The organism is Bacillus sp. F9_6S_D1_P_5, from assembly GCF_054823925.1.
The window spans coordinates 115,343-173,013 of record NZ_JBTREW010000006.1; the positions used below are offsets into that span (position 1 = coordinate 115,343).

Consider the following 57,671-nt stretch of genomic DNA (forward strand, 5'->3'; position numbering starts at 1 on the left):
TTGTTTTGCATATTCATGCACTCGAATTTTACTCATACCTTCACCCCCGGTAATTTGTATCGAGCATGCTACGCAGCTTTTTCGCAAAGCCTTCATCTAACACAGCTACAACGACTCGCTCATCTCTCCCAATCGCATGCCCTAATTGTTGTCGATTTTCGACCTTTCTCATTGGTACGTTGTAATACGTCGTTTTATCCGTAATACGCTTTGCAGTATTTGCTGACGCATCCTCAGATAACAAAACAAGTTTTGCCTTGCCACTTCGTACTTCTTTTAAAACAAGTTCTTCACCCGAAATAATTTTTCGAGCCCGGTTTGCTAGTCCTAAAAACGATTTCCAATCGGACACTTATTTCGACTCCTTCTCAACAAGCTCAAGAAGCTCTTCATAAAGAGAACTGTCGATTTTCGCTTTTAGATGATGTTCCAAGACATTTTTCTTTTGAGCTTGAAGAATGCTTTCTTTATCTTTTGATAAATAAGCACCTCGTCCTGATTTCTTTCCAGTTAAATCAATAGACACTTCTCCCTCTTTGGAACGAACAATGCGAACGAGCTCTCGTTTTGATTTCATTTCTTGCGTTGCAACACATTTTCGTAACGGAACTTTTCGATTGCTCATACTCATCACCTCTATTCGATTTCGTCTTCAACTGAATCGAATCCGAATGCGATTACGCTATCTTCTTCTGTTACAATACCAAGTTGTTTCGCATCAGACTCACTCTTAATATCAATTTTCCAACCTGTTAATTTAGCTGCTAAACGTGCATTTTGTCCACGTTTACCGATAGCTAATGACAGTTGGTGGTCTGGAACAACAACAGTTGTTGCTTTTTCCTCTTCATCTACAAGTACTTTAACAACTTGTGATGGGCTTAAAGCATTGGCAACATATTCTACTGGATCATTTGACCAGCGAACGATGTCAATCTTTTCGCCTTTTAGTTCGTCTACAATGCGTTGTACACGTTGTCCTTTCGGTCCTACACAAGAACCTACTGGATCAACATCAATGTTCTCTGCATGTACAGAGATTTTAGAACGATCGCCTGCTTCACGTGCTACAGAACGAATTTCAACAGTTCCATCATAAATTTCAGGAACTTCCATTTCGAATAAACGTTTTAAAAGACCAGGATGTGTACGTGATACGTAAATTTGTGGTCCTTTTGTTGTTTTTTCTACTTTCGTAATGAATACGCGAATACGATCATGTGGTTTGTACTGTTCGTTCGGCATTTGCTCACTTACAGGTAATAAAGCTTCTACTTTCCCTAAGCTTACATAGATGAAACGAGCATCTTGACGTTGTACGATACCAACCATGATATCTTCTTCACGGTCACTAAACTCAGAATAAATAACACCACGCTCTGCTTCACGCACTCGTTGTGTTACAACTTGTTTTGCAGTTTGTGCTGCAATACGACCGAAATCTTTTGGTGTTACTTCAATTTCTAGTACGTCACCATCTTGATAGTTCGGATTAATTTGTCTTGCTTCTTCAACAGAAATTTCAAGACGTGGATCAAACACATTATCAACAACGTCTTTACGTGCTAAAACTTGGATTGTTCCCACTTCTGGGTTAAAGCTCACACGAACGTTTTGTGCTTGGTTAAAATTGCGTTTATAAGCAGAGATTAACGCTGCTTCAATCGCATCAATAATAATATCTTTGCTAATTCCTTTTTCTGACTCTAATACGAGCAAGGCATCTAACAACTCAGTGCTCATGAAGATCCCCCTTCTAACTAAAACGTAACAGCAAGTCGCGCATTTGCAACTTTATCCATTGGAATTTGGATTTCTTTTTTACGTGTTTTAATTGTTAATAATAGTGTAATTGTAGTACCATCGTAGGAAAGCATTTTTCCTTCAAACATCTTTTCGCCATCAATCGGCTCATATGTTTTAATTGCCACTTGTTTTCCTACCGCTTGCTGGAAGTCTTTCTCTTTCTTTAATGGGCGTTCTGCTCCAGGAGATGACACATCCAAAAAGTAAAGATGAGGAATTGGATCCTCTTTATCTAAAGCTTCGCTTAAACGTTCACTCACCGCACCGCATTCTTCAATGTCGACTCCCTTTTCAGAATCGATGAATACGCGTAAGAACCAGTCTTGTCCTTCTTTCACATACTCTACATCTACAAGTTCAAGATTTAACTCTTCAACGATCGGCTGCGCAAATGCTTCTACAACTTCTGTGACTTTCTTATCCATAAACAGCCTCCTTCCTGCCGCCATGTACCATTTACAAGAAAAGACTCCGTCCATAGAACGGTCTATCTTATTCTTTCTCGTTAGCTAACAAAAGCCCCTGCCGTTAAGCAGGGAATATCTGTCTTAGTATTACCAAATTTAAGAAGTAAAACTTGTAACAAAATATGTATATACGACAGAAATTTCTTACCTCTCCACATCAATAAAATGTAGATAGTAACACGAAAGAGTGGGTTTCCCCACTCTTTTTTTCACACAATATACATGACATGGTTATCTCGGTTAATAGTATACCATAGCAAATATTGATTTGCAAAGACTTTTCCTACCTATTAGAACAGTGATAACTGGTTTTGATCAGGTAGATCTCCTAAGCAACCTTGACTATCTAAATACTCAATAATTGTTTTTGAAACCTTACTGCGCTGCTGCAGGTCTTCTTTTGATAAGAAATCTCCATTTTTGCGTGCTTCTACAATACTTAAAGCTGCGTTTGTACCAAGACCAGGCACTGCATTAAATGGAGGAATTAAAGTATCTCCATCAATAATAAAGTCTGTCGCATGTGAGCGATATAAATCAACTTTTTGGAATGAGTATCCACGCTCACACATTTCAAGTGTCATTTCTAGTACCGTTAATAAACTCTTCTCTTTCGGCGCTGCATCCAAACCTTTTTGCGCAATTTCATCAATTCTTGCACGTATAGATGCTGAACCTTTCGCCATTGCCTCTACGTCAAAGTCATCTGCACGAACCGTAAAGTATGCCGCATAGAATAGAAGCGCGAAATGTACTTTAAAGTATGCGATACGCACAGCCATAAGTACGTACGCAGCCGCATGGGCTTTAGGGAACATGTACTTAATCTTCTTACATGAATCAATATACCAACCAGGAACATTATTACTTTTCATGTCCTCTTCCCATTCTTCTGGTACACCTTTACCTTTACGAACCGACTCCATGATTTTGAAGGCTAATGATGGGTCTAAACCTTGATAGATTAAATATACCATGATGTCATCACGACAACCGATAACTTCACTCAGCGTACATGTACCGTTATAAATTAACTCGTTTGCATTACCAAGCCATACGTCCGTACCATGCGATAGTCCAGAAATTTGGACTAACTCTGAGAATGTCGTCGGTTTCGTCTCTTCTAACATCTGCCTTACGAATTTCGTACCAAACTCTGGTATACCAAGCGTACCTGTTTTACAGTTAATTTGTTCTTCCGTTACCCCTAATGATTCTGGACCTGAGAAAATTTTCATTACTTCTGGATCGTCCGTTGGGATTGTTTTTGGATCAATACCACTTAAATCTTGTAACATACGAATAACAGTTGGATCATCGTGTCCTAGTATATCAAGTTTCAATAAATTATCATGAATTGAGTGGAAATCAAAGTGTGTCGTTCGCCACTCAGCCCCTATTGAATCTGCCGGAAACTGTATTGGCGAGAAATCAAAGATGTCCATATAATCTGGCACAACGATAATACCACCTGGATGCTGTCCGGTTGTACGTTTTACACCGGTACATCCTGCTACTAAACGGTCAATCTCTGCATTTCGAATCGTTAAGTTATGATCATTTGCATAACCTTTTACATATCCATAAGCAGTTTTTTCCGCAACTGTACCAATCGTTCCTGCACGATATACGTAATCCTCACCGAACAGTACTTTCGTATAGTTATGGGCACGTGGTTGGTATTCCCCGGAGAAATTCAAATCGATGTCGGGTACCTTATCTCCTTTAAATCCAAGGAACGTTTCGAACGGAATATCATGTCCATCTTTTACGTATGGAACATTACATGTAGGACAATCTTTATCTGGCAAGTCAAAACCAGAACCTACAGAACCATCATTAAAGAATTCTGATTGCTTACACTTCGGACATACATAGTGTGGTGGTAATGGGTTTACTTCTGTAATTTCCATCATCGTTGCTACGAATGATGAACCTACCGATCCACGCGAACCTACTAAATATCCGTCTACTAATGATTTTTTTACAAGTTTATGTGAAATTAAATAAATTACGGCGAATCCATGCCCAATAATACTTTTTAATTCTTTTTCTAAACGTGCTTCTACAATTTCAGGTAACTCTTCACCATAAATGCTACGCGCCATTTCATAACTCATATCACGCGTTTCATCATCTGCACCTTCAATTTTCGGAGTATATAAATCATCCTTTACTGGATGAACATCGCCAATTAATGATGCAACCTTTTGTGTATTCGTTACGACAATTTCTTTCGCTACGTCTTCACCTAAGAATGAGAAACACTCTAACATTTCATCCGTTGTACGGAAATGTACAGGTGGTAATGAATGTCTGTTTAACGGATTGGCTCCGCCCTGCGAACTAACTAAAATTTTACGATACATTGCATCTTCTGGATCTAAGTAATGCACGTTTCCGGTAGCGACAACGGGTTTATCTAACGTCTCACCTAGTTTAACTAAGTTAGAAATAATTGTTTTTAATTGCCCTTCATCTCGAACGAGTTCACGCTCTACTAAATGACGTAACACATCTGGCGGCATGACTTCAATGTAATCATAGAACTGCGCAATTTCTTCTACCTCTTCAGGTGCTTTTTGCATCATTGCCTCAAACACTTCACCTTTATCACAAGCCGTTCCTACTAAAATTCCTTCACGGTATTTTTTTAATAGTGACCTCGGTACTCGTGGTACACGGTAAAAGTAATTTAAGTGAGAGTATGAAACAAGTTTATATAAATTTTTCAACCCAACATCTGATGTAGCAAGTAATGTCATATGACTTGGGCGTCCTCGCTTATACGCGTCCCCTTGCCCCATACTATCATTTAACTGATCGTGATATTCAAATCCTTTTTCAATCACATCTTTTAACATTTTCACAAGTAAATATCCCGTTGCTTCTGTATCATAAATGGCACGGTGATGTTGCGTTAATTCAATATCAAGCTTTTTACACATCGTATTTAATCGATGATTTTTCATTTCTGGGAATAAGAATCGTGCAAGTTCTAACGTATCTATTACTGGATTTGTCGTTTTTTCTAAACCAGCTTTTTTAAATCCTACGTTAATAAAGCCCATATCAAAGCTTGCGTTATGAGCAACAAGTGTATGGTCGCCCATCCATTCCTCAAACTTTTTAAACACCTCGTCCACTTCTGGTGCATCAGTTAACATATCATCTGTAATACCTGTTAATTCAATAATCGTTGCCGATAATGGTTGATGCGGATTTGCAAAAGATTCAAAGCGGTCAATAATTTCGCCACCTTTTACTTTTACAGCAGCTAACTCAATAACAGTGTCATACACAGCAGATAAGCCCGTCGTCTCAACATCAAAGACAACATATGTTTCATCTGCAAGTAGACGATGCGCTTCGTTATATGCAATCGGTACACCATCATTAACTAAATTTGCCTCGACACCGTATATGACTTTAATCCCAGCCTTTTTACCCGCAGAATATGCTTCTGGGAAAGACTGTGCAACAGCATGGTCTGTTACCGCAATAGCCTCATGCCCCCATTTACCTGCTTGGGCCACAAGTCTAGAAACAGGAGTAACAGCGTCCATTTGGCTCATCGGTGTATGAAGATGCAACTCTACTCGTTTTTCACCTTCTGGTGCTTTATCTTTACGAGACGGTCCCGTTATTTCATTAATATCATTTGCGATCATTACTAAATCTCGAACGAATGTATCATTTTGAACAGAACCACGTGCTTTTACCCACATTCCTTTTTTCAAGGATTGCAGCATTGGAATATCTTCTTTGTCACGCGAGAACATTTTGATCATAATAGAATCCGTATAATCCGTTATTTTTAAAGTTAATAACGTACGTCCACTACGAAGCTCTTTCGTTTCTACGTGGAAGACATATCCTTGAACCGTTTTTCTTCTTTCTTCATCTTGAATTTCTCGCATCGGTGTAATCTCTTCATCAGGCTTAATAAGATATCCGAGTACAACCGGTCCTTCATGCACGACGCTGCTTTCTTCAGCTTGCTTCTTCGCCATTTCTTCCATAGCTTGTATAACACGTTCACGGTCTTCTTGCTGCGTTTGCTCACGAAACTTTTGCATTTCTTCCGTATTTTGCTGTATATGTGTGTCTAACTGGAAACGCGGGAATCCAAAAGCTTCGTATTGATCCCCTACTGGTTTCGCAACGTTTTTCTTTAAAGCAGTAGATTCCAGATCATTGTTCACATTTATAAGCAACTTCACGCCATTCACCTGCGGAAGCTGCTTCTTTAAGTAAGCAAACATAGGTGAAAATGTAATTCGTTCCGTACAAAGTGGCCAATACGCCCTCACTTCTTCTTCTGTAAATTGTTTATTCTCTGTTTCTAATGCAAATGTTGTTCTTGCAATATGAGAAAATGATTGCTTAAGCTTTGTTTCTAGCAATTCATATAATTCTGTAGGCAAAATACGTGGCACTTGTAAATTAAAATGCCAACTTTTATTTGCTTTATCAATAATGAGCCTTTCAATGCCACCGCCTTGTAAATATTGATTTATTAGGTCGTCTGGTATTTGCAACTGCTGGAGCAAAATTTGAAATCGCTCTTGTTGTTCATTTGTTAAAGACATAAGCACTCTCCTTCCATTTGCTATTATAAATTGAAACGTACTACAAAGAAAGATTTCTCCCTTCTTCTTTTACAAAATACGTTTACAAAGAAAGAGAAGGTACCTCATTACGAGGTACCTCTTCTTATTTTAAAATATTAGCAACATATGTTTGAAGTTCTTCTACTTTCACTTCTTCAGACTCGCCTGTAGCGCGTACTTTCACTTCTACAATACCTTCGTCTGCTTTTTTACCAACTGTCACGCGAACCGGAAGGCCGAATAAATCTGCATCTGCAAATTTAACACCTGCACGCTCTGCACGATCATCTAGTAATACTTCATATCCTTGCTCTTGTAATGAGTTGTAGATGTTTTCACCCGTCTCACGTTGTGCATCGGATTTCATATTTACTGGAATTACATGCACATGGAAAGGTGCTACAGCTTTTGGCCAAACTAAACCATTCTCATCATTAAACTGCTCTGCAATTGCTGCCACTGTACGAGATACCCCGATACCGTAACAACCCATAATAAGTGGTTGTGTTTTTCCGTTTTCATCTAGGAATGTTGCGTTCATTGCTTCACTATAACGAGTTCCTAATTTGAATACATGACCAACTTCAATTCCGCGTGCGAAAAGAATTGTTCCGTTTCCATCTGGAGATTGGTCTCCTTCTTGAATGAAACGTAAATCTGTATATTGACTCACTTTAAAGTCACGTTCTGGATTTACATTTACATAATGGAATCCTTCTTCATTCGCTCCTGAACATCCGTTAACAATTGATGCTACAGCATGATCAGCGATAATTTCGATATCACCTGTTACACCAATCGGTCCTAATGAACCAACTTCACAATTTAATAGTTCTTTTACTTCTTCATGAGAAGCAAGCTCTACAACTGAAGCGCCGTATACATTTTTCACTTTTACATCGTTTACTTCATGATCCCCACGAACAAGTACAACTACTAATTTCTCATCTACTTTAAATACCATAGACTTAATGCACTTGTCAGCTTCAATGTTTAAGAATGCAGATACTTCTTCAATTGCTTTTTGGTCTGGTGTTGCTACTTTTTCAAGTGCTTTTTCTGCTTCGTCACTCTTCGTATACGCAGCTACAACAGGAGCCATTTCGATGTTCGCTGCATAATCAGATGTATCAGAGTATGCAATTGTATCTTCACCAACATCAGATAATACCATAAATTCATGTGTATCTTTTCCGCCCATTGCACCAGAATCAGCAATAACCGCACGGAAATTCAAACCACAACGAGCAAAAATGTTAGAGTATGCTTTGTATAAGCGATCGTACACTTCATCTAAGCTCTCTTGTGTAGCATGGAAAGAGTATGCATCTTTCATTAGAAACTCTCTTCCGCGTAATAAACCGAAACGAGGTCTTTGTTCGTCACGGAATTTTGTTTGGATTTGGTATAATGTTAACGGTAATTTTTTATATGATTTCACTTCATCACGTACAAGATCCGTAATTACTTCCTCGTGTGTCGCTCCTAATGCGAATTCACGAGCGTTACGATCTTTCATACGCATTAATTCAGATCCGTAAGAATACCAACGGCCTGATTCTTGCCATAATTCTGCAGCTTGCATCGCTGGCATTAATAATTCTACAGCACCTGCGCGCTCCATTTCTTCTCGAACGATACGTTCTACTTTGTGTAGTACTTTTAAACCAAATGGTAGAAAACTATAAATACCAGAAGCATTTTGACGCATAAAACCTGCACGAAGTAATAACTGATGACTCTTAATCTCCGCATCAGCTGGAACTTCACGTAATGTAGGACTGAATACCATACTTTGTTTCATCTATTCGCACCTCTTCATTTTACTCTTACACGCAGTAAAACCCCTCACCTCGAGTTAGGTGAGGGATTTTATTCTACGAGCTCTATTTCATTATAAGTTTCACTTTATTTTACAAGAAAAACTTACGAATGTCATTCCAAGTTACAACTAACATAAGTAACATTAATAATGCAAAACCAATAAAGTGAACCATTCCTTCTTTTTGACGATCAATTGGTTTCCCTCGTAATGCTTCAATTAAGAAGAAGAACAAACGTCCGCCGTCTAAAGCTGGAACTGGTAGTAAATTAAATAAACCAAGGTTAATACTTAATACTGCTGCTAAACTTAATACACGCGTAAATCCATAATCTACAACTTGATCTGTTAGATTATAAATTCCTACTGGACCTGACAACTCATTAATAGAGAATTGACCAGTTACTAATTTCACAAGAGACTCAAAAATTAGTTTCGTCCATTGGTATGTTTGTTCAAAACCTGATTTAATAGAACCCATTACCGTTTTCTCTACTGGAGAGTAAACACCAATTCTACCAACTTCTTCTTTACCTTCTTTATCAAGTGTTGGCGTTACCTTCACATTAAATTGTTCACTATCACGCTTTACTTGTAACGTAATTTCCTTATTCGGGTTTTCACGTACAATGGTAACAACATCTTTCCATGTACTTGTGTTTTTCCCATCAATTGCTTGAATTGTATCATTTTCTTTTAATCCAGCTTGCTCAGCTGCACTATTCTCCATTACTTTTCCGACCATTGGCTTGTCAACAGGTACACCTTGTACAAATCCAAGAATCACAAAAATAACAAATGCTAAAATGAAGTTCATTGCAGGACCTGCAAAGATTGTTAAGGCACGTTGACCTAATTTTTTAGAGCCAAACTGCCTATTATACGGTGCAATTTGAATTTCTTCACCAGCAGTAATAATACGAGCCTTTTCATTCACTCGGAATGTTTGAAGCTCTTCCTCGTACTCTTCGTAGCCCGAAATTGTTAAACTATGTTCTAAATCAGCTTGTTCCACTTCAATAACGCGAACATTTGGATACTTTTCATATCCATCAAAAACTAATTTGGCAACTTCGTCTTTTTCATTTAATACAAGGCCAACCTTTTTCCCAGGCTTTAACTCAACTGTATCTGCATCCTCGCCAGCCATTCTTACATAGCCACCAAGAGGCAGTAATCGAATCGTATACACCGTTTCATTCTTTTCAAATGAGAATATTTTCGGACCAAAACCAATCGCAAACTCACGGCATAAAATACCTGCTCTTTTTGCGAAATATAGATGCCCTAGCTCATGGAAAAATACGAGTGCACCGAAAATTAATATAAAGGCAATCGCTGTATTCAATTCCATACCACCTTTGCTAAATTTGTTCCATCACAAACCGTCTTGTGGCTGCATCAATTTCCAGAATTTCCTCTAAGCTCGGACGTGCAATGACATTGTGATGGTTCATTGCTTTTTCAATGAGGTCTTCCACTGTTAAGAAACCAATTCTCTTTTGTAAAAAAGCTTCAACAGCTACTTCATTCGCTGCATTCATTACAGCTGGCATACTTCCACCTGCTTTTCCAGCTTCATACGCAAAGCGCAAGCAACGGAAACGTTCTTGGTTCATTTTCTCAAAATGCAATGTTCCCATTTCCCATAAATTTAACTGCTTTGTGTCTGAAAGAGGTAATCGATCAGGATATGTAAGTGCGTATTGAATTGGTACTCGCATATCCGGTGAGCCAAGCTGTGCCATCACACTACGATCTTCAAATTCAACCATAGAATGAATAATACTTTCTTTATGTAAAACAACATCGATTTGCTCATAAGGGATACCAAAAAGCCAATGTGCTTCAATTACTTCTAGCCCCTTATTCATCATTGTAGCAGAATCAATTGTAATTTTCGAACCCATTGACCAGTTTGGATGTCGAAGCGCATCTTCTACGGTCACATGATGCAATTCATCTCTCGTTTTATCACGGAAACTTCCTCCAGAAGCCGTAATAATTAGTCGAGAAATTCTTTTTTCATTTTCACCATTCAAGCATTGAAAAATAGCTGAATGTTCACTGTCTACTGGAAGTAACGAAACATTATGTTTTCGCGCTGCTTCCATTACAAGATGCCCTGCAGTTACTAACGTTTCTTTGTTTGCAATTCCAATTGTTTTTTTCGCCTCAATTGCACGAAGTGTTGGTAACAACCCTACGCTACCTACAACAGCATTTACTACAATCTCCGCATCTGGATGTAATGCTACTTCTAAAAGCCCTTCACTACCATATACAATTTTTGTATTACCAGAAACAGCTTGTAGTTTTAAAACATCTTCCTCTCTTTGCACAGAGACGATTTGCGGAGAAAATTCTTGAATTACCTTTACTGCGTAGTCAATATTTTTCCCTACAGAAAAAGCAACGAGACGGAATTGGTCTGGGTGCGAGCGTAATACATCTAACGTTTGTGTACCAATTGATCCGCTTGCACCTAATAAACTAATGTTTTTCATGACTCCAACCCCTCGTTCATTCATTAATTGTATTGTAATAAGAAGTAGAGAATTGGTAAAACGAATAACCAACTATCTGTTCGATCTAATATACCACCATGTCCAGGTAAAATTGTACCTGAATCTTTTACGCCATAATGACGTTTAAATGCAGATTGTACTAAATCACCAATTTGTCCAAAAATAGAAATGATAATTGTCAACACAATTAAAATCCCTACATTAGCCTCAACTGGGAAGAACATATTGTAAACAAGTGCCACAACAATCCCACAAACGATACCGCCTAATGAACCTTCAATCGTTTTATTCGGACTAATTTCTGGCCATAATTTTCTTTTTCCTAATGCTTTTCCTACGAAATATGCGCCTGAATCCGTAGCCCATATAACAAATAATGCGCAAAACACATATTTAATTCCTAAAATTCTCGTTTCATTCAAATATAGGAATCCCATTGCAACATATGTTGTTGCCATTAGTAAAAAGGAAGCATGGTCAAAAGTAAATGTATTCTTAGAAAGGACTGTATATGATAAAAGTAATAAAACAATCACAAATGTGATTTCTAATTTACCTAATCCAATCCAAGTAAACAGTTCTGATGCACTACTTGGAATTAAAATAACCCATAATAATGCTGCAGCTAAAACTGTTGGTACTGAAATAAGCGTAAGCTTATTCATACGAATTAATTCATATAAACCTATAGAAGCAAGTGCATACACTAAAACCGTAAAAGGCACGCCACCGTAAATTACGATGGGAATGAATAGCGCGGCAGCAACCACTCCAGTAATAATTCTCTGTTTCACTACCAAACCCTCTCTTTCTACACGCCTCCGAATCTGCGCCCTCTATGTTGAAAGTCTGTAATCGCATTTAGCAAATGTTCTTCGGTAAAATCCGGCCAATACACATCTGTAAACCAAAATTCCGAATACGCAATTTGCCATAACATGAAATTACTAATACGTAGCTCTCCGCTCGTACGGATTAACAACTCTGGGTCAGGTAAAGAACTCGTCATTAAGTAGGAAGAAAGCATTTCTTCACTTACATCTTCAACACGAATTTTCCCTTCCTCACTATCTTTCACCATATGTTGCACAGCAGAAACGATTTCATCTCGACTTCCATAGTTTAACGCGAAATTAAGAATTAATCCCGTATTCTCTTTCGTATCTTCCATGGCCTTCTCCATCGCTCTGCGTGTATGCGTAGGAAGACGATCTTGTTGTCCTATTACTCGGACTTGTACGTTCTCTTCAATCAATTCTGGTAAAAAAGTACCTAAAAATTCTTCTGGAAGCCTCATTAAGTAGTCAACTTCCTTTTTCGGCCTTTTCCAGTTCTCAGTTGAAAAAGCATAAAGAGTTAATACTTTCACATTAAGTTTGCTTGCAAATTTTGTGATTTTCTTTACAACTTGCATGCCTTCATGATGTCCCGCAATACGAGGCATCGCTCTCCTCTTTGCCCATCTTCCATTACCATCCATAATAATGGCAATATGTTCTGGGATATATCCTTTTTTCACTTCTTCAACGAGATGATCAAACGATGCGACCTTTTTACTTTTAAAAAAAGGAAAGTTTTTAAACATCATTCATACCCTCCAGCAAGCAGACGTATGCCTAAAAGTGTAAAAAGACCCCCTTAAGAAGAGGGTCATATTTGCGAAAGTATCGCTATTACACTTCCATGATTTCTTTTTCTTTGTTTTTTGCGATTTCGTCAACTTTTGCAATATATTTATCTGTTTCTTTTTGGATATCTTCAGTATATCCTCTTAAATCATCTTCTGTAATCTCGCCAGCTTTTTCAAGCTTCTTAAGATCATCGTTACCGTCACGACGTACGTTACGAACAGCAACTTTTGCTTCTTCAGCATATTTTTTCACAACTTTAACAAGATCACGACGACGCTCTTCAGTTAATGCAGGGAATGCAATACGAATTACAGTTCCGTCATTAGAAGGGTTTAAGCCTAAATCTGCTTTTAAAATTGCTTTTTCGATATCACCGATAGAAGTTTTATCATAAGGTTGAATTACAAGTAAACGTGCTTCTGGAACTGTAATGTTCGCTAATTGCACAACTGGTGTTGGTGCACCATAGTAATCAACTTGTACTTTATCTAATACTGACGCATTTGCACGGCCAGCACGAACTGTTGCTAATTCACGAGAATAAGCAGCAACTGCTTTTTCCATTTTTTCATTTGAAGACTTCAATACTTGTTGTCCCATATTTATTTCCCCCTTACAACTGTTCCGATATTTTCGCCTAAAACGGCACGTTTAATATTACCTTTTTCCATAACTGAGAATACAATTAATGGAATATCATTATCCATACATAGAGAAGAAGCTGTAGAATCCATTACACCTAAACCTTCTTTTAATACATCTAAGTAAGTAAGCGTTTCGTATTTCGTAGCTGTTGGATCAATAGATGGGTCCGCATTGTATACGCCATCTACATTATTTTTCGCCATTAAAATTACGTCTGCTTCAATTTCTGCCGCACGTAATGCTGCTGTTGTATCTGTAGAGAAGTATGGATTACCTGTACCTGCTGCAAAGATTACAACACGTTTCTTCTCTAAGTGACGAACTGCTTTACGACGAATGTAAGGCTCTGCCACTTGACGCATTTCAATTGAAGTTTGTACGCGAGTTTGAATTCCGATGTTCTCTAAGCTATCTTGAAGAGCTAATGAATTCATAACTGTCGCTAACATGCCCATGTAATCTGCTCCTGCACGATCCATGCCCATCTCACTTCCAATTTTCCCACGCCAAATGTTACCGCCACCAACAACAACAGCAACCTCTACATCAAGTTCTGCAATTTCTTTCACTTGTTCCGCAACTGATTTAATAACAGCTGGGTTAATTCCAAATCCTTGCTCGCCAGCTAAAGCTTCTCCACTCAGCTTTAAAACGACACGATTATATTTCGGTTTACTCATAATGAACCTCCAATTGCTTACATCTTTATTTTAAAAAAGGGAACACAATGTGTTCCCTAATCTGTATTAGTTACTACCTTTTACTTGGTTCATTACTTCTTCAGCAAAGTTGTCTTCGCGTTTTTCGATACCTTCACCAACAGCGTAGCGAACGAATCCTTTTAATGTTCCGCCTTTAGACTCAACGAACTGACGAACTTTCATATCAGGGTTTTTAACGAATGCTTGGTCAAGTAAGCAAATTTCTTCGAAGAATTTGCCAAGACGGCCTTCAACCATTTTTGCAACGATTTTTTCAGGCTTGCCTTCGTTTAATGCTTGTTGTGTTAATACTTGACGCTCATGCTCAACTTCTTCAGCTGTTACAGCATCGCGGTCGATGTATTTAGGGTTAACTGCTGCAATGTGCATTGCTACATCTTTAGCAGCTGCTTCATCAGTAGAACCTTCAAGAACTGTTAGAACACCAATGCGTCCACCCATGTGTAGGTAAGCACCGAATGCATCTGCATCAGTTTTTGTTACGATTTCGAAACGACGAAGTGTAAGTTTTTCACCAATTTTAGCGATTGCTTCGTTGATGTGCTCTTCTACTTTTTTGCCGTTTTCCATTGTTTGAGCCATAGCTTCTTCAACGTTAGCTGGTTTGTTAGCTAATAAGTGAGCAGCTAATTCTTTAATTAATGTTTGGAAACCTTCGTTTTTCGCAACGAAATCAGTTTCAGAGTTTAATTCTAAGATTAAACCGTCGTTACCGTTTGTTTCGATGAAAGTTAAACCTTCAGCAGCGATGCGGTCTGCTTTTTTAGCAGCTTTCGCGATACCTTTTTCACGTAAGAAGTCAATTGCCTTCTCCATGTCGCCATTAGTTTCTGTTAAAGCTTTTTTGCAGTCCATCATACCTGCGCCAGTTTTTTCACGTAATTCTTTTACCATTTGTGCAGTGATTGCCATAGTTTTCATCCTCCTAAAATATGTATTTATACCTTTAATAAAGGTGTTTATACCTTAAAAAAGGTGATAAAAGGCCGAACCCCTTATCACCTTTCCAACTTTGTTACGCAGTAACAGTTTCTTCACCTTGTTTTGCTTCAAGGATCGCGTCTGCCATTTTAGATGTAAGAAGTTTTACAGCACGAATTGCATCATCGTTTGCTGGGATAACGTGATCGATTTCGTCTGGATCACAGTTTGTATCAACGATACCGATGATTGGAATGTGTAATTTGCGTGCTTCAGCAACTGCAATACGCTCTTTACGAGGGTCTACTACGAATAATGCACTTGGAAGACCTTTCATATCTTTAATACCGCCTAAGAATTTCTCAAGACGCTCTAACTCTTTTTTAAGTTGAACAACTTCTTTCTTAGGAAGTACTTCGAAAGTACCATCTTCTTGCATTCTTTCGATGTCTTTAAGACGCTTGATACGCTTTTGGATTGTTTGGAAGTTTGTTAAAGTTCCACCTAACCAACGTTGGTTAACGAAGTACATACCAGCACGAGTTGCTTCTTCTTTAATAGCTTCTTGTGCTTGTTTTTTAGTACCTACGAATAAGATGTCTCCGCCTTCAGCAGCGATGTCACGCATCGTTCTGTAAGCTTCCTCAACTTTTTTCACAGTTTTTTGTAAGTCGATGATGTAGATACCGTTACGCTCTGTGAAAATGTAACGCTTCATTTTTGGGTTCCAACGACGAGTTTGATGTCCGAAATGAACACCAGCTTCAAGCAATTGCTTCATAGAAATTACTGACATAATATAGTTCCTCCTAAATGGTTTTTGATATCCTCCGTTTACTTCATCTCTAAGCGAAACTACAAACGTAGCACCAACACTTAAATCTGTAAACGTGTGTACTTTGTACTGACACCACTGCTTACTATATCATACTGAAATATTACAAGCAAGTCGAAAATGCGAACAATGTAAAACTTTCTTTGTTCACACTCGAATTCTAGTATTACCAACCTGTATTTCCTTTAAGCAAAAAAGCGAAATTCAATTCATAGCTTTTCCAAAAAACACGATTATGACGCTATTTACAAACAACATCAATCTCTTATACACAAAAAACTCTCCTCAAAAAATGAGGAGAGTTTTATAAATTAGTTTGTTTTTAATTTAGCAAGTTCATGTAAGAATTTGTCGTTTAATACTTTAATGTATGTTCCTTTCATACCTAAAGAACGCGACTCAATTACACCAGCACTCTCTAATTTACGAAGTGCATTTACGATTACAGAACGAGTGATTCCTACGCGGTCAGCGATTTTACTTGCAACAAGTAAACCTTCTGTTCCATTTAACTCTTCGAAGATGTGCTCGATTGCTTCTAATTCACTGTAAGATAATGAGCTGATCGCCATTTGAACAACAGCTTTACTACGTGCTTCTTCTTCGATTTCTTCTGCTTTCTCACGTAAAATTTCCATACCTACAACAGTTGAGCTGTACTCAGCAAGAATTAAATCATCGTCTAAGAACTCTTGACCAAGACGAGCTAACACTAGTGTACCTAGACGCTCACCGCCACCAACGATTGGTACGATTGTAGTTAAACCTTGACCGAATAATTCTTTATTTTCTACTGGGAATGCTGTGTAAGCACTATTTACATCTAAGTTTGAAGATGTTTCTGTAATGTTGAATAAGCTTTGTGTATACTCTTCTGGGAATTGACGCTCTGCAAGCATTTGTTTCATACGCTCATTCTCAATTTGTTGGTGAATTGCATAACCTAGTAATTTACCACGACGGCTTACTACGAATACGTTCGCTTCGATCACTTCACACATTGTGTCAGACATTTCTCTAAAGTTTACAGGCTTTCCTGCTGCGCTCTGTAATAACGCATTTAATTTTCTTGTTTTTGCTAATAATTCCATTTCAAAAGTTCCTCCTACATGTTACTCACATATTTTTTCATCACTTGGAAACTAGGGCGAGTCACCTGATGACACTATTACAAAATAAACTGGCTCACATCTTTATTTTTAGCAATCGTTGCTAATTTCTCCTCAACGTATTGAGGTGTTATCGTTATTTTCTCTAACGTAATTTCAGATGCTTCAAACGATAAATCTTCAAGGAGCTTCTCCATAATCGTATGAAGTCTTCTTGCTCCAATGTTATCTGTATCCTGATTAACTTGATAAGCAATCTCAGCAATCTTACGAATAGCTTCGTCTGAAAATTCAATTTCTATACCTTCAGTCGCTAATAAAGCCATATATTGTTTAATTAACGCATTGTCAGGCTCGATTAATATTTTAACAAAATCATCAGTCGATAATTTTGTTAATTCTACTCGAATCGGAAATCTCCCTTGTAATTCCGGAATTAAATCCGACGGTTTAGACATATGAAACGCTCCAGCTGCAACGAATAAAATATAATCCGTTTTTACTGATCCGTATTTTGTCGCAACATTCGATCCTTCTACAATCGGCAGAATGTCACGTTGCACACCTTCACGTGATACATCTACGCTATTCGACTGCTTACCAGCAATTTTGTCAATTTCATCGATAAAAATAATCCCGAGCTGTTCAGCACGATAAACAGCCTCTTGTGTAACTTCATCCATATCAATTAAGCGCTGTGCTTCCTCATTTGTCAAGAGTTTTCTTGCTTCTTTTACAGAAAGTTTACGTTTTTTTGTTTTTTTCGGCATAAAACTTCCTAATGCATCTTGGAAATTCATTCCCATTTGTTCCATGCCAGTTCCTTGTAACATATCGAACATAGAAGACTGTTGCTCAGTCACTTCAATCGATACAATTTCATCTTCAAGAAGTCCTGCAGCAAGCTTTCTTTCCACATCTTGACGTTTCTTTTCGATTTCCACATCTTCTTGTGCATCAGATGTTTGATTCGAATTTTGAGCACCACCAAATAACATTTCTAATGGGTTTTTAAATCCAGATTGTTTCTCTGGACTTGGCACTAAAATTTCAACAAGACGTTGATTCGCTTGTTCCTCTGCTTTGTCTTGCACTTTAACTACCATTTCTTCTTTCACGATGCGAACCGACGTTTCCACAAGGTCACGTACCATCGATTCTACATCTCTACCTACATATCCAACTTCTGTAAATTTCGTAGCTTCAACCTTAATAAAAGGTGCTCCAACGAGTTTCGCCATTCGTCGTGCTACCTCTGTTTTACCAACACCTGTCGGTCCAATCATTAAAATATTTTTAGGCGCAATTTCATCACGTAGATTTTCAGCTAATTTACTTCGGCGGTATCGATTTCTTAAAGCTACAGCAACCGCTTTCTTTGCATCTTTTTGACCGATAATGTATTGATCTAATTTTTCCACAATTTGACGCGGAGTAAAATGTAAATGCATATAAAATGCCTCCCTTACGATTCTACAATTCTTCCACAATTATATTGTGGTTTGTATACACACAAATATCGCCAGCAATGTCTAAACTCGCTTTCGCAATTTGCTTCGCTGTTAAATGTTCACTTGCATATTGCTTTAAAGCACGACCTGCAGAAAGCGCATAATTTCCACCAGATCCAATTGCTAATATACCATCATCCGGTTCAATCACTTCTCCTGTGCCTGAAACAAGGAGCATCGTTGTTTTATCCATGACAATGAGCATCGCTTCTAGCTGACGTAACATTTTGTCGCCACGCCATTGTTTTGCCATCTCAACTGCAGCACGCTGTAAGTTCCCATTGTACTCTTCTAACTTCCCTTCAAACATTTCAAAAAGAGTAAATGCGTCAGCAACCGAACCTGCAAAACCAGCTAAAACTTTCCCTTGGAAAAGTTTACGAACTTTACGAGCTGTATGTTTCATTACAACAGCATTTCCCATTGTCACTTGGCCATCTCCAGCCATTGCACATTCTCCATTATGATGAACTGCAAATATCGTTGTAGCGTGGAAATTTCCCATAGAAAAAACTCCTTTATATGTTTTTATAGCTTTAAAAGCAATTTATGCCCGCGGGTGATGCTTCATGTAGACAGAACGCAATCTTTCTTTAGAGACATGCGTATAAATTTGTGTCGTCGACAAATTCTCATGACCGAGTAACTCCTGTACAGTACGTAAATCTGCCCCTTCATCTAACATATGTGTAGCAAATGTATGCCTTAACATATGGGGACTTATCCGCATTGTCAGTGAAGCCTTCTTAATGAGTTCGTTTAATACATAGCGTACTCCTCGACTTGTTAGCGGCGTGCCTTTCGCATTTAAAAATACCATATGAGAATGTTCTTCAGTTTTGTGAGCTAACTGTTTTCTCCCGTTCTCTATATAAGTAATTAAAGCATCTTGTGCGTAGCTTCCGAACGGAATATACCTTTGTTTTTTTCCTTTTCCCATAACTAAAATTGTTCCCACCGCGAAGTCAATATCGGTAAGTTGTAAATTGACACATTCACTCACACGGATCCCAGTCGCATACATCAACTCTAATAATGCTTGATTCCTTTGACCTAGCGGTGTTTCCGTGTCAGAAACTTCAAATAATTCCTCTAATTCTTCAGCATATAAAAACTTTGGGATTGACAATTCTTTTTTGGGGAGTGACGCAAGTGCAAACGGATTATCTTTCCGATAACCTTCACGCATCAAAAAACGATATAAACTTCGTAAGCTCGATACTTTTCTTGCGACAGATTTACGGGCTAACTTTTCATCGTGCAACGTAGTTAAGTACAAACGAACATCCGCGTATGTAATATCTAAAAAAGAGGATATGCCTTCTCGCTCCATAAATTGCACAAAATGTTCTAAATCATTTTGATAACTTGCAATTGTATATTTTGAATAATTTCTTTCAATTTGTAAATATCCAACGAATAATTGTAACAATTTCTTCACATTCACACAATTCACCTCAATAAAGGCTACTAAATCGTATCACAACTTAGTAGCCTTTGCAAGAAATTTAACTAAATATTTACAAAATTTTGAATCGTTTCTAAAGCGCGTGTTGCATAGGCTTCATTACGTTCTGCTTTTTTCTTAATTTTCTTCTCTAGTGGTGCAAACAATCCGAAGTTTGCATTCATTGGTTGGAAGTTTTTCGCGTTTGTCGCAGTAATATAATTCGCCATACTTCCCATTGCAGTTACAGGCGGTAATACAACCGGCTCTTCGCCTTTTACAAGTCGAGCAGCGTTAATACCTGCTAGCAATCCTGAAGCCGCCGATTCAACATATCCCTCTACTCCAGTCATTTGACCAGCGAAGAATAAATCGTCACGTTGTTTATATTGGTATGTTGGACGAAGTAAGTTAGGTGAATTAATAAACGTATTACGATGCATTACACCATAACGTACAATCTCTGCGTTTTCCAGTCCTGGAATCAACTGTAACACTTCTTTTTGTGGTCCCCACTTTAAATGCGTTTGGAAACCTACAATATTGTATAAAGTTCCCGCTGCATCGTCTTGACGTAACTGAACAACAGCATATGGTGTTTTCCCTGTTTTCGGATCTTCTAACCCAACAGGCTTCATTGGTCCAAATACTAGTGTCTGTCTTCCTCTACTTGCCATAACCTCTACCGGCATACAACCTTCAAAGAAAATTTCTTTTTCAAATTCTTTTAAAGGTACTGTTTCGGCAGCGATTAAAGCCTCATAAAAACGGTCAAATTCCTCTTCCGTCATTGGGCAGTTTAAATATGCCGCTTCACCTTTATCGTAACGAGACTTTAAATACACTTTATTCATATCAATGCTGTCTTTCTCAACAATCGGTGCTGCAGCATCATAGAAATAAAAATAGTCTTCCCCTGTTAATTCTTTTAATTGTGCAGAAAGATCAGGAGACGTAAGTGGACCTGTCGCGATAACAGTAGGGCCTTCTGGAATTTCAGTGATTTCTTCATTCATCACAGTTACGTTCGGATGGTTTTTCACATATTCCGTTACTTTTGCCGCAAATTCATGACGATCTACAGCTAAAGCTCCTCCTGCTGGTACAGAGCACTCATCAGCTGCACGAATAATAACAGAATCCATTAAGCGCATTTCTTCTTTAATAACACCAACAGCATTTGTTAATGTGTTTGCGCGAAGCGAGTTACTACATACTAGCTCTGCAAATTTATCTGTGTGATGAGCTGGCGTTTGTCTTACCGGTCTCATTTCGTATAATCTTACTTGGACACCACGTTTTGCAATTTGGTAAGCTGCTTCACTTCCTGCAAGACCTGCGCCAATGACGTTTACTACTTGTGTTGTCATATATTTATCACCTTTCCTTTTCTTCCCGAAAAAAATGTGAGCAGTTACGCTCACATTTGTTGTTCTTCTTCATAATCACACGAAATACATTGTACTTGCACGCCTTTTTTCAACTTCTTCTCTACTAGCATACCTTCGCACTTCGGACATTTACGGCCAATCGGCTTATCCCAAGATACAAAGTCACACTCTGGATACGTACCACAACCATAGAAAAGACGTTTCTTTTTATTACTACGACGTTCAATAATTTGACCTTTATCACATTTCGGACAAGTAACACCGATTTCTTTCACAATCGGTTTTGTATTACGACAATCTGGGAAATTCGAGCAAGCCATAAATTTCCCGTATTTACCCATTTTAAAGACCATTGGGTGATCACATAATTCACAGTCTTCCCCAGCTGGTTCATCTTTAATTTCCACTTCACGCATTTCTTTTTCCGCTTTTTCTAAGCGCGGTTCAAAGCCTACGTAGAAATCATCAACAATTTTTACCCAATTCGCATTTCCTTCTTCTACTTCATCGAGACTTTGCTCCATGTTAGCAGTAAATTCAATGTTAATAATTTCTGGGAAAAACTCTAAAATAAGTTCAATTACTATTTCACCAAGTTCAGTTGGAACAAAGCGTTTATTATCCAAACCTACGTATCCACGTTTTTGAATCGTTTCAAGTGTCGGTACGTAAGTCGACGGTCTTCCAATTCCAAGCTCTTCAAGTGTTCTTACTAAACGAGCCTCTGTATAGCGCGGCGGCGGTTGTGTAAAGTGTTGCTTCGGTTCTAAATCCTTCGAAAATACTGTTTCCCCTACTTCTAAAGGTGGTAACATCTTATCCTTTTCTTCAGCACCGTCATCTTTCGACTCTACATACACCTTCATAAATCCTGGGAACTTTACAACCGATCCACTTGCACGGAACTGAACATTGTTATTAATGAGTCTCGCTGTCACAGTATCCATTATAGCAGACGCCATTTGACTTGCAACAAATCGCTCCCAAATCAATTTGTACAATCGAAGTTGATCACGACTTAAGAAACTCTTTAGTTCCTCTGGCTTTCTCATTACCGAAGTAGGACGAATTGCCTCATGCGCATCTTGCGCGTTCGACTTTTTCGTTTCTTTCTTCTTTTCTGTTCCTATGTATTCCGTACCAAACGCCTCTGTAATGAAAGTACGTGCCTCTGTTTGAGCTGTTTCTGAGATACGCGTTGAATCAGTTCTCATATACGTAATAAGTCCGACAGTTCCTTGTTTTCCAAGATCAATTCCTTCATACAATTGCTGCGCAAGCATCATCGTTTTCTTTGCTCGCATGTTTAACTTACGCGCTGCCTCTTGTTGCAAGGAAGATGTTGTAAACGGTAATGCAGGATTACGTTTTCGCTCTTTGCGCGCTACATTTTCAACTGAGAACGCATTATCTTTCATCTGTTCAATTATTTCATTCACTTGCGTTTCATTCGTTAATTGAACTTTTTCACCATCTACACCGTAAAAGCTTGCTTCAAATGTGTCTTTCCCTTTCACAAATTCTGTCTTAATTGTCCAGAATTCTTCAGGCTCAAAACTTTGAATTTCTCTTTCACGTTCGATAATTAAACGAACTGCTACAGATTGTACGCGACCTGCACTTAATCCTTTTTTTACTTTCTTCCATAATAAAGGACTAATATTGTAACCAACAAGACGGTCTAGTATACGTCTTGCTTGTTGTGCATCTACTAAATCCATATTAATTGCACGAGGATGTTTAAATGATTCTTTGATTGCATCTTTTGTAATCTCATTAAACACAACCCGGCAATCTGATTCCACGTCCACATTTAACGTATTGGCTAAATGCCAAGCAATTGCTTCTCCTTCGCGGTCTGGATCGGCCGCGAGATAGACTTTCTTTGCTTTTTTTGCCGCTGATTTTAAATCTTTTAAGACGGGACCTTTACCACGAATGGTAATATACTTCGGGGTGAAGTTGTTCTTTACTTCTATCCCCATTTGGCTTTTAGGTAAATCGCGAACGTGTCCCATAGACGCGACAACTTTGTATTTTTTCCCTAAATATTTCTCAATGGTCTTCGCCTTAGAAGGCGACTCCACGATTACGAGGTAATCTGACATGCTAGTGCCTCCTTAAGAGGTGGATTCAAGTCTTCATTAATCTTATTGATTTCTCTTGTTTTTGTCAATCAAGAATGAATATACCATACAGTGCCTATCTACCATTTGTCAATAATTGTTTAATAAAAACATAAAAATATAAGGTTAATTTAAAATCTCTTCTAGTATATCTTCTGCATTTCTTACTAGTTTCGCTCCTTGTTGAATTAGATGATTTGTTCCTGATGCACTATCTATAAATATAGGTCCAGGAAGTGCAAATACCTCTCTATTTTGCTCTAAAGCAAGGTCCGCAGTAATCAGTGTTCCGCTTCTCGATTTCGCTTCTACAACTAAAACACCTTTACTTATACCACTAATAATCCGATTCCTTTTTGGAAAATACCATTTTTTCGGTGCATAGTGCGGAGGATACTCTGTTAATAACAATATATATTTATTCCATGCTTCATATAAATATCGATTTTCTTTTGGATATATATACGATAATCCGTGTCCTAGTATCGCAATAGTCGGGCAATGCCGTCTTACTGTAATTTCATGAGACATCGTATCTATTCCTCTTGCAAAACCACTTACAATAAGCCATCCCCTTTCTAATAATGGATGTAAAATAAAGTTTAAACTCTCATGTCCATATAAAGTCGGTTCTCTCGTTCCCACAACCGCTAATTTATTCGATTTATTAAGAAAACCCTTCTCTCCTTTTCCATATATTACAAAGGGAGGATCTTGTATCTCACGTAATAATTGGGGATAATCTTCATCCCATATAGTCATGTAAAAGATTCGATTTTTCTCTAAATAAGATATATATTGCGGGAGATTTGAACTTTGAAGAAATTTTACTAATTCTGAAGATTTTTTCGAGGATATTCCGGTGTAGTATTCCATTTGTTTTGCATTAAAAGTGTATATTCCCTTCAATTCTGGATCGACGTATAATAGCTTCTCAATCGCTTTCCAATGATCCGCTAATAAGTAGTGAAGATGCAATAACCGTTCTCTTTTCATTATAATTCTCCTTACCCATAATTTTTATTATGTAAACAATAAGTGTGTAAAAAGACACCTTCAAACAAGAAGGTGTCTTTCAAAAGATTAGTAGTTTTTACAAGTCTCAAATAGACCTTTTTCTTTTAAGACAGAGATTAACGTTTCACCCATAACTGCTGGAGTTTCCGCTACTTTAATACCACAAGCTTCCATCGTTTTAATCTTTTCTGCAGCAGTTCCTTTACCGCCAGAAATGATTGCACCAGCATGGCCCATACGTTTGCCAGCAGGCGCTGTTTGGCCGCCAATGAAGCCTACAACAGGTTTTGTCATATTAGCTTTCACCCATTCAGCTGCCTCTTCTTCCGCTGTACCACCGATTTCACCAATCATAATTACAGCATGTGTTTCTTCATCTTCGTTAAATGCTTTTAACGCATCAATAAAGTCTGTACCGTTAACAGGGTCTCCGCCGATACCTACAGCCGTAGATTGACCGATACCTTCTTGTGTTAACTGATGTACAGCCTCATACGTTAATGTACCAGAGCGAGATACGATACCTACATGACCTTTTTTATGAATGTATCCTGGCATAATACCGATTTTACATTCATCAGGCGTGATAACACCCGGGCAGTTTGGTCCAAGTAAACGTGTATGTTTACCAGCCATATATCTCTTTACGTTTACCATATCTAATACAGGAATCCCTTCAGTAATACATACTACTAAATCAATTTCTGCATCAACTGCTTCCATAATTGCATCAGCCGCAAAAGCGGGTGGAACGTATACAACTGAAGCGTTTGCGCCTGTTGCTTTCACTGCATCTTCTACAGTATCAAATACTGGTACACCTTCAATATCAGTGCCACCTTTACCTGGCGTTACACCACCGACAATTTTCGTACCGTATTCAATCATTTGTTTTGTGTGGAATAACCCTTGAGAACCTGTAATACCTTGAACAATAACTTTTGTATCTTTATTAACTAATACGCTCATTTTTCTCCCCCGCTTTCTATTAGCCCACTAGTGAAACAATTTTTTGTGCACCGTCTGCCATAGATTCTGCTGCAACAATATTTAAACCAGACTCATTTAAAATTTTCTTACCTAACTCTACATTTGTACCTTCAAGACGTACAACTAAAGGTAATTCAAGACCTACTTGTTTCGTTGCTTCAATAACACCTTCTGCGATAACATCACACTTCATAATGCCACCAAAAATGTTAACGAAGATACCTTTTACATTTTTGTCAGAAAGGATAATTTTGAATGCTTCTGTAACTTTTTCAGCTGTTGCACCGCCACCAACATCTAAGAAGTTAGCTGGATCGCCATGATAATGTTTAATGATATCCATTGTAGCCATTGCTAAACCTGCACCATTAACCATACAACCGATATTTCCATCTAAAGGAATGTAGTTCAAGTCATATTTAGAAGCTTCAATCTCTTTTGCATCTTCTTCATCTAGATCGCGAAGTTCTAAAATATCTTTATGGCGATATAAAGCATTAGAATCAAAGTTTAATTTCGCATCTAATGCCATAACTTTACCGTCACCTGTTGTTACAAGTGGATTAATCTCTGCGATAGAGCAATCTTTTTCGATAAATGCACGGTATAAGCCCATCATAAACTTCACAGCTTGTCCTACAAGCTCTTTTGGAATATTGATGTTAAATGCGATTCGGCGTGCTTGGAAGCCTTGTAAGCCTACTGCTGGATCAATATATTCTTTAAAGATTTTTTCAGGTGTTTGCTCTGCTACTTCTTCAATTTCTGTTCCGCCTTCTTCAGACGCCATTAAAACAACTTGAGAAGTTGCACGGTCTAAAACAAGACCTACATAATATTCTTTTTTAATATCGCAACCTTCTTCGATAAGTAAGCGTTTTACTTCCTTACCTTCAGGACCTGTTTGATGTGTCACAAGTGTAGTTCCTAAAATGCTCTCTGCATATGTACGAACTTCATCTAAATTTTTTGCAACTTTTACTCCGCCAGCTTTGCCGCGTCCACCAGCGTGAATTTGTGCTTTTACTACACATACATCCGTTCCTAATTCTTTTGCTGCTTCTACAGCTTCTTCTACTGTAAATGCAACCTTCCCGTTCGGAACGCTAACCCCATAGCTTCTAAGGACTGCCTTACCTTGGTACTCATGGATATTCATGGTCCCATCCTCCCCTGTTTTCCTGTTTTACTCGAAAAGTTTTTTAATGTTTAAAAAACATTACATTGCCATTGTATAAGATGATTGGCACGCTGTCTACAATAAAGTGTCAGAAAACTGAAATCGCTTTATTCTTTTTTGAAAATAGTAATGTTTATATGTCAAAATAAAAAATAAACTGCGAAAACACAGCTTATTTTTGAATCATATCTTTAATTGGCGCAAACGATTTTCGGTGTTCTTCTAATATTCCATGCGCTTCAATCGCTTCTAAATGTTGTTTTGTGCCATATCCCATATGTTGTTCAAATCCATATGCAGGATACTTTTCTCCAAGCTCTTTCATCATACGATCTCTCGTTACTTTCGCAATAATAGATGCAGCTGAAATAGAGATACTTTTCGCATCACCTTTAATGATGGATGTTTGCGGAATTGGTGTAGGGAGTTTCATCGCATCAATTAATAAATATTCTGGTGTACAAGATAAATTCGCAACAGCATCTAGCATCGCTTGTTTCGTCGCTTGATAAATGTTTATCTCATCAATCACTTGCGGTGATACAATTCCAACTCCAATGGCAATTGCTTGTGCTTTAATCTCATCATAAAAACGCTCTCGCTTCGCCTCACTCAGCTTTTTCGAATCATTTAACCCTGGAATATAAAAATCTTCCGGAAGGACAACAGCTGCCGTCACAACAGGCCCAGCTAGCGGTCCACGACCTACTTCATCTATACCTGCGATATATGTGAGACCTTTTTCACGTAACGCATTTTCATACTTAGACATTTCTAAAAATTTTTCTTTTTCCTTTTGCGCTAACTCTTTTTGTTTATACCACTTCAAAATGAGCTTTTGCACCCCTTTTCGCTCATCTTTCATTAAAATTTGAAAACGGTCGTCCTCTTCACTTATAATTTCTTGCAGTAAATGTTCCGCTTCTTGAATAGTCACTTTTTGCATTCATGCCACTCCCTTTATATACAAAAAAGAAAAGACGTACAAACGCACGTCTTATACTTCTTCTACTTTTTCTACATCTTCTGTTTGCTCTGCAAACTCTTCTGGTGTTTCAAACGTCATTTTTCCAAGTTTTCCACCACGAAGCTCACGAAGTACAAGTTCAGATGTTTTATCATAATCAATCATTCCGCCGCCCATTAAACAGCCTCTATTTTTTCCAATTGCATCGAATAACTCCACAATATCTTCTGGGATCTCATTTAAATTATATCGCTCTTTCAAACGTTCTGGATAATGTTTCTCCATAAAACGTAGTGCGTAAACAGCAACATCTTGCAAATTTAAAATTGAATCTTTAATTGCACCAGTTGTCGCTAATCGAAGACCCACTAATTGATCTTCAAATTTAGGCCATAAAATACCAGGTGTATCTAACAGTTCCATTTCTTTCCCAACTTTAATCCATTGTTGAGCTGTTGTCACGCCAGGACGATCTCCTGTTTTAGCAATATTTTTCTTTGCTAATTTATTAATTAACGTAGATTTACCAACATTCGGTATACCTACGATTAATGCACGAATCGCTCTCGGTCTAATACCTTTTGCAACCATTTTATCAAATTTCTCTTTCACTAACACTTTACAAGCCGCTGCAATTTCCTTCATACCTTGTCCAGCTTGTGCGTTAATTGAAATTGCCATATGGCCTTTTTCTTTAAAATATGCGATCCATTGCTTTGTTAAACGATCATCTGCCATATCCGCTTTATTTAAAACAACAAGCCTCGGCTTATGTGTAATAATCTCATCAATCATCGGATTTCGAGACGATAAAGGTAATCGAGCATCTACAAGCTCAATTACAACATCAATTAACTTTAATTTTTCTGTTACTTGGCGTCTAGCCTTTGCCATATGTCCCGGGAACCATTGAATTACCATGTTGCCACCTTCTTTTTCTTTTATTTCACAATACGAGCGTCTTTTAAAGGCCAATATAGTATATTTGCTTTTCCGATTACTTGGTCCATTGAAATTGTACCAATCGAACGGCTATCTTTACTAAAACGACGATTATCACCTAAAACAAATAACTGACCTTCTGGAACAGTTTTCTTCCCTGTCATTTCTTCAAGAGTAAAATCATATGTAAGCGGTCCATCAGCAAGTTGCTTTTTCTGCTTGTCTAAATACGGCTCCTCATAAGCCTTTCCGTTTACATACAGTTTGTCATTACGATACTCTATTTCATCGCCTGGAAGGCCGATAATACGCTTAATATAATCCTTATCTTCCGTTGCTCGGAATACAATAATATCAAATCGTTTCGGGTCTCCTATGTGATAACCAATTTTATTGACAATCATTCGATCGCGATCATGTAAAGTAGATGCCATCGATACTCCATCTACGAGAATTGGTGCAAAGAAAAACTGTCTAATAACACCCGCTAATACAACAGCAATCAAAATTGCCTTGATCCATTCCCAAAGTGAACTCTTTTCTTTCTTCATGCATTTCCCCTCCACGATTATGTAAGCTGCTCGTATTATATCAAAATTTTATATAGATTGGAAAAAGGGAGCTTGTGCATTTACAAGCTCCCATACATGTCTTATCGAATTTCTTTAATACGTGCTTTTTTACCGCGAAGGTTACGTAAGTAGTATAACTTAGCACGACGTACTTTACCACGGCGAAGTACTTCGATTTTCGCGATTCTTGGCGTGTGAACTGGGAATGTACGCTCAACACCTACACCGTAAGAAATCTTACGAACTGTGAATGTTTCACTAATTCCGCCACCACGACGTTTAATTACAACACCTTCGAAAAGCTGAATTCTTTCACGAGTTCCCTCAACTACTTTTACGTGTACACGTAAAGTGTCTCCAGGACGGAATGAAGGAAGGTCAGTTTTTAATTGGCCTTTTGTAATTTCTGCGATTAATTGTTGCATATTAAATTCTCTCCTTTAAACAGATGCTCTTATAAAGTCTTAATAAATTACAGCGGAACATCGTTAATACGGCCACTGATTTCAGCAGCACAAGTGTTATAATAGCATATTGCTAGGACTGTTGCAATAGAAAATATATCAAGCCCTTATTTGCCTTCTTTAATCTGTTCTAGCCATTTCTTTTCTTGCTTAGACAATTCTCGTTCTTCCAGTAAATCCGGTCTACGCGTGTACGTACGACGTAGTGATTCTTTATGTCGCCATTCATCAATATTTTTATGATTTCCTGACATTAATACATCCGGTACCTTCATTCCACGAAAATCAGCTGGACGTGTATAATGAGGGTGCTCTAATAAACCTGTACTAAACGAATCCTCGACTTGCGAAGCATGATTTCCTAGTACCCCTGGCAAGAGACGTACGACACTATCAGTGATAACCATAGAGGCTAACTCTCCACCCGTTAATACGTAGTCGCCGATAGAAATTTCATCTGTTACGAGATGTTCACGAATTCGTTCATCGTACCCTTCATAATGACCACACACAAAAATAACATGCTCTTCTTCAGCAAGCTCTTCTGCCTTCTTCTGCGTAAAACGCTCTCCTTGTGGACACATTAAGACAACTCTCGGTTTACGTTCTGTTTCCTTCGTTAACTCTTCCACTGCATCAAAGATAGGCTGAGGGGTTAGTACCATCCCAGCACCACCACCATACGGATAATCATCTACGCTATTATGCTTACTCATTGTATAGTCGCGGAAATTGACAACACGAAGCTCTACCGCTTCTTTTTCTTGTGCTTTCTTTAAAATTGAAGATCCAAACACACCTGTAAACATATCTGGAAACAATGTTAAAATGTCAATTTTCATTATAACAGCCCTTCCATTACATGAATGGTTACTAATTTATTCTCAATATTAACTTGAAGTACAACATCATCAATATAAGGAATTAACAGATCTTGACCTTTTGGACGTTTAATTACCCAAACATCATTTGCACCAGGAGATAAAATTTCTTTTATTGTTCCTAACGCTTCTCCTTCTTCCGTTACAACGTTGCACCCAATAATCTCATGGTAGTAGTATTCGCCTTCAGCTAGTTCGCCTAACTGCTCTTCTGGTACTTTTATTAAAGAACCTTTAAACTTCTCTACTTCATCTACATTGTTGTATCCTTCAAGTGTTAATAAATCAAATGTCTTATGTTGACGATGAGAAGTTACCTTTACCGGAAGGTAGTCTGTACCTTTCTCATCGCTTATGTATAACGTGTTTCCTACTTTATATCGCTCTTCTGGAAAATCAGTACGAGAAATAACACGAATTTCTCCTCTTACGCCATGAGTATTTACAATTTTCCCTACGTTAAACCATTTTGTCATAAATAGTATGTCACCCCTGGTTTCTATATAAATTAAGCATCTCCATTTCATATATGGAACATGCAACTTCTCTTTAAATGTTAAAAAAGGGAGAGGAATAACTCCTCGCCCTTTTTACGTTTATTGAATTTCCAGTGTTACTTTTTCATCATTATGATGTCCCACTGAATACAAGAGCATTCGAATTGCTTTCGCAACTTTCCCTTGCTTTCCAATGACTTTTCCAACATCCTCAGGATGTACAGTTAATCGATACTTAATCTCTCCGTTGTAAAGTTCCTGTGTAACATTTACATCTTCAGGATGATCGACAAGAGGCTTGACAATCGTCTCGACTAACTTCTTCATAGTCATTGCCTCAATTACTTACCTTGTTTAGATAAGTGGAATTTCTCCATGATACCTTGGTTAGAGAATAAGTTACGAACTGTATCAGATGGTTTAGCACCATTTCCTAACCATTTTAATGCTGCTTCTTCGTTGATCTTAACTTCAGCTGGTTGAGCAACCGGATTGTAAGTACCGATTTCCTCAATGAAACGTCCGTCACGAGGAGAACGAGAATCTGCAACAACTACACGATAGAAAGGAGTTTTTTTAGCTCCCATACGTTTTAAACGAATTTTAACTGCCATTTATAAAGCACCTCCGAATTTATTTCACACAGATAATTATATTAGCAAAAAGACTATTGCTTTGTAAAGTATTTTTTCTTAACAGAGCCATCTTTTTTCCTTACATGAATGGAAACTTCAATCCACCTAGTCCTTTTTTCTTACCTTTTTGCATTCCAGTCATCGTTTTCATCATCTTTTTCATATCATCAAATTGCTTGATTAAACGATTGATTTCTTGTACCGTTGTACCGCTACCTTTGGCAATGCGCTTTTTGCGACTAGCATTGATTATTTCCGGTTGTTCTCGCTCTAATTTAGTCATAGAACGAATAATTGCCTCAATATGCCCAATTTGTTTTTCATCAACTTGCGCATTTTTCAGCCCTTTAATTTTATTTGCACCAGGAAGCATTCCTAACAATTCATCAAGCGGTCCAAGTTGACGCACTTGTCCAAGTTGTTCTAGGAAATCGTCAAGCGTAAACGAAAGCGTACGCATTTTTTGCTCAAGTTCTTTTGCTTTCTCTTCATCAACTGTAGCTTGCGCTTTTTCAATTAATGTTAAGACGTCTCCCATCCCTAAAATACGGGATGCCATACGTTCTGGATGGAACGCTTCCAGTGCATCTAGTTTTTCACCCATACCAGCAAATTTAATTGGTGTATTTGTAACAGCTTTAATAGATAATGCCGCACCACCGCGCGTGTCACCATCTAATTTCGTTAATACAACCCCAGTTAAACCTAACTGTTCATGGAAACTTTGTGCAACATTTACCGCGTCTTGTCCCGTCATCGCATCGACAACAAGGAAAATTTCATCCGGTTTCGCAACTTCTTTCACTTTCGCTAATTCATCCATTAGTTCTTCATCAATATGCAGGCGACCTGCTGTATCGATTAAAACATAATCGTGATGATCTTCTTTTGCTTTTGCAATCGCTTGTTTCGCAATTTCAACAGGGCTTACTTGATCTCCTAAAGAGAATACAGGCATGTCCAATTGCTTCCCTAATGTTTCAAGCTGTTTAATCGCTGCAGGACGGTAAATATCCGCTGCAACAAGCATTGGTTTACGATTATGCTTTTTACGAAGCAAATTCGCAAGCTTACCTGTCGTCGTTGTTTTACCTGCACCTTGCAGACCAACCATCATAATAACAGTCGGTGGCTTATTAGCAACAGCAATTTTGCTTTGCTCTCCGCCCATAAGTTCTGTAAGTTCTTCCTGTACAACTTTAATTACTTGTTGTCCAGGTGTCAAACTTTTCATTACATCTTGTCCGACAGCACGTTCAGACACACGCTTTACAAAATCTTTTACTACTTTAAAGTTAACGTCCGCTTCTAAAAGAGCTAGACGAACTTCTCTCATCATTTCTTTCACATCGGCTTCAGAAACTTTTCCTTTGCCGCGGATTTTTTGCATCGTCTGTTGAAGTCGGTCGGCTAATCCTTCAAATGCCATATTGCCGCCCTCCTAATCTAATTTTTCGATAGCTTCAACAACTTGTTTCATTTCTTCATTCACATGCTCTTCTTCGCTGATTAGCTGTTTTAGCTTTGCAACAAGTCGCTGTCGCTCTTGAAACTTTTGAAGTAATACTAATTTTTCTTCATATTCTTCAAGCATCGCTTCAGTCCGTTTAATGTTATCATACACGGCTTGGCGACTTACATCAAATTCTTCCGCAATTTCACCAAGAGATAAATCATCTAGATAATAAAGCGACATATAACTTCTTTGTTTTTGCGTTAACAACGATTGATAAAAATCAAATAAATAGTTCATTCTCGTTGTTTTTTCGAGCATGTTGGATCATCCTTTGTTAAGTGATTTCCCTTTACATGAATTAGTTTACATGGAGTACAAAAGAGTGTCAAGTTTTTTTCTTAACATCACATATTTTTATAGAAAAAGAAGCGGAAAATACCGCTTCTTTCACTTATACTTCTTCTGTTTCTACTAAGTTCGCAAATAAACCATACACATATTGTTCTGGATCGAACTGTTGCAGATCATCCATTTGCTCTCCTAATCCAACAAATTTCACTGGTACATCCATTTCGTTACGAATCGCTAATACAATACCACCTTTAGCAGTACCATCTAACTTCGTTAAAACAATACCAGTAACATTCGTTGCTTCACGGAATGTTTTCGCTTGACTTAAACCGTTTTGTCCTGTTGTAGCATCAATAACAAGTAATACTTCATGAGGAGCTCCTGGTACTTCACGCTCAATTACACGCTTTACTTTCTCTAACTCTTTCATTAAGTTCACTTTATTTTGTAAACGTCCTGCTGTATCACATAGTAATACGTCTACGTTACGTGCTTTTGCAGCTTGTACAGCATCATACATAACCGCCGCTGGATCAGACCCTGATCCTTGTTTAATCACTTCTACACCAACGCGATCGCCCCATACTTCTAATTGTTCAATCGCTCCAGCACGGAACGTATCTCCTGCTGCTAATAAGACAGACTTACCTTCTGATTTAAACTTATGAGCCATCTTACCAATTGTCGTAGTTTTACCTACACCATTAACACCAACAAATAAAACAACTGTCAAGCCATCTTTTTGCATATTAATTTCATTAGTAAAATCGCTGTCGCCTTTATAAATTTCTATTAGTTTTTCTGAAATAACAGCTTGTACTTCTCTTGGTTCTTGAATGTTACGGCGTTGCACTTCTTCTTTCAATTGATCGATTAATTCCATCACTGTTGAAACGCCAACGTCCGCGCCGATTAAAATTTCTTCTAATTCTTCGAAGAAATCTTCATCTACTTTACGGTAACGAAAGACTAAATCATTTACTTTATCTGCAAACGAATTTCTCGTTTTTTCTAATCCTTGTTTAAACTTCTCTGTTACCGTATCTGTTTGTTTTGAAATTTTTTCTTTTAGTTTTTTAAAAAAGCTCATACTGTCCCATCCTTCCTATTTGCTTGCAACTAGTTCTTCTCCATCATCTAAACGAACCGAGACAAGTTTAGATACCCCTGACTCTTGCATTGTTACACCGTACAATACGTCAGACTCTTCCATTGTACCTTTTCTATGTGTAATTACAATAAACTGTGTCTCATCACTAAATTTCTTTAAATACTGGGCAAAACGGGCAACGTTTGCCTCGTCAAGAGCAGCCTCTACCTCATCTAGTACACAGAATGGGACTGGGCGCACTTTTAAAATACCAAATAACAGCGCAATTGCTGTTAAAGCACGCTCTCCACCTGAAAGTAAACCTAAGTTTTGCAGTTTCTTCCCTGGCGGTTGCGCTACGATATCAATACCCGTATTTAATAAGTCCTCTGGATTTGTCATAACTAAATCCGCTCTACCGCCTCCGAATAATTCAGAGAATACCGATTGAAACTCCATTCGAATTCCTTCAAACGTAGTAGAAAAGCGCTTTTTCATTTCTTCATCCATTTCAGTAATCAGTTGGTGCAATGTCGTTTTCGCTTCTTCTAGGTCTTCTTTTTGCTCTAGTAAGAATGTATGACGCTCTGCTACACGCTCATACTCTTCAATTGCGCCTAGATTTACTGTACCTAGCTCTTCGATGGATAGCTTAATTAGTTTCACCTTTTTACGTGCATCCTCGGCAGGCATCACCATTGTATACTTCAGTTTTGCCGCTTCAAATGAAATCGTATATGTTTCACGTAAATGTTGTAATCTATTTTCTAACTCTACATCAAGTCGGTTAATTTTTACTTCTTGATCTTTCAACATCTCAAGAATGTATTTATGTTTACCTGTTGTTTCTTTCAAATTACGCTCTAAATGTTCCACTCTCTCTTGTAACGATACACGTTGTTCTCGACGAGAGCGAATTAACTCTGAAGTTTGATTACGATCATATGCTTTCTTCTCAATCATATTCGTAATTTGCTCTTCACCACTTGAATTCGATGTCATTTCTTGTTTTAAGAATGCTAAATCCTCTTTAGTTTTGAGAAGCGTTGCATCCGTTTCTTCTTTTTCCTTCGTCAATCGTTCAACTTTTTCTTTTTGATTAGATAAGCGTTGTTGCTTTTCAGCTGCCAACACTTTTAACTCAGTCATTTCTTTTTGAACTTTTTCTTTCGAAGAATGCTGCTCGCTTTTTTGTTTTGTTAAAGCTGCGATTTTGCTATCTAATTCCGTAATCTCAGCTTGAAGGGTCGCTAAAATCTTTTCTAACTCTTCTTTACGCCCTTGCATTTTCACTTGATCTTGCAAGAACCCTTCAATCTCTAAATCATAAATAGATAAACGATCATTAATACGATGTTCTTCTAATTCCAAACGACTAATTTCTTCTCTTAATTTCTGTTCATCTACACGCTCTGCTTCTACACATTGCCTTAGTTCGCGTATTTGCACTTCTTTTTCTTGAATTTCTTGCTTTACTGCTTTAACAAAGTTTTCTAACTTCGTCGTTTTTTCTTCCATATCAGTTAACTTGTTCGTCCACTCTTCTAGCTCACGTTGACGCCCTAATAAAGAAGATTTCGCCTGTTTTACTGCTCCACCTGTCATAGAACCGCCAGGGTTCACTACATCACCTTCAATTGTTACAATGCGATAACGGTATTGTAGTTGTTTCGCCAACTCATTCGCCCCGCGTAAATCTTTTGCAACAATAACAGTACCTAATAAATTCGAAACTACATTTTCATATTTATTGTTATATTGCACAAGTTCTGCTGCTACACCTACAAACGATGGGTGTTGATTTACAATACGCAATTGCTCAAATGATAACGATCTACCTTTAATAACAGCTTGTGGTAAAAACGTTGCTCGCCCATGTTTATTTTGCTTTAAGAATGCAATTGCATTACGAGCATGCTCTTCTTTTTGTACGACAATATGTTGCATCGCTGCACCTAGAGCAATTTCCATTGCAACTTCATATTCTTTCGGTACCGTTAGCAGTTCTGCAACAGCACCCTCGATACCTTGCAACCTATTTTCTCTAGCTTTTAATACTTCACGTACCCCTTGATAGAAACCAGAGTAATCTTCTTGCATCTCTTCTAGCATTTCTTTTCGAGAACGTGCCTGTTGTACAAATTGATACGCTTGGTACAGTTTTGTTTCGTTTTCACTATACTGCGTCTTGCATTTCCCAAGTGCCGCTTCTGTCTTTTGTATATTCGAAAGGATTCCAGCTACTTTTTCTTTCACTTGTTCATAACTTTCCACAAGTTTCGTCTTTTTCGCTGTAATTTCCATACGCATTTCTACATATTTCGCATTTTCTTCATCAAGGCGTTCATTTTTAGAGTTTTGTTGTTTAGACTGCTCTTCAATCATAGATAACTCATTACGATGACTAGCTTGTTGATTTAAAAGTTCAATATAGTCACCTTTTAAATTCTCAATTTGTTCCTCTAAATTTTCGGCAAATGTTGCAAGCAATTGCTCATTATCATGCAATTTCGTTTCCAACTCTTTTACTTGATTTACAAATTGCATCAACACTTCTGTACTTGATTCTATTTCACCATCATAACTTGTAGCTTTCGCTGTTAATTCAACAATTAACTGTTCGAGTTGCGCACAATGCGTCGTTGCATTTTGCTTTCTCTCTTTTAATAGCTCACGTTGCCCTTCTAACTTTTCTAGTTCTTTACTAGAAAGAAGAAGTACTTCTTGCAAGGAATCTACCGACTCATCTACTGCTTGCAATTGACCTCGTAATTCCTCTAGCTCTTCTTCACCTTTTTGTAAATGCGTTGACATTTTCGCTTCTTCGTCTTTATTATGCCCAAACTGATTTCGAAGCGCTTCCCATTTCTCATGTAATTCTTCAATTTCATGTACAATAAGCGCCGCTTCTACTTTCTCTAACTCTTCTTTCTTCTCCAGATAATCTTTCGCAATAGAAGCTTGTCTTTCTAAAGGCTCTACTTGACTACTTAATTCGTGAATTATATCTTGTACACGATTTAAGTTTTCTTGTGTGTCTGCTAATTTCCCTTCAGCTTTCTTTTTACGAAGCTTGTATTTCAGCACTCCTGCCGCTTCTTCAAATACACCACGACGTTCTTCTGATTTACTACTTAAAATCTCTTCAACTTTCCCCTGGCTAATAATCGAAAAAGCTTCTCTTCCCATACCAGAGTCCATAAATAAATCGATAATATCTTTCAATCTACATGATTGTTTATTAATATAAAAATCACTATCACCAGAACGAGATACACGACGCGTTACACACACCTCATTATATTCAATCGGTAAACGTTGATCTTCATTATTTAAAGTTATCGTTACTTCAGCAACATTAACTGCTCTTCTCGTATCACTACCTGCAAAAATAATATCTTCCATCTTTGCACCACGTAATGATTTTGCCGATTGTTCACCAAGTACCCAGCGAATGGCATCAGTAATATTACTTTTCCCGCTTCCATTAGGTCCTACTACAGACGTTACACCTGGGACGAAATCAACAGATACGCGCTCAGCAAAAGACTTAAATCCTGCTATTTCTAATCTTTTTAAAAACACGAAAGGCCTTCCTCCTATTCTCCGTTGCCATAAATGTTGTTTATACAAAACAAACTATTATACGGATTTCCTTTCCTTTCATTTACAAACAAAAGGAAAGTTTCATTCTATGCATAAGGAATCCCCCTCATTCAAAGGGGGATTCCTTATAGTTGTTCTTTTAACTTTTTCAACGCTTCTGCAGCAGCTTGTTGCTCTGCTTCTTTTTTCGACTTGCCACTACCAAGACCTAAAGCCACGTTATTTAACGTAACACGTGACACAAATTCTCGATTGTGAGCTGGTCCTTTTTCTTGCAAAATTTGATACTCAATATTGCCACTACCATCACGCTGAATCAACTCTTGTAATTGACTCTTATAATCCATCACATGAGAAAAAGCACCTTCATTAATTTTAGGGTATACAATTTCTTTTAGGAAGCCCCATACTGTTTCTAACCCTTGATCAAGATAAAGGGCACCAATAAACGCTTCAAAGACATCCGCTAATAAAGCTGGTCGTTCACGTCCACCTGTCATTTCCTCACCTTTCCCTAATAAAACAAGGCTACCAAATGACAACTCGTTTGCAAAACGAACAAGAGATGGTTCACATACAATAGCTGCACGTAGTTTTGTTAACTCTCCTTCGCTCATTGTCGGATATTTTTGAAACAGATACTGCGACACAGTAAGTTCCAATACTGCATCTCCAAGAAATTCGAGACGCTCATTGTCTTCATGTGGTTTTTTTCGATGCTCATTCACATACGATGAATGCGTAAATGCTTGAATCAATAATTTTTCATCTGAAAACGTAATACCTATCTCTTCTTGAAATACTTTAAACGCTTCACGATATTTTGTTTCGTATTTTTTTTCTCTATGTTTTCGGTACGGCATAGGTCCCTCCAGATATAAGCCGAGAAGCCCCGCTAAAAAACGGGACTTCACTTAAGCATTATAGATGACTCTCTATGTAAGTCACAGCATCGCCAACAGTAGCAATCTTTTCAGCATCTTCATCAGAAATTTCCATTTCGAATTCATCTTCCAATTGCATTACAAGTTCTACTACATCTAGGGAGTCTGCACCTAAATCTTCTTTAAAGCTCGCAGCTGGTACTACTTCAGTTTCTTCTACACCTAAACGATCAACGATGATTTTTGTTACACGCTCTAAAACATCTGCCATTCCATTCACCTCCCCTCAAATATTATATTAAATATTAGCCAAAAAAACTAGTTGAAATCAATTCTTTTATTACATTACCATACCGCCATCAACATTTAACGTTTGACCTGTAATATATTTACTTTGATCAGAAGCAAAAAACGTTACAGCATTCGCGATATCTTGCGCTTCACCAAACTGAGCTGCAGGAATTAATTTTAACATTTCAGCTTTTATATTTTCATCTAATACATCTGTCATATCTGTCGCAATAAATCCAGGAGCAATTGCATTTACAGTAATATTACGGCTCGCTAACTCTTTTGCTGATGTTTTTGTTAATCCAATTACACCAGCTTTAGCAGCAACATAGTTTGCTTGTCCTGGATTACCCGTCACTCCAACAACAGAAGCGATATTAACAATACGTCCATGACGTTGACGCATCATATATCGAGATACTACCTTCGTACATAAGAATACACCTTTTAGGTTTGTATTAATAACTGTATCCCATTCTTCTTCTTTCATACGCATTAATAAATTATCTTTTGTTACACCTGCATTATTTACAAGAATATCAACTTGTCCAAATGTATCTACAGTTTGTTTCACCATATTTGTAACGTCTTCAGCATTTGCAACATCTGCTCTTACTGCAATTGCATCCGAACCTAATTTCTTGATTTCATCAACTACTTCATTTGCCTTTTGCTCATTACCAGCATAATTTACTACAACATTTGCCCCTTGTTTCGCTAAATCAATCGCAATCGCACGACCAATTCCACGTGAAGCACCAGTTACTAATGCTACTTTCCCTTTTAACATCAGTTTTCTCCTCTCAAATTTGAAATGGTATCTTTCAATGTTTCTTCATCGTATATCGCATATGCTTTCACCGATGAATCAATAGACTTCATAAGTCCAGCAAGTACTTTCCCAGGTCCAATCTCAATAAATGTATCTACCCCTTGATTCACCATATATTCAATGGATGGGTACCATAAGACAGGCGAATAGAGCTGCTCAATTAACTTTTCTTGAATATGTGCACCACTTGTAATAACGTCCGCTGTTACATTTGCGATAACCGGAATATTCGTATCTTGAATTGTAATTTCATTTAAGACACTTTGGAATTTCTCCGCTGCCGGCTTCATAAGCGAAGAATGGAACGGTCCACTTACCTTAAGTGGAACAGCTCTCTTTGCACCATTTTCTTTCGCTCTTTGAGAAGCAATCTCGACTCCTTGCTTTGTTCCAGAAATCACAATTTGCTTCGTACTATTCATATTAGCAATTTGCACTGCATATCCTTCACTTGTTACTTCTTCTGTAACTTGTTTCAGCATATTTGGATCAGCACCTAAAATAGCCGCCATTGCACCTTCTCCGCCAGGAACAGCTTCTTCCATATATTCCCCGCGTTTCCTTACAGCATATACAGCATCTTCAAAAGTTATTGCACCCGCTGCCACAAGAGCGCTATATTCACCTAAACTATGTCCTGCGACAAAGTCTGGTGTAATATCATACTCTCTCAAAGCTGTCAAAATAGCAAAACTCGTTGTTAATAAGGCAGGCTGCGCATTTGTCGTTAACGTAAGCTTTTCCTGCGGTCCTTCAAAAATCACTTCCGAAAGTGAATCTTGCAACACCTCATCTGCTTTTGCAAATACATTTGCAACCTCTTTATTATTCTCTGCTAACTGTTTACCCATTCCAACTGCCTGTGAACCTTGGCCCGGAAAAAGAAATGCTAGTTTTCCCATTTCAAATCCTCCTCTTATTGGAGTGACTCTTTCTCCATTACGCTTGAAATAGTAGGAATAACTTCTTTTGCTACCATTTCTCTCGTTTGACGAATCGCACTAAATATCGATTGATCATTGGAAGAACCGTGAGCCTTAATGACAGGAGCTTTCAATCCAAATAATGCCGCCCCTCCATACTCCGAATAATCCATTTTATCTTTTAATACCATAAGTTTTGGTTTTAATACCGCTGCTGCTAATTTGCTCGTAAACGAACTCATTAACTGCTCTTTTAACATAGAGAATAATGCAAGCGCTGTTCCTTCTAATGATTTCAGCGCTACATTGCCTGTAAAACCATCACATACAACAACATCTGCTACACCTTGCAATAAATCTCTTGATTCAACGTTCCCAACAAAATTAATCGGGGCATCCTTAAGCATTGCAAAGACTTGTTTTGAAAGCTCATTCCCTTTGCCATCCTCTGTTCCAACGTTTAAAAGTCCAACACGAGGATTTTTAATTCCTCTTACTTTCTCTGCGTATACAGATCCCATTACTGCATATTGATATAAATGAATTGGTTTTGCATCAACGTTCGCTCCAACATCTAGCATAACAAAACCTTCTCCATCAACAGTTGGCATTGTAGGGGATAAAGCTGGTCGCTCAATTCCTTCCATACGACCTACAACAAACAATCCAGCCGCCATTAAAGCTCCTGTACTACCAGCTGATATACAAGCATCCGCTACACCGTCTTTCACTTGCTGCGCCGCTAGTACCATTGAAGCTTGTTTTTTTCGACGAACCGCTCTTACTGGTTCATCTGTCGATTCGATTTTTTCATCTGTATGAAGTATTGTAATTCGTTCTTCACTCGTTAAGTATTGACGAATTTCCTCTTCTTTCCCTACTAACGTAATATGTAAATCAGAGTATTCCTTAATAGCTTTCATTGCTCCTAGTACGACAGCCTTTGGAGCATGATCGCCGCCCATTGCATCTATTGCGATTTTCATAAGTTGTTACCTTCCTCACTATAATTACTAGATCGATACATTTCAAAAGTGCCTGTAAAAACAAGTTCTTCTCCAACAAAGCTACGCACTTTGACAACCGTCCGTCCTTTATCATTCTCTACATCTTCAACGCGCGCTTTCGCAACGACACGCTCCCCTAATTTTACAGGACGAATGTATCGAATGGTAGACTTTGCAGTTAAAGCTAATTCTTCATCAATAACCGCAACAGCTAGTGAGTTTGCTTGTGCAAACAAATGATGCCCACGGGCAATTTGATTTCTTTTAAATACGTGTTCTACCTTCACTTCAAAGATAGAAATTGCATGTCTATCTAATTCTATATCGATAATTTCTCCGACAACCTCTTCTAACGGTAAAGATTTCACATCTTCTTCATGTTGCTTTGTAGCTACATGTTTAATTCTTTCTCTTAATTCAGGAATAGATAATTCCATACGATCAAGACGTACGGTTTGTATACTCACTTGAAATTTTTCTGCTAAATCTTCATCCGTAATAAAAGGATTCGTTTCTATAGTTTGTTGTAATAATTCTTGTCTTTCTTTTTTGCTTCTTCTTTTTTTCATACCGCACCATCCATTTTTATGACTAGGTACTAACAGTAGTATATAATCATTAAAAGTAGAATGCAACAAAAACTTTCGTTGCATCCCTTTAATCGAGCTTCTCTCCCTGGAACACACCTGTTCCGTCCAGATACGTACGTAGCGAAGCATATTGATCATTATGCCAAAATGCTTCTGAATCTACTAGTAACGCCGCATCTTGTCTAGCTGTTTCTAACGCTCGATAATCATGTACCATATCAGCAACCTTGAATTCTGGTAAACCACTTTGCTTACTTCCAAAGAAATCTCCAGGACCTCTTAACTCTAAATCTTTTTCTGACAATACAAATCCATCATTCGTTTCGGTCATAATACGCATTCGCTCTTTTCCCGTTTCCGATTTTGGATCCGCGATTAATAAGCAATACGACTGTTCACTACCACGGCCAACACGCCCTCTCAGCTGATGAAGCTGCGATAAACCAAAACGCTCCGCATCATAAATAACCATTACAGTCGCATTCGGTACGTTCACTCCTACTTCAACTACCGTTGTCGATACAAGAATTTGTACTTTATTTTCACTAAATTGTCCCATTATCTCTTCTTTTTCTTGAGATGATAATCTCCCATGCATTAATCCGACTTGACATTTCCCTTGATAATGATGAGTCAGCATACTATGTAAGTCGATTGCATTTTGGACATCAAGTTTCTCAGATTCTTCAATAAGGGGACAAATAACATATGCTTGTCTTCCTTTTTTTATCTCCTTCTCCACAAAACCGAGAACTCGATCTAACATATCATGTTTTGCCCAGTATGTTTCAATTACCTTTCTACCAGCTGGCATCTCATCGATTATAGAAACATCCATCTCCCCAAATGCAGTAATTGCTAACGTACGCGGAATTGGGGTCGCCGTCATAAATAATACGTCCGGACTTTCACCTTTCTCTCTTAAAACTCGTCGCTGCGCTACACCAAATCGATGTTGCTCATCAGTAATAACGAGACCTAACCTATGAAAGATAACTTCATCTTGAATTAAAGCATGTGTTCCAACAAGGATATCTATTTCTCCTTGTTCTAATTTTGCCAAAATCTCTCGACGTCTTACACCTTTAACTGAACTTGTTAACAATTCAACTTTCATACCAAAGTGCGAGAACGTCTCTGCGAGCGATTGATAATGTTGTTCTGCTAAAATTTCTGTAGGAACCATTAAAGCACCTTGATAGTGTGCTAATTTCGCTGCATAAAGACCAATTGCTGCAACAACCGTTTTACCAGAACCTACATCACCTTGTAACAACCGATTCATTCGATAAGGAGATGTCATATCTTTCATAATTTCATCTACAACCCGGCGTTGCGCGCCAGTTAACGGAAACGGAAGTGCATCGATAAACTCTTGCAATTCTGCTAAAGGAATTTCTTTTTTCGTCCCTTTCGAATTTTCCCTCTCCATTTTCCGTAATGTTTGCATTTTCAACTGAAATAAGAAAAATTCCTCATATACAAAACGGCGTCGCGCTTGTTTTAAATCGTCCTGCCCTGCAGGGAAATGAAGCGCCTTGAGCGCTTCATAACGTGGCAGTAATTTATATCGACTTAGCAATCCATCAGGCAACACTTCGACTATAGAGTCTCCATACTCCTTTAATGCTTGTGCAATAAAGCGGCGCATCTGTTTTACTGTAAGTTTCCCTTTCACTGAGTATACAGGTTCAACTTCTTGTTGACGTACAACAGGTCCAAAATGAAGCTCAGATACCGCAATCGTTTGACGGTGCTGATCCCATTTACCTGTTATCGTTACAGTTTCATCTAAAGTTAACTTCTGCTTATAGTACGGTCTATTAAAACATACAGCTGTAATTAAATAACGACCGACGAGGACACGAACCGTAAGGCGCGACTTTTTCTTCCCATAATATTGCAGTAAAGGAGCACTATGAACTTTTCCCTCAACTGTTACACGTTCATCATGCTTGACTTCAGCAAGATCTTTCATCGCATAATCTTCATAACGGTACGGAAAATGTTCTAATAGATGAGAAACTGTATAAATTCCCATCTCGTGTAGTAACTCAGATGTTTCTCCTCCGATTCCCTTTACATCCGTAACAGGAACTTGTACAACTTCATTCAAGATTCTCACGCTCCGTCACATTATTTTCTTTGATACATTATCGATTAGCACGATTGACATCTGTAATCGCTCTTTTTCACCTTATATATTCTATCATAGGCATTCTAAGAGAAACTACTCAAATACCTTATAAGCAACACGAAAGAAAAGAGCCTCACTATTAGCAGCAAGGCTCTTTTTTATCTTCAATATGCTAGCCTTTTGAATAAAAACTAGTAATAAACTTCATATTACTACTTCTTATCCATTAGCAAGTAAGTAATCCATTTATTTTCAAAACGAATTTTTCTTATTCTACAGAGAAGATGAAAGAATATACCGGTTGGTTTCCAGCATGCACTTCTACTTCTGCATCTTCAAATTTCTCTTCTACAAATTCAACTAACTCAGCTACTTCTTCATCAGTTGCATCTTCACCTTGTAGAATCGTTACGATTTCAGAATCTTCATCAATAAGTGCTTCTAGTAATTGCTTCGCAGCTCCTACTTTTTCTGCATTTGTTGATACGATTTTTCCATCTGCAATACACATGAAGTCATCTTTTTGAATTGCTACACCATCAATTTCCGTATCACGTACAGCATACGTAATTTGACCAGTTTTCACATGAGATAAAGCTTCTTTCATGTTTTCTTCATTTTCTTCTAACGTTCCAACTGGATTAAATGCTAACATTGCAGCCATACCTTGAGGAACTGTTTTTGAACGAACTACAATCACTTCTTGATCCACAACTGACGCTGCTTGTTCTGCTGCCATCACGATATTCCCGTTATTCGGTAAAATAATGATTTTTTCAGCGTTCGCTTCTTCAATCGCCTTCACAATATCCTCCGTACTTGGATTCATCGTTTGGCCACCTTCGATAACTTTCGTCGCGCCAATGCTCTCAAATAAAGTTTTAATACCAGATCCCATAGCTACAGTTACGATACCGTACGGTTGCTTCTCTTTAGACTGGCTAATTGGCTCAGGCATCATAGCAGGCTCATCTAATAAAGCAGTATGCTGTTCACGCATATTCTCTACTTTAATCTTGATTAAACTACCGTAACGTTGTCCGTAGTTCATAGCGTCTCCAGGATGCTCTGCATGAATATGAACTTTTACAATTTCATCGTCAGATACAACTAATAGAGAATCCCCATAAACACTAATATCTTCACGGAATTTTTGTTCAGAGAAATTATGCTCTTTCACTTTTTCAGCCTCTAATTTCACCATGAACTCCGTACAATATCCATACTTAATATCTTCTGTACTCAATTGGCTTTGTACACTACGGTGATGTTCTGCTCGTACCATCTCATTCATAGATGGTTGGGCAGGTGCATCAGAAGAAATTGTTTCTCCTTTTAAGTCAGCTAAAAATCCTTCGTATACTACTACAAGACCTTTACCACCGCTATCTACAACGCCAACTTGTTTTAATACAGGTAATAAATCTGGCGTACGATTTAACGATGCATTCGCTTCTTTCACAACGTCTTCCATAAACAAAACAAAGTCGCGCTGTTTTTTCGCAACTGTTACTGCATATTTACCCGTTTCTCTTGCAACCGTTAAAATCGTTCCTTCAATCGGTTTCATAACCGCTTTGTAAGCCGCCTCTACTCCAGCTTCTAAAGCTGCAGCAAAATCAACTGTTGTTAATTCTTCTTTTTGTTCAATGGATTTTGAGAAACCACGGAACAACTGAGATAAAATAACTCCAGAGTTACCACGAGCTCCCATTAATAATCCTTTGGCTAAACTTACGCCGACTTTACCAGCATGTTGTGAAGGATTTGCTTTCACTTCACGTGCGCCTGAAGTCATAGATAAGTTCATGTTTGTACCGGTATCGCCATCTGGAACTGGAAATACGTTTAATGCATCAACAAGCTGAACATTATTTGTTAAATTATTCGCTCCTTGCATGATCATTTGTGATAAACGTTTTCCATCAATTTTTTGAATTGACACAGATTTTCCTCCTTAATGCACATTACAAGTTTATTACTTTAACTCCTTGTACGTAGATGTTTACAGAATCTACTGCTAGTCCTACAGTTTGATCTAATGTATATTTCACTTTCGTCTGCACGTTATGTGCTACTTCTGAAATTTTCGTACCATAGCTCACAATAATATACATATCAATATGTACTTCATCTTCGTCTTTACGAACGATAACACCTCTAGTGAAGTTTTCTTTTCGTAAAATGTCTGTTAATCCATCTTTTAACTGATTTTTTGATGCCATACCTACGATACCGTAGCAATCTACCGCGGCACCTCCAGCAATTGTTGCAATTACATCTGTACTAATATCAATTTGACCGTACTTCGTTTTAATTTCAATTGACATCTCGTTTTCCCCCTTCATAAATGGTGAAAGTGAGTTAGACTACTTTAGTTACTATCATATAATCTTTTTAAAGAAAATTCCATCGTTCTTTCTTTTCACTCTCATATTTTATGTTTTAAATCACATTTTTTATGATGAGCAAAATAGTCCATTGTTATTATACAACATGTACCACTATAATATGTCAAGCAATTTTTCTTGATTTCAGCTTTTCTTCATTGACATATAGTGTCAAGTAATTTTTCTTGATTTCTTTTTTCTACAGTGTTGCATTCTCTATTTAGTTGTGTTAAATTATAGTAGTGTTTTTAGCATCGCATAAAAGACTAACATTGAAAAATTACGTATGGTAAGGTATCAAGGGAGGGAAATATAAATGGCTCGTGTTTGTGCTATTACTGGAAGAAAAGCTCGTTCTGGTAACTCTCGTTCTCACGCAATGAACGCTACAAAACGTAAGTGGGGCGCTAACCTTCAAAAAGTTCGCGTACGCATCGACGGAAAAGTTCAACGTGTTTACGTTTCTGCTAGAGCATTAAAATCTGGCAAAATCGAACGTGTTTAATAATAAAAAAAAGAGCCACTAGGCTCTTTTTTTACTATACCAATGAAAAAAGCACCGGTAATAGGTGCTTTTTTTAATCTTTTTTGAAGGTATTTAACATGGCACGAACAATTCCACCAAGAAATTTAGGTAACTTAATTGTATAAAATCTCATGGTTTCCCTCCTAATCCCCATTACTCCACTTGTTCACTATATGATGTAAGGAGCAAAATTGTTTCTTTAATCAGTGCTTCTTATCAACATTAATATGCCAGAAGTAAATGAAAAAGTACCTTTTTCCTCAACGAGTTCATTACTAATACAAAGTGTCGATCCCCACTCTATTGTTTTATTTGTTAGAGGATACTTAAAACCAAGTAATGTAATCCCTTCCACTATTTCAGTAACCGGTACAAAAGATACATAAGGGAAATTTTTATTTTCTTCAATTATATGTGTACCCACTTTTTTTACGCTTATTTCATTTTTATTGTCTACAATGCACATTTCTATTCCTACTTCTAACCCTTTTAAAAGCATCTGTATATTTGCTAAACCGTGATCCAACCTTCCGCCGGTAGCACCAAAAATACGAATTAATGCTGGATTTTGTTTTAACGCCCAGTTAATCGCAATTTCTAAATCTGTTTGATCTTTTTCACGAGGAACAATATGTAAGTCATTTGTTTGCTGCCCCATCCATACTAATTCCTCTTCAGTAACCGAATCGTAATCTCCAAACGCAACAGTTGGAGTAATTCCGCCTTTTAATAAACGATATACTCCTCTATCAACTGCCGCCCACACTACTTTCTCATTTTCATATCGAGAAAAATCTGCACAATATTCCGCAGGACCTCCCGCTAAAATATGAATAATCATGTTTCCTTCCCCTTCTATTGTAAAAAGGCAATCTGCCATTCGGTAGATTGCCTTTTTACATATTTTTTCTCTATCCTTTATAAATAGTGAAAACCTAGTACACTAGAAGATTCACTAGGATAAAGACTCGCTCATTCATTATCCACGAATGACACGAATTGCTTCACCGCGGTCTTTTTGATTGTATACTGCTGATCCAGCTACAAGTACGTTTGCTCCCGCTTCCACACAAAGCCTTGCTGTTTCAGCGTTTACACCACCATCAACTTCAATTTCTACGTCTAGATTGCGCTCTTTAACCATTTCTGCAACTTGTTTAATTTTCGGTAATACTGAATGGATAAATTTCTGTCCGCCAAATCCAGGGTTTACTGTCATAAGTAATACCATATCGATATCCTCTAATACATGCTCAATCGTTGAAACTGGCGTATGCGGATTTAATACAACTCCCGCTTTAATGCCATGAGATTTAATTAACTGAATTGTACGATGCAGATGAGGGCACGCCTCTACATGAACAGTAATAATATCTGCTCCCGCTTTTGCGAAAGTCGGGATATAGTTATCAGGATTTTCAATCATTAAATGTACATCTAACGGTAACGATGTAATCGGGCGGATCGCCTCTACAATTAATGGTCCAATCGTAATATTTGGTACGAAATGTCCATCCATTACATCGACGTGAATGTAATCCGCTCCGCCTTTTTCTACATCTTTAATCTCTTCCCCTAATTTTGAAAAATCTGCTGATAAGATCGATGGTGCAATTTTAATCATAACTAATACCTCGGCTTTCTCTCTCTAATTTCTTCTACGAATTGTTTGTAATTCTTATAACGATATTCTGTAATCTTCCCTTCTTCAACCGCTGCCTTCACAGCACATTTCGGTTCAGAAAGATGTGTACACCCTCTAAATTTACAGTATTGGCTCACTTCTTTCAACTCTGGAAAACAATATGTAAGATCTTCTACTTCAATATCTATGAAATCAAGTGAACTAAAACCAGGTGTATCTGCAACTAGTCCGCTTCCAATCGCAATTAATTCCACGTGTCTTGTCGTATGTTTTCCGCGTCCTAAATGAGAGGAAATATCATTCGTTTTCAGTTCTAATTCTGGACGTAAAACGTTCAGCATAGAAGATTTCCCAACACCAGATTGTCCTGCAACGACAGAAACACAACCTTCTAAGAACGGTTTTAAAATATCAATACTTTCCGAAGTGTTGATAGAAGTAAATAATACATCATATCCCATCTCACGATAATCATTTGCATAAGATTCGACAGTCTCTCTCATTTTTTCATCCACTAAATCCATCTTGCTAATGCAAATAATCGGCTTAATGTTATGATATTCAATCAGCACTAAAAATCGATCTAACAGTCCCGGATTAAAATCTGGTTCTACTGCAGAGAAAACGAGAATTGCTTGATCAACATTAGCAATAGGAGGCCTAACAAGTTCATTTTTTCGATCAAATACTTCAAGCACGTATCCTTCAGTTGGATTATCTGCTTGAAAAACAACTTGGTCTCCTACCAGTGGTGTAATTTTATTTTTTCTAAACACACCACGCCCGCGACATTGTGTAATCCCTTCTTCATGCTGCACATAATAAAACCCACTTAGAGCTTTTACAATTTTTCCTTCTGGCATATAATTCTCCTTTATTTTGTATAAAGTGAAGCTGTAATTAAAATTATTAAATAATGATTTCAAAACCCGCCATATATACAAGTTATTATATTTAACCTACCATCAAATTTAAAATATTATTTATAACAGTATCACTTTTATAGCTTTTTGAATCATATATTTTTGCCTGTTATACAGTCCACTATTTGTAGAGAGCATAACAGGCAAGAGTCATACATTCCATCTTCTTCAAAAAGAAAATAGAATTCATTATTATTGAGTTGGATATGGTACTTCTTTATCAATAATCGTTACACCATCTCGTACAATTTTATAATGTCCTTTTGTACCTTCTTGAATTATAAATTCTAAAGAAATAGTTGCCGACTCTGAAATTGTTCTAGTTTCGATTGGTCTATCCATTTTTTGTTGCATGTCTTCTTTATAAATTTCTATCGTTTGCGGTTTTTTCTCACCTATTATAGAAGACTCATAAGGAATAGAAATATTATCCACTTTTACTGTTTTCGTTACTTTCGGCTTAGGGCCCTCTGAGATGATAATAGTCACTTTATCTCCTTCTTTTAACGGTGTTCCTGGTTTTGGAGATTGGGAAATTACAAGTCCTTTATCAACAGTATCGGAATACTCTCGTTTTATATCTGGAGTTAGTTTTCTCTCATTCAAATAACCATTTATGCTATTTTCAGTCCATCCTGAAAAATCACCTGGTCTAATTTGATATGGGCCTTTACTTACCCAAATTTTCAGTTCTTGTTCCGCTTCTACTACCATTTGATCCGGCGTCGGAATTTGCTCAACGATTTCACCTTTTGGCCTATCATTTTCAATATAATTTATTGTAACTTGTTTATATTTTTCTTCTAATTCATTCCTTATACTCTCAAAATCTTTTCCTGTGAGATCACTCATCTTATTTTTCTTTTTTCCACCTGATTGATAGATAGTAATTTTAGAGTTTTCTTTCACAACTCTTCCTGCTACAGGGTCTGTTTTTATCACATCACCTGCTTCCACATCATCTGTATATACAATATTAGGCTCCGTCACTTCAAAACCCTTTTCAACTAATGTATTTACTGCAGTCGTGTATTTCATACCAGCTACATCAGGGACTTTTACATCTTTTGGAATAAAGAATCCTGGAATAACAGTAAGCGCTAACGTTATTCCAATCGCTAAAAGTAAAAATGTTGTAATTAAAACTTTGAGCCATTTATTACTTCGTTTTTTCTTCTTATTTAATTCTGCTTCTTCGTTCCTTGTCTGTTCATCCACTTTACTTCCTTTTAAAACAATTGTTTCATCAGTTACATTTTCGAATAATTGTTCTTGTTGAATAATCGGGATCGCTTTTGTCGCTTCCATATCTTCCGGTATGTAAAATGGCTGCTCATTTATCCTCTCTGGATATAGTGCAGTTTCAATATCTCGTTTCATCGCATTGGCAGATTGATATCGATGAAACGGATCTTTTGCAGTTGCCTTCAATATAATATTTTCCACACTTTGTGGAATATTTTCATTCCATCTTTTTGGAGACGGAATTTCACTTTGTAAATGCTTCAAAGCTATAGCAACAGCAGATTCGCCAGAAAACGGTTGTCTTCCTGTTAACAACTCAAACATAACAATCCCTAGCGAATAAATATCTGATTGTTTATTTGCTATCCCGCCGCGCGCTTGTTCTGGTGATAAGTAATGCACCGAACCGAGTACCGAATTTGTATGTGTAATTGTTGTTGCACTTGTAGCTGTCGCAATTCCAAAATCTGTTACTTTTATTACTCCATCAGTTCGAATTAATATGTTGTGCGGTTTTATATCACGGTGCACAATTTCAAAATGATGGGCGTGTGCCATGGCGGATGTTAACTGCTCCATAATATCAAGAGCTTCTCCTATAGGTAACATCCCTCGCTCGATTATGTATTGTTTCAATGTTTGTCCTGGTACATACTCCATTACAAGATAATATATACCATCTTCTTCTCCGACATCATACATATTCACAATATTTGGATGCGACAACGTTGTAACAGACTGCGCTTCTCGATGGAAACGTTTAATAAACTCTTCGTTATTTGAATAGTCGAGTCTTAATATTTTTACCGCTACATCCCGGCCCAGTATTTCATCATGAGCTAAATACACATTGGCCATTCCACCGCCACCAATCATTTTCAGTAGCTTATAACGGTCATTTAAGCGTTTTCCAATCAGCACGTTGCACTTCACCTACTTTCGTTTGTCGAACCCGCATAATCAATGAGAACAAGGGTGATATTATCTTCCCCGCCACGATCATTCGCCAATTGAATGAGACGTTGTCCCTTAGCTTCTAGCTGTTCATTTAACTGTAAAATTTGTTGCATATTAGCAATAGAAACTTTGTTAGATAATCCATCAGAGCAAAGAAGTAACTGATCATCTTCCTCAAGTACCAATGTTTTAACATCTAATCCGACTGTTTCTTCTGTTCCTAATGCTCTTAACAAAACATTCTTTTTCGGATGATATTCTGCGTCTTCTTTTGAAATTTCACCATGTCTCACAAGTTCATTGACAAGTGAATGATCTTCCGTTACAAGCGAGATTTTCCCCTCTGATATCATATAACAACGACTATCTCCTATATGACCTATCGTCACAAAGTTTGGTGTACAAATCGCTATTATAAGTGTTGTTCCCATGCCATTACATTCTACATGTTGCTTAGAGTATTCATATATACGCTCATTAATAATCCCAACACTAGTATGTAACCACTCTTCTACTTTTTTTGGCTCATTCATATTATGTGTTTGCTTCCAATAATCATGGAATAATTGAATGGTCATCGAGCTAGCTACATCACCAGCTCGATGACCTCCCATTCCATCTGCTACTACCGCTAAAATATTTCCATCTAAATTGTGAAAAACTCCTGCACTATCTTCATTATGTTGACGAACTTTTCCTTTATCTGATAGAAACACGGCTTTCATCTCGTCACCTCGTCTCTTCTTTGCGCTCCTTCGCACGCAACTGACCGCAGGCTGCATCAATATCATGACCTTGTTCACGGCGAATCGTTACATTTACTCCACGATCTTTTAACGTTTTTTCAAATAAGAAAATTTGTTCACGTGGCGTACGTACATAATCACGTTCAGGTACGTAGTTTACCGGAATTAAGTTTACATGACATTTTACACCTTTTAAGAGCGCAGCAAGCTCTTCAGCGTGCTCAACTTGGTCATTTTCTCCTCCAAATAGTCCATATTCAAAAGTAATACGACGCCCTGTTCTATTTACATAGTATTTAATAGCTTCCATTAAATCAGGAAGCTTATAAGCACGGTTAATCGGCATTAATTTTGAACGTAATTCTGAGTTTGGAGCATGCAGTGAAATCGCAAAATTAATTTGTAAGTCTTCTTCAGCGAACTTATAAATTTTCGGGATAATTCCACTTGTCGAAACTGTCATATGTCTCGCACCAATATGAAGTCCTTTTTCATGGTTAATGATGCGTAAGAATCCCATTAAATTATCGTAGTTATCAAATGGCTCTCCAATTCCCATAACAACAAGAGAACTTACACGCTCTTCTGATTCATCAAGTGCACGCTGAACTTCTACTACTTGTGCTACAATTTCTCCAGCTTCTAGGTTTCGTTTTAAACCACCAAGCGTTGAAGCACAGAACGTACATCCAATACGACAACCTACTTGCGTTGTTACACAAATTGAATTTCCATATTCATGTCGCATTAATACCGTTTCAATAGAGTATCCATCGTATAGCTGGAATAAGAATTTAATTGTTCCATCTGAAGACGTTTGTTTTACTAACGTGTTTAAAGTAGTAATATCAAAGGAATTCGACAATTTATCACGCAATCCTTTAGAAAGGTTTGACATATCCTCATAATTTTTTACACGTTTTTTATATAGCCAGTCAAAAATTTGTCCAGCACGGAACTTCGGCTCTCCTTGCTCTTTTAACCAATCTTGCATTTCATGAAGTTGTAAAGAGTAAATTGATGGTTTTTTCGTTTCTAAATTTTTCTTTTGTTTTCTCACAGTCGTTTCCACGATGCTACACCTTCTTCCTTAAACAAGCAATATAAAAGCCATCTGTTGCAAAATAATGCGGTAAAATTTGTACTTGACCTTCATCAATATACGGACTTAGCTTTTCTGGCATACGCTCTTTTATCGTAGTATCCCACTCAAATTCAGGATGCTCTTGTAAAAATCGCTCTATTACTTGTTCATTTTCTATTTTCTCAATTGTGCACGTACTATAAACAAGGCGACCACCTTGTTTTAATAACGGTGCGATTTTTTCTAGTATTGCAAGTTGAATCATCGATAATCTTTCACTATCGCCTTTATCTTTACCTAACTTAATATCAGGCTTACGTCTAATTACACCAAATCCAGAACATGGTGCATCTACTAATATTTTATCAAACGTTTCATTCGCAAATTGTTCTTGCACTTTTCTAGCATCTAGTGCTTTTGTTTCGACATTTTCTAGACCAAGTCGCTCTGCTTGTTGTTTAATTAAACGTACTTTGTGTGCATGTAAATCAAGAGACATAACTTGACCTGTTCCTTTTAATCGCTCTGCAATGTGCGTTGTTTTTCCGCCCGGAGCAGCACAACTATCAAGAACTACATCTCCCTCATTCGGTTCTAAAGCACGTGCTACAAGCATAGAGCTTTCATCTTGAATAGAAAGAAAACCTTTTTTGAACGCATCTGTATGCGCTACATTCCCTCTTTCAATTTGAATTGCATCCTCTGATAAATCGCCGCGCTTCGCTTCTATACCTTCACTAGCCAACAACTCAATTGCTTCTTCTACTGTTATTTTATCAACATTTACACGTGCTGTTGGTACAGGTGGTAACATGTTCACTTCACACATTTTCGCTGCTGTCTCTAAATCATATTCAGAAGCCCAGTCTTGAACAAGCCACATTGGATGACTTGTTGCAATTGCCAAACGTTCTACTGGATCCTTGATTTCATCTAAAGAAGGTATCCCTTCTCTCTGAATCGAACGCAATACACCGTTTACCATACCAGCAATCCCTTTATGCCCACGACGCTTTGCAATCTCAACCGCTTCATGAATGGCCGCTCTTTCTGGCACTCGGTCTAAATAGATCATTTGATATAAAGATAGACGAAGCAATACTCTTACCCACGCCTCAACCTTCTTTTTTAAAAAAGGCTGTAAATAATAATCTAATGTGTCACGACGTTGAATCGTTCCATATACAATTTCAGTTAATAAACCAATATCTTTTCTATCAATTGCATTTTTTTCAATTAGATTATTTAAAAGTAAGTTACTGTATGCACCACTTTTTTCTACTTGAATTAAACCATCAAGAGCTAATTCACGAACATTTTTTCTCATGCATTTTCTCCTAACTTCGTTCCAATTTCAGGTTTTGTGCCACGTAAAAACTGCGAACAACTCATACGCTTTTTACCAGAAGGTTGTAACTCAGTAACTTTAACACCTGTTTCATTACCAGTTGCTACAATAAAACCATCTTCTTCAATCGCAACAATCGTACCTGCTTCAGCTGATTTCGTTACAGGTACTTTTTCTCCCCACCATACTTTAACAACTTGTCCTGCTAAAGTTGTATAAGCGACTGGCCATGGATTCAATCCGCGAATGTGATTGTATACTTCTTCACCTGTTTTTGTCCAATCAATCTTCTCTTGCTCACGTTTTATATTATATGCAAACGTTACTTCTTCTTCGTTTTGTTTAATTGGTTCTAACTTACCTTGAATTAATAAAGGTACTGTTTTAGATAGAAGGTGCGCCCCTGCCTCGCTTAACTTATCGAATAAAGAGCCTGTCGTTTCACGCTCTTCAATTTCCACTTCTACTTGCGTTAAGATATCACCAGCATCCAATTTCTCTACCATATACATAATTGTAATACCCGTTTTTTCTTTCCCTTCCATAATTGCATAATGGATTGGTGCACCACCACGAAGTTCAGGAAGTAAAGAAGCGTGGACGTTTATACATCCATACTTCGGTGCTTCTAAAATTTCATTTGGTACAATCTGACCAAACGCAGCTGTTACAATTAAATCTGGCTCTAATGCCAATACTTTTTCATATTCGTCTTTTTCACGAATTCTTAACGGCTGTAACACCGGAATACCATGTTTTTCCGCTTCAACTTTAACAGGTGTAGGTGTTAATACTTTTTTTCTACCTACAGGACGATCGGGTTGCGTCACTACACCAATTACATCATAGCCATCTTCGATAAGACGACGAAGCACCGGCACTGAAAAGTCCGGTGTTCCCATAAATACTACTTTTATCATTTAAAAACCGCTCCTTTTAATACCTATTCTAATTCGTTTTCCTCATAATATCTTGTCACTTTCGATGTAAATAACACACCGTGTAAATGATCGATTTCATGTTGAATTGCACGCGCTAAAAATCCTTCTGCTTCTAGTAAAAATACTTTACCTCGGCGATTTTGAGCACGTACTTTAATATAATCCGCACGTTCCACTTCACCATAAAGTCCCGGGAAGCTTAAACAGCCTTCGGGACCTACTTGTTCACCACGTTTTTCTAGTATCACTGGATTGATTAACTCGATTTTCCCCGTATCATCACCGATATCAACTACCGCTACTTGCAAGCTTACACCTACTTGAGGCGCAGCTAAACCGACTCCGTCCGCAATTAACATTGTTTCATGCATATCTTTCAACAATTTCACTAACTTTTTATCAAAGTTAATTACTCTTTCACATGGTGTTTCTAACACTTCATTTGGATGCTTTACTATTTCTAAAACTGCCATATTTCCCTCCGCTACATTAACATTGTTGGATTAAAATCAATTGAGATTTGTAGCTCTTTTTGCATTTCTGCTTGATAATGTTTATTTACCATTTTGAGCACGTTCTTTAAGTTTGGTTCCCGTTTGTATTTTATCATGCATTGATAACGATATCTATCTTTTATCCTTGGAATTGCTGAAGCAACCGGTCCTAACACCATCGTTTGCTGCGAGCAATGCGATCGTAAATGACCGACAATTTTTTCCGTCACTTGCACTGCCTTTAATAATTCCGGATGAGATACCGTTACAAGTACAACATAGTAATAAGGTGGATATTGTCTTGTTCGTCTCATTTGCATTTCTTGGTCAAAAAACACATCATATTGTTGGTTCTTTGCTAACTCTATACTGTAATGTTCTGGCGTATAGGTTTGAATTATAACTTCCCCTGGTAATTCATGTCGGCCCGCTCGTCCACTTACTTGCGTCAACAACTGATACGTCTTTTCACTCGCTCGAAAATCA

57 protein-coding genes (2 of these 57 running past the window's edge) are annotated in these 57,671 nt (G+C 37.6%); 1 reads left to right on the forward strand and 56 read right to left on the reverse strand.

All coding sequences use genetic code 11. From position 1 onward, the window contains the following. The 45 genes from infB to ACUXEY_RS09825 form a co-directional block, all read right to left on the reverse strand. On the reverse strand, positions 1-36 hold the beginning of the coding sequence (gene infB / locus ACUXEY_RS09605) for a translation initiation factor IF-2 (protein ID WP_048530488.1). The gene continues 2,025 nt to the left of window position 1, outside the view; 36 of the gene's 2,061 nt are visible here — the first part of the coding sequence; its start codon is at positions 34-36; its stop codon lies beyond the left edge, outside the window. 4 nt (positions 37-40) lie between these two features. After that, complete coding sequence (locus tag ACUXEY_RS09610) at positions 41-352, reverse strand: YlxQ family RNA-binding protein (protein ID WP_001286518.1); 312 nt, start codon at positions 350-352, stop codon at positions 41-43. Continuing rightward, on the reverse strand, positions 353-625 hold the full coding sequence (gene rnpM, locus ACUXEY_RS09615; protein ID WP_000071128.1) for an RNase P modulator RnpM: 273 nt from the start codon (positions 623-625) through the stop codon (positions 353-355). Between the two features lie 11 nt (positions 626-636). After that, on the reverse strand, positions 637-1,743 hold the full coding sequence (gene nusA, locus ACUXEY_RS09620) for a transcription termination factor NusA (protein WP_000102596.1): 1,107 nt from the start codon (positions 1,741-1,743) through the stop codon (positions 637-639). 17 nt (positions 1,744-1,760) lie between these two features. After that, positions 1,761-2,231 carry a ribosome maturation factor RimP gene (rimP, locus tag ACUXEY_RS09625; protein ID WP_000359097.1) on the reverse strand — a complete coding sequence of 157 codons (471 nt, stop codon included), beginning with the start codon at positions 2,229-2,231 and terminating at the stop codon, positions 1,761-1,763. A gap of 332 nt (positions 2,232-2,563) precedes the next feature. Further along, positions 2,564-6,865: a PolC-type DNA polymerase III gene (locus ACUXEY_RS09630; protein ID WP_166702033.1), complete on the reverse strand. Its 4,302-nt coding sequence runs from the start codon at positions 6,863-6,865 to the stop codon at positions 2,564-2,566. Between the two features lie 124 nt (positions 6,866-6,989). Further along, entirely contained in the window at positions 6,990-8,690 is a 1,701-nt protein-coding gene (locus ACUXEY_RS09635) for a proline--tRNA ligase (RefSeq protein ID WP_461300566.1), read from the reverse strand. Between the two features lie 109 nt (positions 8,691-8,799). After that, on the reverse strand, positions 8,800-10,056 hold the full coding sequence (gene rseP / locus ACUXEY_RS09640; RefSeq protein ID WP_429600081.1) for an RIP metalloprotease RseP: 1,257 nt from the start codon (positions 10,054-10,056) through the stop codon (positions 8,800-8,802). A 16-nt stretch (positions 10,057-10,072) separates the two neighbouring features. Continuing rightward, positions 10,073-11,215 (reverse strand): 1-deoxy-D-xylulose-5-phosphate reductoisomerase, encoded by a 1,143-nt coding sequence (gene dxr, locus ACUXEY_RS09645; RefSeq protein WP_016086609.1) that lies wholly within the window; start codon positions 11,213-11,215, stop codon positions 10,073-10,075. Positions 11,216-11,238: 23 nt separating this feature from the next. Next, positions 11,239-12,030, reverse strand: a complete 792-nt coding sequence (gene cdsA, locus ACUXEY_RS09650) for a phosphatidate cytidylyltransferase (RefSeq protein ID WP_429599440.1) — start codon at positions 12,028-12,030, stop codon at positions 11,239-11,241. Between the two features lie 17 nt (positions 12,031-12,047). Next, on the reverse strand, positions 12,048-12,824 hold the full coding sequence (gene uppS / locus ACUXEY_RS09655) for an isoprenyl transferase (protein WP_144614522.1): 777 nt from the start codon (positions 12,822-12,824) through the stop codon (positions 12,048-12,050). 85 nt (positions 12,825-12,909) lie between these two features. After that, positions 12,910-13,467: a ribosome recycling factor gene (gene frr, locus ACUXEY_RS09660; protein ID WP_000531501.1), complete on the reverse strand. Its 558-nt coding sequence runs from the start codon at positions 13,465-13,467 to the stop codon at positions 12,910-12,912. Positions 13,468-13,469: 2 nt separating this feature from the next. Then, positions 13,470-14,192 (reverse strand): UMP kinase, encoded by a 723-nt coding sequence (pyrH, locus tag ACUXEY_RS09665; protein ID WP_000042663.1) that lies wholly within the window; start codon positions 14,190-14,192, stop codon positions 13,470-13,472. Positions 14,193-14,258: 66 nt separating this feature from the next. Further along, positions 14,259-15,146 carry a translation elongation factor Ts gene (gene tsf / locus ACUXEY_RS09670; RefSeq protein ID WP_002194822.1) on the reverse strand — a complete coding sequence of 296 codons (888 nt, stop codon included), beginning with the start codon at positions 15,144-15,146 and terminating at the stop codon, positions 14,259-14,261. Positions 15,147-15,249: 103 nt separating this feature from the next. Next, complete coding sequence (gene rpsB, locus ACUXEY_RS09675; protein ID WP_000111485.1) at positions 15,250-15,951, reverse strand: 30S ribosomal protein S2; 702 nt, start codon at positions 15,949-15,951, stop codon at positions 15,250-15,252. 350 nt (positions 15,952-16,301) lie between these two features. Beyond that, positions 16,302-17,081 carry a GTP-sensing pleiotropic transcriptional regulator CodY gene (gene codY, locus ACUXEY_RS09680; RefSeq protein ID WP_000421288.1) on the reverse strand — a complete coding sequence of 260 codons (780 nt, stop codon included), beginning with the start codon at positions 17,079-17,081 and terminating at the stop codon, positions 16,302-16,304. Positions 17,082-17,158: 77 nt separating this feature from the next. Next, the gene (hslU, locus tag ACUXEY_RS09685) at positions 17,159-18,550 is read right to left on the reverse strand and encodes an ATP-dependent protease ATPase subunit HslU (protein ID WP_061678204.1); all 1,392 of its coding nucleotides are present in this window, start codon (positions 18,548-18,550) and stop codon (positions 17,159-17,161) included. A gap of 22 nt (positions 18,551-18,572) precedes the next feature. Beyond that, on the reverse strand, positions 18,573-19,115 hold the full coding sequence (gene hslV, locus ACUXEY_RS09690; protein ID WP_000526271.1) for an ATP-dependent protease proteolytic subunit HslV: 543 nt from the start codon (positions 19,113-19,115) through the stop codon (positions 18,573-18,575). Positions 19,116-19,157: 42 nt separating this feature from the next. Next, a complete protein-coding gene (gene xerC / locus ACUXEY_RS09695; RefSeq protein WP_029439591.1) occupies positions 19,158-20,057 on the reverse strand; it encodes a tyrosine recombinase XerC in 900 nt (299 codons plus the stop codon). A gap of 65 nt (positions 20,058-20,122) precedes the next feature. Beyond that, the gene (gene trmFO / locus ACUXEY_RS09700; RefSeq protein WP_071716250.1) at positions 20,123-21,427 is read right to left on the reverse strand and encodes an FADH(2)-oxidizing methylenetetrahydrofolate--tRNA-(uracil(54)-C(5))-methyltransferase TrmFO; all 1,305 of its coding nucleotides are present in this window, start codon (positions 21,425-21,427) and stop codon (positions 20,123-20,125) included. Positions 21,428-21,477: 50 nt separating this feature from the next. After that, positions 21,478-23,556 (reverse strand): type I DNA topoisomerase, encoded by a 2,079-nt coding sequence (topA, locus tag ACUXEY_RS09705; RefSeq protein WP_461300567.1) that lies wholly within the window; start codon positions 23,554-23,556, stop codon positions 21,478-21,480. Positions 23,557-23,700: 144 nt separating this feature from the next. Beyond that, positions 23,701-24,570: a DNA-processing protein DprA gene (dprA, locus tag ACUXEY_RS09710; protein WP_166702030.1), complete on the reverse strand. Its 870-nt coding sequence runs from the start codon at positions 24,568-24,570 to the stop codon at positions 23,701-23,703. Positions 24,571-24,657: 87 nt separating this feature from the next. After that, positions 24,658-25,560 (reverse strand): succinate--CoA ligase subunit alpha, encoded by a 903-nt coding sequence (sucD, locus tag ACUXEY_RS09715; RefSeq protein WP_000115178.1) that lies wholly within the window; start codon positions 25,558-25,560, stop codon positions 24,658-24,660. A 19-nt stretch (positions 25,561-25,579) separates the two neighbouring features. Continuing rightward, positions 25,580-26,740, reverse strand: coding sequence for an ADP-forming succinate--CoA ligase subunit beta (sucC, locus tag ACUXEY_RS09720; RefSeq protein WP_016086604.1), 1,161 nt, complete (start codon positions 26,738-26,740; stop codon positions 25,580-25,582). Positions 26,741-26,933: 193 nt separating this feature from the next. After that, a complete protein-coding gene (gene rnhB / locus ACUXEY_RS09725) occupies positions 26,934-27,707 on the reverse strand; it encodes a ribonuclease HII (protein ID WP_429599464.1) in 774 nt (257 codons plus the stop codon). Between the two features lie 51 nt (positions 27,708-27,758). Beyond that, the gene (ylqF, locus tag ACUXEY_RS09730; RefSeq protein ID WP_016135245.1) at positions 27,759-28,649 is read right to left on the reverse strand and encodes a ribosome biogenesis GTPase YlqF; all 891 of its coding nucleotides are present in this window, start codon (positions 28,647-28,649) and stop codon (positions 27,759-27,761) included. A 20-nt stretch (positions 28,650-28,669) separates the two neighbouring features. Then, positions 28,670-29,221 carry a signal peptidase I gene (gene lepB, locus ACUXEY_RS09735; protein ID WP_048530509.1) on the reverse strand — a complete coding sequence of 184 codons (552 nt, stop codon included), beginning with the start codon at positions 29,219-29,221 and terminating at the stop codon, positions 28,670-28,672. A 101-nt stretch (positions 29,222-29,322) separates the two neighbouring features. After that, positions 29,323-29,667 carry a 50S ribosomal protein L19 gene (gene rplS / locus ACUXEY_RS09740; protein WP_001186516.1) on the reverse strand — a complete coding sequence of 115 codons (345 nt, stop codon included), beginning with the start codon at positions 29,665-29,667 and terminating at the stop codon, positions 29,323-29,325. A gap of 146 nt (positions 29,668-29,813) precedes the next feature. Then, positions 29,814-30,548 (reverse strand): tRNA (guanosine(37)-N1)-methyltransferase TrmD, encoded by a 735-nt coding sequence (trmD, locus tag ACUXEY_RS09745; protein ID WP_166702028.1) that lies wholly within the window; start codon positions 30,546-30,548, stop codon positions 29,814-29,816. Beyond that, positions 30,548-31,063, reverse strand: coding sequence for a ribosome maturation factor RimM (rimM, locus tag ACUXEY_RS09750; RefSeq protein WP_166702027.1), 516 nt, complete (start codon positions 31,061-31,063; stop codon positions 30,548-30,550). Before rimM ends, trmD begins: the two co-directional genes overlap by 1 nt. A 120-nt stretch (positions 31,064-31,183) precedes the next feature. Continuing rightward, the gene (locus ACUXEY_RS09755; RefSeq protein WP_087958605.1) at positions 31,184-31,411 is read right to left on the reverse strand and encodes a KH domain-containing protein; all 228 of its coding nucleotides are present in this window, start codon (positions 31,409-31,411) and stop codon (positions 31,184-31,186) included. A gap of 14 nt (positions 31,412-31,425) precedes the next feature. Next, positions 31,426-31,698 carry a 30S ribosomal protein S16 gene (rpsP, locus tag ACUXEY_RS09760; protein ID WP_000268750.1) on the reverse strand — a complete coding sequence of 91 codons (273 nt, stop codon included), beginning with the start codon at positions 31,696-31,698 and terminating at the stop codon, positions 31,426-31,428. A gap of 100 nt (positions 31,699-31,798) precedes the next feature. Further along, on the reverse strand, positions 31,799-33,148 hold the full coding sequence (gene ffh / locus ACUXEY_RS09765) for a signal recognition particle protein (RefSeq protein WP_000863461.1): 1,350 nt from the start codon (positions 33,146-33,148) through the stop codon (positions 31,799-31,801). 12 nt (positions 33,149-33,160) lie between these two features. Beyond that, positions 33,161-33,493 (reverse strand): putative DNA-binding protein, encoded by a 333-nt coding sequence (locus ACUXEY_RS09770; RefSeq protein WP_000891062.1) that lies wholly within the window; start codon positions 33,491-33,493, stop codon positions 33,161-33,163. A 133-nt stretch (positions 33,494-33,626) separates the two neighbouring features. Further along, a complete protein-coding gene (ftsY, locus tag ACUXEY_RS09775) occupies positions 33,627-34,616 on the reverse strand; it encodes a signal recognition particle-docking protein FtsY (RefSeq protein ID WP_461300568.1) in 990 nt (329 codons plus the stop codon). Positions 34,617-34,631: 15 nt separating this feature from the next. Continuing rightward, the gene (gene smc, locus ACUXEY_RS09780) at positions 34,632-38,201 is read right to left on the reverse strand and encodes a chromosome segregation protein SMC (RefSeq protein ID WP_429599481.1); all 3,570 of its coding nucleotides are present in this window, start codon (positions 38,199-38,201) and stop codon (positions 34,632-34,634) included. Between the two features lie 146 nt (positions 38,202-38,347). After that, positions 38,348-39,085, reverse strand: coding sequence for a ribonuclease III (rncS, locus tag ACUXEY_RS09785; RefSeq protein WP_001146867.1), 738 nt, complete (start codon positions 39,083-39,085; stop codon positions 38,348-38,350). A gap of 58 nt (positions 39,086-39,143) precedes the next feature. Then, a complete protein-coding gene (acpP, locus tag ACUXEY_RS09790; RefSeq protein ID WP_000786062.1) occupies positions 39,144-39,377 on the reverse strand; it encodes an acyl carrier protein in 234 nt (77 codons plus the stop codon). Positions 39,378-39,446: 69 nt separating this feature from the next. Then, positions 39,447-40,187 (reverse strand): 3-oxoacyl-[acyl-carrier-protein] reductase, encoded by a 741-nt coding sequence (gene fabG, locus ACUXEY_RS09795; protein WP_461300569.1) that lies wholly within the window; start codon positions 40,185-40,187, stop codon positions 39,447-39,449. Further along, on the reverse strand, positions 40,187-41,131 hold the full coding sequence (gene fabD / locus ACUXEY_RS09800) for an ACP S-malonyltransferase (protein ID WP_461300570.1): 945 nt from the start codon (positions 41,129-41,131) through the stop codon (positions 40,187-40,189). The genes fabG and fabD overlap by 1 nt, the downstream gene beginning before the upstream one ends. 14 nt (positions 41,132-41,145) lie before the next feature. Next, positions 41,146-42,138 (reverse strand): phosphate acyltransferase PlsX, encoded by a 993-nt coding sequence (gene plsX, locus ACUXEY_RS09805; RefSeq protein WP_461300571.1) that lies wholly within the window; start codon positions 42,136-42,138, stop codon positions 41,146-41,148. Further along, positions 42,135-42,728: a transcription factor FapR gene (gene fapR / locus ACUXEY_RS09810; RefSeq protein WP_000747352.1), complete on the reverse strand. Its 594-nt coding sequence runs from the start codon at positions 42,726-42,728 to the stop codon at positions 42,135-42,137. The genes plsX and fapR overlap by 4 nt, the downstream gene beginning before the upstream one ends. 88 nt (positions 42,729-42,816) lie before the next feature. Continuing rightward, positions 42,817-44,865, reverse strand: coding sequence for an ATP-dependent DNA helicase RecG (recG, locus tag ACUXEY_RS09815; RefSeq protein WP_461300572.1), 2,049 nt, complete (start codon positions 44,863-44,865; stop codon positions 42,817-42,819). Between the two features lie 289 nt (positions 44,866-45,154). After that, the gene (locus tag ACUXEY_RS09820) at positions 45,155-46,831 is read right to left on the reverse strand and encodes a DAK2 domain-containing protein (protein ID WP_166702019.1); all 1,677 of its coding nucleotides are present in this window, start codon (positions 46,829-46,831) and stop codon (positions 45,155-45,157) included. A gap of 22 nt (positions 46,832-46,853) precedes the next feature. After that, positions 46,854-47,216 carry an Asp23/Gls24 family envelope stress response protein gene (locus tag ACUXEY_RS09825; RefSeq protein WP_000021109.1) on the reverse strand — a complete coding sequence of 121 codons (363 nt, stop codon included), beginning with the start codon at positions 47,214-47,216 and terminating at the stop codon, positions 46,854-46,856. Between the two features lie 376 nt (positions 47,217-47,592). On the opposite strand from ACUXEY_RS09825, the gene rpmB reads away from it, so the two are divergent. Continuing rightward, complete coding sequence (gene rpmB, locus ACUXEY_RS09830) at positions 47,593-47,781, forward strand: 50S ribosomal protein L28 (protein ID WP_000124776.1); 189 nt, start codon at positions 47,593-47,595, stop codon at positions 47,779-47,781. 73 nt (positions 47,782-47,854) lie between these two features. Here rpmB and spoVM read toward each other — a convergent pair whose 3' ends face one another. The 11 genes from spoVM to priA all read right to left on the reverse strand — a co-directional run. Next, the gene (gene spoVM / locus ACUXEY_RS09835) at positions 47,855-47,935 is read right to left on the reverse strand and encodes a stage V sporulation protein SpoVM (RefSeq protein ID WP_001213599.1); all 81 of its coding nucleotides are present in this window, start codon (positions 47,933-47,935) and stop codon (positions 47,855-47,857) included. 66 nt (positions 47,936-48,001) lie between these two features. Continuing rightward, positions 48,002-48,682 (reverse strand): thiamine diphosphokinase, encoded by a 681-nt coding sequence (locus ACUXEY_RS09840; RefSeq protein WP_461300573.1) that lies wholly within the window; start codon positions 48,680-48,682, stop codon positions 48,002-48,004. Positions 48,683-48,781: 99 nt separating this feature from the next. Further along, positions 48,782-49,426 carry a ribulose-phosphate 3-epimerase gene (rpe, locus tag ACUXEY_RS09845; RefSeq protein WP_087958595.1) on the reverse strand — a complete coding sequence of 215 codons (645 nt, stop codon included), beginning with the start codon at positions 49,424-49,426 and terminating at the stop codon, positions 48,782-48,784. 2 nt (positions 49,427-49,428) lie between these two features. After that, positions 49,429-50,310: a ribosome small subunit-dependent GTPase A gene (gene rsgA / locus ACUXEY_RS09850; RefSeq protein ID WP_166702017.1), complete on the reverse strand. Its 882-nt coding sequence runs from the start codon at positions 50,308-50,310 to the stop codon at positions 49,429-49,431. A gap of 252 nt (positions 50,311-50,562) precedes the next feature. Beyond that, positions 50,563-52,536, reverse strand: coding sequence for a serine/threonine protein kinase PrkC (gene prkC, locus ACUXEY_RS09855; protein WP_461300574.1), 1,974 nt, complete (start codon positions 52,534-52,536; stop codon positions 50,563-50,565). Between the two features lie 8 nt (positions 52,537-52,544). Beyond that, the gene (locus tag ACUXEY_RS09860) at positions 52,545-53,297 is read right to left on the reverse strand and encodes a Stp1/IreP family PP2C-type Ser/Thr phosphatase (protein ID WP_461300575.1); all 753 of its coding nucleotides are present in this window, start codon (positions 53,295-53,297) and stop codon (positions 52,545-52,547) included. Between the two features lie 4 nt (positions 53,298-53,301). After that, a complete protein-coding gene (gene rlmN / locus ACUXEY_RS09865; RefSeq protein ID WP_001978968.1) occupies positions 53,302-54,390 on the reverse strand; it encodes a dual-specificity RNA methyltransferase RlmN in 1,089 nt (362 codons plus the stop codon). 4 nt (positions 54,391-54,394) lie between these two features. Next, entirely contained in the window at positions 54,395-55,729 is a 1,335-nt protein-coding gene (gene rsmB / locus ACUXEY_RS09870) for a 16S rRNA (cytosine(967)-C(5))-methyltransferase RsmB (RefSeq protein ID WP_461300576.1), read from the reverse strand. After that, the gene (fmt, locus tag ACUXEY_RS09875) at positions 55,726-56,670 is read right to left on the reverse strand and encodes a methionyl-tRNA formyltransferase (RefSeq protein WP_166702013.1); all 945 of its coding nucleotides are present in this window, start codon (positions 56,668-56,670) and stop codon (positions 55,726-55,728) included. Before fmt ends, rsmB begins: the two co-directional genes overlap by 4 nt. 23 nt (positions 56,671-56,693) lie before the next feature. Further along, on the reverse strand, positions 56,694-57,164 hold the full coding sequence (gene def, locus ACUXEY_RS09880) for a peptide deformylase (protein ID WP_166702012.1): 471 nt from the start codon (positions 57,162-57,164) through the stop codon (positions 56,694-56,696). Between the two features lie 11 nt (positions 57,165-57,175). Beyond that, positions 57,176-57,671: the final stretch of a primosomal protein N' gene (gene priA / locus ACUXEY_RS09885; RefSeq protein WP_461300577.1), read on the reverse strand. The gene runs 1,910 nt beyond the window's last position; the window shows 496 of its 2,406 coding nt (coding positions 1,911-2,406); its start codon lies off the right edge, out of view — the gene reads right to left on this strand; its stop codon occupies positions 57,176-57,178.

Coding starts and splice junctions, on each gene's coding strand:
- ACUXEY_RS09840 (WP_461300573.1), bottom strand. CDS start 48,682: ATGGCAGATTGCCTTTTTACAATAGAAGGGGAAGGAAACATGATTATT.
- ACUXEY_RS09635 (WP_461300566.1), bottom strand. CDS start 8,690: ATGAAACAAAGTATGGTATTCAGTCCTACATTACGTGAAGTTCCAGCT.
- rimM (WP_166702027.1), bottom strand. CDS start 31,063: ATGACAAAATGGTTTAACGTAGGGAAAATTGTAAATACTCATGGCGTA.
- rplS (WP_001186516.1), bottom strand. CDS start 29,667: ATGCAACAATTAATCGCAGAAATTACAAAAGGCCAATTAAAAACTGAC.
- fabG (WP_461300569.1), bottom strand. CDS start 40,187: ATGTTAAAAGGGAAAGTAGCATTAGTAACTGGTGCTTCACGTGGAATT.
- lepB (WP_048530509.1), bottom strand. CDS start 29,221: ATGAAGAAAGAAAAGAGTTCACTTTGGGAATGGATCAAGGCAATTTTG.
- rpmB (WP_000124776.1), top strand. CDS start 47,593: ATGGCTCGTGTTTGTGCTATTACTGGAAGAAAAGCTCGTTCTGGTAAC.
- ylqF (WP_016135245.1), bottom strand. CDS start 28,649: ATGGTAATTCAATGGTTCCCGGGACATATGGCAAAGGCTAGACGCCAA.
- rpsB (WP_000111485.1), bottom strand. CDS start 15,951: ATGTCAGTAATTTCTATGAAGCAATTGCTTGAAGCTGGTGTTCATTTC.
- sucC (WP_016086604.1), bottom strand. CDS start 26,740: ATGAATATCCATGAGTACCAAGGTAAGGCAGTCCTTAGAAGCTATGGG.
- pyrH (WP_000042663.1), bottom strand. CDS start 14,192: ATGAGTAAACCGAAATATAATCGTGTCGTTTTAAAGCTGAGTGGAGAA.
- nusA (WP_000102596.1), bottom strand. CDS start 1,743: ATGAGCACTGAGTTGTTAGATGCCTTGCTCGTATTAGAGTCAGAAAAA.
- ACUXEY_RS09755 (WP_087958605.1), bottom strand. CDS start 31,411: ATGAAGAAGTTAGTCGAGACGATTGTCAAGCCTCTTGTCGATCATCCT.
- ACUXEY_RS09825 (WP_000021109.1), bottom strand. CDS start 47,216: ATGTCAATTGAAATTAAAACGAAGTACGGTCAAATTGATATTAGTACA.
- fabD (WP_461300570.1), bottom strand. CDS start 41,131: ATGGGAAAACTAGCATTTCTTTTTCCGGGCCAAGGTTCACAGGCAGTT.
- acpP (WP_000786062.1), bottom strand. CDS start 39,377: ATGGCAGATGTTTTAGAGCGTGTAACAAAAATCATCGTTGATCGTTTA.
- ACUXEY_RS09770 (WP_000891062.1), bottom strand. CDS start 33,493: ATGCTCGAAAAAACAACGAGAATGAACTATTTATTTGATTTTTATCAA.
- frr (WP_000531501.1), bottom strand. CDS start 13,467: ATGGGACAACAAGTATTGAAGTCTTCAAATGAAAAAATGGAAAAAGCA.
- plsX (WP_461300571.1), bottom strand. CDS start 42,138: ATGAAAATCGCAATAGATGCAATGGGCGGCGATCATGCTCCAAAGGCT.
- hslV (WP_000526271.1), bottom strand. CDS start 19,115: ATGGGAAATTTCCACGCTACAACGATATTTGCAGTTCATCATAATGGA.
- rsgA (WP_166702017.1), bottom strand. CDS start 50,310: ATGCCAGAAGGAAAAATTGTAAAAGCTCTAAGTGGGTTTTATTATGTG.
- ffh (WP_000863461.1), bottom strand. CDS start 33,148: ATGGCATTTGAAGGATTAGCCGACCGACTTCAACAGACGATGCAAAAA.
- tsf (WP_002194822.1), bottom strand. CDS start 15,146: ATGGCAATCACTGCACAAATGGTAAAAGAATTACGTGAAAAAACTGGC.
- dprA (WP_166702030.1), bottom strand. CDS start 24,570: ATGAAAAGAGAACGGTTATTGCATCTTCACTACTTATTAGCGGATCAT.
- rsmB (WP_461300576.1), bottom strand. CDS start 55,729: ATGAGAAAAAATGTTCGTGAATTAGCTCTTGATGGTTTAATTCAAGTA.
- codY (WP_000421288.1), bottom strand. CDS start 17,081: ATGGAATTATTAGCAAAAACAAGAAAATTAAATGCGTTATTACAGAGC.
- fapR (WP_000747352.1), bottom strand. CDS start 42,728: ATGAAAAAAAGAAGAAGCAAAAAAGAAAGACAAGAATTATTACAACAA.
- trmD (WP_166702028.1), bottom strand. CDS start 30,548: ATGAAAATTGACATTTTAACATTGTTTCCAGATATGTTTACAGGTGTG.
- spoVM (WP_001213599.1), bottom strand. CDS start 47,935: ATGAGATTTTATACAATTAAGTTACCTAAATTTCTTGGTGGAATTGTT.
- rpe (WP_087958595.1), bottom strand. CDS start 49,426: ATGATTAAAATTGCACCATCGATCTTATCAGCAGATTTTTCAAAATTA.
- rncS (WP_001146867.1), bottom strand. CDS start 39,085: ATGCCGTACCGAAAACATAGAGAAAAAAAATACGAAACAAAATATCGT.
- rimP (WP_000359097.1), bottom strand. CDS start 2,231: ATGGATAAGAAAGTCACAGAAGTTGTAGAAGCATTTGCGCAGCCGATC.
- topA (WP_461300567.1), bottom strand. CDS start 23,556: ATGTCAGATTACCTCGTAATCGTGGAGTCGCCTTCTAAGGCGAAGACC.
- rpsP (WP_000268750.1), bottom strand. CDS start 31,698: ATGGCAGTTAAAATTCGTTTAAAACGTATGGGAGCTAAAAAAACTCCT.
- ACUXEY_RS09860 (WP_461300575.1), bottom strand. CDS start 53,297: ATGAAAGCCGTGTTTCTATCAGATAAAGGAAAAGTTCGTCAACATAAT.
- ACUXEY_RS09630 (WP_166702033.1), bottom strand. CDS start 6,865: ATGTCTTTAACAAATGAACAACAAGAGCGATTTCAAATTTTGCTCCAG.
- hslU (WP_061678204.1), bottom strand. CDS start 18,550: ATGCATTTACATTTTACTCCGCGTCAAATTGTGGAAAAATTAGATCAA.
- fmt (WP_166702013.1), bottom strand. CDS start 56,670: ATGATAAAAGTAGTATTTATGGGAACACCGGACTTTTCAGTGCCGGTG.
- rnpM (WP_000071128.1), bottom strand. CDS start 625: ATGAGCAATCGAAAAGTTCCGTTACGAAAATGTGTTGCAACGCAAGAA.
- rnhB (WP_429599464.1), bottom strand. CDS start 27,707: ATGCAAAAAGTGACTATTCAAGAAGCGGAACATTTACTGCAAGAAATT.
- dxr (WP_016086609.1), bottom strand. CDS start 11,215: ATGAAAAACATTAGTTTATTAGGTGCAAGCGGATCAATTGGTACACAA.
- trmFO (WP_071716250.1), bottom strand. CDS start 21,427: ATGACAACACAAGTAGTAAACGTCATTGGCGCAGGTCTTGCAGGAAGT.
- uppS (WP_144614522.1), bottom strand. CDS start 12,824: ATGATGTTTAAAAACTTTCCTTTTTTTAAAAGTAAAAAGGTCGCATCG.
- def (WP_166702012.1), bottom strand. CDS start 57,164: ATGGCAGTTTTAGAAATAGTAAAGCATCCAAATGAAGTGTTAGAAACA.
- ftsY (WP_461300568.1), bottom strand. CDS start 34,616: ATGAGCTTTTTTAAAAAACTAAAAGAAAAAATTTCAAAACAAACAGAT.
- sucD (WP_000115178.1), bottom strand. CDS start 25,560: ATGAGCGTATTAGTTAATAAAGATACAAAAGTTATTGTTCAAGGTATT.